48 protein-coding genes, 1 other RNA gene and 1 pseudogene (1 of these 50 running past the window's edge) are annotated in these 56,827 nt (G+C 63.8%); 17 read left to right on the top strand and 33 right to left on the bottom strand.

Annotation, left to right across the window (positions count from 1 at the left end; all coding sequences use genetic code 11):
- The 5 genes from ftsZ to aqpZ all read right to left on the bottom strand — a co-directional run.
- Positions 1–432, bottom strand: the 5' portion of a protein-coding gene (gene ftsZ / locus AC0C6X_RS21435; protein ID WP_247958380.1) for a cell division protein FtsZ. It extends 1,353 nt beyond the left edge of the window; 432 of the gene's 1,785 nt are visible here — the first part of the coding sequence; the start codon lies at positions 430–432; its stop codon lies off the left edge, out of view.
- Between the two features lie 106 nt (positions 433–538).
- Positions 539–1,870: a cell division protein FtsA gene (gene ftsA, locus AC0C6X_RS21430; protein ID WP_173517186.1), complete on the bottom strand. Its 1,332-nt coding sequence runs from the start codon at positions 1,868–1,870 to the stop codon at positions 539–541.
- Positions 1,867–2,817: a cell division protein FtsQ gene (ftsQ, locus tag AC0C6X_RS21425; protein ID WP_173517187.1), complete on the bottom strand. Its 951-nt coding sequence runs from the start codon at positions 2,815–2,817 to the stop codon at positions 1,867–1,869. Before ftsQ ends, ftsA begins: the two co-directional genes overlap by 4 nt.
- Positions 2,805–3,731, bottom strand: coding sequence for a D-alanine--D-alanine ligase (locus tag AC0C6X_RS21420; RefSeq protein WP_247958381.1), 927 nt, complete (start codon positions 3,729–3,731; stop codon positions 2,805–2,807). The genes ftsQ and AC0C6X_RS21420 overlap by 13 nt, the downstream gene beginning before the upstream one ends.
- 307 nt (positions 3,732–4,038) lie before the next feature.
- Positions 4,039–4,725, bottom strand: coding sequence for an aquaporin Z (gene aqpZ, locus AC0C6X_RS21415; protein WP_472955012.1), 687 nt, complete (start codon positions 4,723–4,725; stop codon positions 4,039–4,041).
- 368 nt (positions 4,726–5,093) lie between these two features.
- Here aqpZ and AC0C6X_RS21410 point away from each other — a divergent pair, with 368 nt between their 5' ends.
- Complete coding sequence (locus AC0C6X_RS21410; RefSeq protein ID WP_472955010.1) at positions 5,094–6,404, top strand: MFS transporter; 1,311 nt, start codon at positions 5,094–5,096, stop codon at positions 6,402–6,404.
- 90 nt (positions 6,405–6,494) lie between these two features.
- On the opposite strand, the gene murB is transcribed toward AC0C6X_RS21410, so the two are convergent.
- The 17 genes from murB to AC0C6X_RS21325 all read right to left on the bottom strand — a co-directional run bounded on the left by murB (position 6,495) and on the right by AC0C6X_RS21325 (position 25,358).
- Positions 6,495–7,469 (bottom strand): UDP-N-acetylmuramate dehydrogenase, encoded by a 975-nt coding sequence (gene murB / locus AC0C6X_RS21405; protein WP_173517191.1) that lies wholly within the window; start codon positions 7,467–7,469, stop codon positions 6,495–6,497.
- A gap of 2 nt (positions 7,470–7,471) precedes the next feature.
- Positions 7,472–8,881, bottom strand: coding sequence for a UDP-N-acetylmuramate--L-alanine ligase (gene murC, locus AC0C6X_RS21400; RefSeq protein ID WP_472955007.1), 1,410 nt, complete (start codon positions 8,879–8,881; stop codon positions 7,472–7,474).
- Positions 8,878–10,002, bottom strand: coding sequence for an undecaprenyldiphospho-muramoylpentapeptide beta-N-acetylglucosaminyltransferase (gene murG / locus AC0C6X_RS21395; RefSeq protein ID WP_472955006.1), 1,125 nt, complete (start codon positions 10,000–10,002; stop codon positions 8,878–8,880). The genes murC and murG overlap by 4 nt, the downstream gene beginning before the upstream one ends.
- A 3-nt stretch (positions 10,003–10,005) precedes the next feature.
- Positions 10,006–11,160: a putative lipid II flippase FtsW gene (ftsW, locus tag AC0C6X_RS21390; RefSeq protein ID WP_247958386.1), complete on the bottom strand. Its 1,155-nt coding sequence runs from the start codon at positions 11,158–11,160 to the stop codon at positions 10,006–10,008.
- 102 nt (positions 11,161–11,262) lie between these two features.
- Entirely contained in the window at positions 11,263–12,654 is a 1,392-nt protein-coding gene (murD, locus tag AC0C6X_RS21385; RefSeq protein WP_247958387.1) for a UDP-N-acetylmuramoyl-L-alanine--D-glutamate ligase, read from the bottom strand.
- A gap of 7 nt (positions 12,655–12,661) precedes the next feature.
- Entirely contained in the window at positions 12,662–13,762 is a 1,101-nt protein-coding gene (gene mraY / locus AC0C6X_RS21380) for a phospho-N-acetylmuramoyl-pentapeptide-transferase (RefSeq protein ID WP_173517196.1), read from the bottom strand.
- Between the two features lie 266 nt (positions 13,763–14,028).
- Positions 14,029–15,468, bottom strand: coding sequence for a UDP-N-acetylmuramoylalanyl-D-glutamyl-2,6-diaminopimelate--D-alanyl-D-alanine ligase (locus tag AC0C6X_RS21375; protein WP_472955002.1), 1,440 nt, complete (start codon positions 15,466–15,468; stop codon positions 14,029–14,031).
- 1 nt (position 15,469) lies between these two features.
- Positions 15,470–16,933, bottom strand: coding sequence for a UDP-N-acetylmuramoyl-L-alanyl-D-glutamate--2,6-diaminopimelate ligase (locus AC0C6X_RS21370; protein WP_247958389.1), 1,464 nt, complete (start codon positions 16,931–16,933; stop codon positions 15,470–15,472).
- 66 nt (positions 16,934–16,999) lie between these two features.
- Positions 17,000–18,748 (bottom strand): peptidoglycan D,D-transpeptidase FtsI family protein, encoded by a 1,749-nt coding sequence (locus AC0C6X_RS21365; protein WP_173517199.1) that lies wholly within the window; start codon positions 18,746–18,748, stop codon positions 17,000–17,002.
- Positions 18,748–19,134, bottom strand: a complete 387-nt coding sequence (gene ftsL, locus AC0C6X_RS21360; RefSeq protein WP_173517200.1) for a cell division protein FtsL — start codon at positions 19,132–19,134, stop codon at positions 18,748–18,750. Before ftsL ends, AC0C6X_RS21365 begins: the two co-directional genes overlap by 1 nt.
- Positions 19,135–19,140: 6 nt before the next feature.
- Positions 19,141–20,166 (bottom strand): 16S rRNA (cytosine(1402)-N(4))-methyltransferase RsmH, encoded by a 1,026-nt coding sequence (gene rsmH, locus AC0C6X_RS21355; protein WP_173517201.1) that lies wholly within the window; start codon positions 20,164–20,166, stop codon positions 19,141–19,143.
- A 14-nt stretch (positions 20,167–20,180) separates the two neighbouring features.
- A complete protein-coding gene (gene mraZ / locus AC0C6X_RS21350) occupies positions 20,181–20,621 on the bottom strand; it encodes a division/cell wall cluster transcriptional repressor MraZ (RefSeq protein WP_173517202.1) in 441 nt (146 codons plus the stop codon).
- A gap of 594 nt (positions 20,622–21,215) precedes the next feature.
- An RNA gene (gene rnpB / locus AC0C6X_RS21345) (RNase P RNA component class A) lies at positions 21,216–21,616 on the bottom strand.
- A gap of 137 nt (positions 21,617–21,753) precedes the next feature.
- Complete coding sequence (locus tag AC0C6X_RS21340; RefSeq protein ID WP_472955000.1) at positions 21,754–22,944, bottom strand: NAD(P)/FAD-dependent oxidoreductase; 1,191 nt, start codon at positions 22,942–22,944, stop codon at positions 21,754–21,756.
- A gap of 193 nt (positions 22,945–23,137) precedes the next feature.
- Positions 23,138–23,665, bottom strand: coding sequence for a lytic transglycosylase domain-containing protein (locus AC0C6X_RS21335; RefSeq protein WP_173517204.1), 528 nt, complete (start codon positions 23,663–23,665; stop codon positions 23,138–23,140).
- Between the two features lie 224 nt (positions 23,666–23,889).
- A complete protein-coding gene (locus AC0C6X_RS21330) occupies positions 23,890–24,654 on the bottom strand; it encodes an N-acetylmuramoyl-L-alanine amidase (RefSeq protein WP_173517205.1) in 765 nt (254 codons plus the stop codon).
- Positions 24,651–25,358, bottom strand: coding sequence for a TerB family tellurite resistance protein (locus AC0C6X_RS21325; protein WP_472954997.1), 708 nt, complete (start codon positions 25,356–25,358; stop codon positions 24,651–24,653). Before AC0C6X_RS21325 ends, AC0C6X_RS21330 begins: the two co-directional genes overlap by 4 nt.
- A gap of 429 nt (positions 25,359–25,787) precedes the next feature.
- Between AC0C6X_RS21325 and AC0C6X_RS21320 the strand changes: the two genes are divergently transcribed.
- From AC0C6X_RS21320 to AC0C6X_RS21310, 3 genes and pseudogenes are all read left to right on the top strand, one after another.
- Entirely contained in the window at positions 25,788–27,002 is a 1,215-nt protein-coding gene (locus AC0C6X_RS21320) for a pyrophosphate--fructose-6-phosphate 1-phosphotransferase (RefSeq protein WP_173517207.1), read from the top strand.
- Positions 27,003–27,159: 157 nt separating this feature from the next.
- Positions 27,160–27,615 (top strand): annotated as a pseudogene (locus AC0C6X_RS21315) (LysE family translocator); the annotation flags it as partial.
- 117 nt (positions 27,616–27,732) lie between these two features.
- Positions 27,733–28,782: a transglycosylase SLT domain-containing protein gene (locus AC0C6X_RS21310; RefSeq protein WP_472954995.1), complete on the top strand. Its 1,050-nt coding sequence runs from the start codon at positions 27,733–27,735 to the stop codon at positions 28,780–28,782.
- A gap of 43 nt (positions 28,783–28,825) precedes the next feature.
- Here AC0C6X_RS21310 and AC0C6X_RS21305 read toward each other — a convergent pair whose 3' ends face one another.
- Positions 28,826–30,181: a serine hydrolase domain-containing protein gene (locus AC0C6X_RS21305; protein WP_472954993.1), complete on the bottom strand. Its 1,356-nt coding sequence runs from the start codon at positions 30,179–30,181 to the stop codon at positions 28,826–28,828.
- Positions 30,182–30,443: 262 nt separating this feature from the next.
- Positions 30,444–31,994, bottom strand: a complete 1,551-nt coding sequence (locus AC0C6X_RS21300; protein ID WP_472954992.1) for an EAL domain-containing protein — start codon at positions 31,992–31,994, stop codon at positions 30,444–30,446.
- 177 nt (positions 31,995–32,171) lie between these two features.
- On the opposite strand from AC0C6X_RS21300, the gene AC0C6X_RS21295 reads away from it, so the two are divergent.
- The 6 genes from AC0C6X_RS21295 to AC0C6X_RS21270 all read left to right on the top strand — a co-directional run bounded on the left by AC0C6X_RS21295 (position 32,172) and on the right by AC0C6X_RS21270 (position 38,387).
- Complete coding sequence (locus tag AC0C6X_RS21295; protein WP_173517211.1) at positions 32,172–33,422, top strand: BtaA family protein; 1,251 nt, start codon at positions 32,172–32,174, stop codon at positions 33,420–33,422.
- A 4-nt stretch (positions 33,423–33,426) separates the two neighbouring features.
- The gene (locus AC0C6X_RS21290; protein WP_246304315.1) at positions 33,427–34,095 is read left to right on the top strand and encodes a class I SAM-dependent methyltransferase; all 669 of its coding nucleotides are present in this window, start codon (positions 33,427–33,429) and stop codon (positions 34,093–34,095) included.
- Positions 34,096–34,332: 237 nt separating this feature from the next.
- Positions 34,333–35,118, top strand: coding sequence for a glycoside hydrolase family 25 protein (locus tag AC0C6X_RS21285; RefSeq protein WP_173517213.1), 786 nt, complete (start codon positions 34,333–34,335; stop codon positions 35,116–35,118).
- 196 nt (positions 35,119–35,314) lie between these two features.
- Entirely contained in the window at positions 35,315–36,544 is a 1,230-nt protein-coding gene (locus AC0C6X_RS21280) for a lytic murein transglycosylase (protein WP_173517214.1), read from the top strand.
- Positions 36,545–36,839: 295 nt separating this feature from the next.
- Entirely contained in the window at positions 36,840–37,778 is a 939-nt protein-coding gene (locus AC0C6X_RS21275) for a DMT family transporter (RefSeq protein ID WP_472954988.1), read from the top strand.
- Positions 37,779–38,231: 453 nt separating this feature from the next.
- On the top strand, positions 38,232–38,387 hold the full coding sequence (locus tag AC0C6X_RS21270; RefSeq protein ID WP_173514882.1) for a hypothetical protein: 156 nt from the start codon (positions 38,232–38,234) through the stop codon (positions 38,385–38,387).
- A gap of 86 nt (positions 38,388–38,473) precedes the next feature.
- Here AC0C6X_RS21270 and metF read toward each other — a convergent pair whose 3' ends face one another.
- From metF to AC0C6X_RS21250, 4 genes are all read right to left on the bottom strand, one after another.
- The gene (gene metF, locus AC0C6X_RS21265) at positions 38,474–39,424 is read right to left on the bottom strand and encodes a methylenetetrahydrofolate reductase [NAD(P)H] (RefSeq protein WP_173517215.1); all 951 of its coding nucleotides are present in this window, start codon (positions 39,422–39,424) and stop codon (positions 38,474–38,476) included.
- Between the two features lie 2 nt (positions 39,425–39,426).
- Positions 39,427–40,446: an ArsR/SmtB family transcription factor gene (locus tag AC0C6X_RS21260; RefSeq protein ID WP_247958397.1), complete on the bottom strand. Its 1,020-nt coding sequence runs from the start codon at positions 40,444–40,446 to the stop codon at positions 39,427–39,429.
- Positions 40,447–40,671: 225 nt separating this feature from the next.
- Entirely contained in the window at positions 40,672–42,321 is a 1,650-nt protein-coding gene (gene ettA, locus AC0C6X_RS21255) for an energy-dependent translational throttle protein EttA (RefSeq protein ID WP_173517217.1), read from the bottom strand.
- Between the two features lie 162 nt (positions 42,322–42,483).
- Positions 42,484–43,266 carry a ribonuclease T2 gene (locus tag AC0C6X_RS21250; RefSeq protein ID WP_246304316.1) on the bottom strand — a complete coding sequence of 261 codons (783 nt, stop codon included), beginning with the start codon at positions 43,264–43,266 and terminating at the stop codon, positions 42,484–42,486.
- A 185-nt stretch (positions 43,267–43,451) separates the two neighbouring features.
- Between AC0C6X_RS21250 and AC0C6X_RS21245 the strand changes: the two genes are divergently transcribed.
- The 3 genes from AC0C6X_RS21245 to AC0C6X_RS21235 are packed head-to-tail and all read left to right on the top strand — an operon-like array spanning position 43,452 to position 47,029.
- Positions 43,452–44,387, top strand: a complete 936-nt coding sequence (locus AC0C6X_RS21245; RefSeq protein ID WP_173517218.1) for an alpha/beta fold hydrolase — start codon at positions 43,452–43,454, stop codon at positions 44,385–44,387.
- 11 nt (positions 44,388–44,398) lie between these two features.
- Positions 44,399–45,352 carry a DMT family transporter gene (locus tag AC0C6X_RS21240; protein WP_173517219.1) on the top strand — a complete coding sequence of 318 codons (954 nt, stop codon included), beginning with the start codon at positions 44,399–44,401 and terminating at the stop codon, positions 45,350–45,352.
- Between the two features lie 30 nt (positions 45,353–45,382).
- On the top strand, positions 45,383–47,029 hold the full coding sequence (locus AC0C6X_RS21235; protein WP_472954984.1) for a thiamine pyrophosphate-binding protein: 1,647 nt from the start codon (positions 45,383–45,385) through the stop codon (positions 47,027–47,029).
- Here the strand turns inward: AC0C6X_RS21235 and AC0C6X_RS21230 are convergent.
- From AC0C6X_RS21230 to AC0C6X_RS21220, 3 genes are all read right to left on the bottom strand, one after another.
- Positions 47,026–47,865, bottom strand: coding sequence for an endo alpha-1,4 polygalactosaminidase (locus AC0C6X_RS21230; protein ID WP_472954982.1), 840 nt, complete (start codon positions 47,863–47,865; stop codon positions 47,026–47,028). The genes AC0C6X_RS21235 and AC0C6X_RS21230 overlap by 4 nt on opposite strands.
- A gap of 142 nt (positions 47,866–48,007) precedes the next feature.
- Positions 48,008–48,346, bottom strand: coding sequence for a protein tyrosine phosphatase family protein (locus tag AC0C6X_RS21225; protein ID WP_173517222.1), 339 nt, complete (start codon positions 48,344–48,346; stop codon positions 48,008–48,010).
- Positions 48,347–48,422: 76 nt separating this feature from the next.
- Complete coding sequence (locus AC0C6X_RS21220; RefSeq protein WP_472954978.1) at positions 48,423–49,268, bottom strand: DUF4432 family protein; 846 nt, start codon at positions 49,266–49,268, stop codon at positions 48,423–48,425.
- A gap of 164 nt (positions 49,269–49,432) precedes the next feature.
- Here AC0C6X_RS21220 and AC0C6X_RS21215 point away from each other — a divergent pair, with 164 nt between their 5' ends.
- The 4 genes from AC0C6X_RS21215 (at position 49,433) to AC0C6X_RS21200 (ending at position 53,873) form a co-directional block, all read left to right on the top strand.
- A complete protein-coding gene (locus AC0C6X_RS21215; RefSeq protein WP_472954976.1) occupies positions 49,433–50,860 on the top strand; it encodes a L,D-transpeptidase family protein in 1,428 nt (475 codons plus the stop codon).
- 489 nt (positions 50,861–51,349) lie between these two features.
- Positions 51,350–52,639, top strand: a complete 1,290-nt coding sequence (locus AC0C6X_RS21210) for an NAD(P)/FAD-dependent oxidoreductase (protein ID WP_472954974.1) — start codon at positions 51,350–51,352, stop codon at positions 52,637–52,639.
- 90 nt (positions 52,640–52,729) lie between these two features.
- Positions 52,730–53,119, top strand: a complete 390-nt coding sequence (locus tag AC0C6X_RS21205; RefSeq protein ID WP_312033030.1) for a cupin domain-containing protein — start codon at positions 52,730–52,732, stop codon at positions 53,117–53,119.
- A gap of 223 nt (positions 53,120–53,342) precedes the next feature.
- The gene (locus tag AC0C6X_RS21200) at positions 53,343–53,873 is read left to right on the top strand and encodes a dihydrofolate reductase family protein (protein ID WP_472954972.1); all 531 of its coding nucleotides are present in this window, start codon (positions 53,343–53,345) and stop codon (positions 53,871–53,873) included.
- A 192-nt stretch (positions 53,874–54,065) separates the two neighbouring features.
- On the opposite strand, the gene AC0C6X_RS21195 is transcribed toward AC0C6X_RS21200, so the two are convergent.
- Together AC0C6X_RS21195 and AC0C6X_RS21190 are read right to left on the bottom strand one after the other, a co-directional pair.
- Complete coding sequence (locus AC0C6X_RS21195) at positions 54,066–55,586, bottom strand: methyl-accepting chemotaxis protein (RefSeq protein ID WP_472954969.1); 1,521 nt, start codon at positions 55,584–55,586, stop codon at positions 54,066–54,068.
- A 411-nt stretch (positions 55,587–55,997) separates the two neighbouring features.
- Entirely contained in the window at positions 55,998–56,717 is a 720-nt protein-coding gene (locus tag AC0C6X_RS21190) for a ParA family protein (protein ID WP_472954967.1), read from the bottom strand.
- Between the last annotated feature and the right edge of the window lie 110 nt (positions 56,718–56,827).

The following is a 56,827-nucleotide window of genomic DNA, read 5'->3' as shown; positions in this document are numbered from 1 at the left end:
CGCGCCTTCGAAGTGGAACGGCTTGGTGACGACGCCGACGGTCAGGATGCCCTTGTTGCGGGCGGCCTGGGCGACGATCGGGGCTGCACCCGTGCCGGTGCCGCCGCCCATGCCGGCGGTGACGAAGCACATATGGGTGCCGTTCAGGTGGTCGATGATCTCATCGATGCACTCTTCGGCGGCCGCACGGCCGACTTCCGGCTGCGAACCGGCGCCGAGACCTTCGGTGACGGCGACGCCCATCTGGATGATCCGCTCGGCCTTGGTCATGGTCAGCGCCTGGGCGTCGGTATTGGCGACGACGAAATCGACGCCCTGGAGGCCTGCGGTGATCATGTTGTTGACGGCGTTGCCGCCACCGCCACCCACACCAAAGACGGTGATGCGCGGCTTCAGCTCCGTGATATCCGGCTTCTGCAAGTTGATAGTCATTGTACCCGTTCCTTCTGTTTTCTGGCCGCCTTGCCGAGCCGGCCAAATCTCTCAAAGTCTTAGTTTGTCTTCGTCCGGCACCATTCCTGTCGGCGCCGAACGGTACTCAAAAGCTCTCCTTCAGCCATTGGCCCATGCGGGCGATGCGGCCGTTGCCGGCGCCGAGCCCCGCGAACATGCCGCCGTGGGAGGCATGGGTCTCGAGGTCGGCGACCTGCGGATAGATCATCAGGCCGACCGCCGTGGAGAAGGCCGGGCCCTTGGCGGCCGCCGGCAGCCCGGAAACCCCGAGCGGACGGCCGATGCGAACATTGCGGGCGAGGATGCGGCGCGCCGCTTCCGGCAGGCCCGTGAGCTGGCTTGCGCCGCCCGTCAGAACGATGCGCTTGCCGACGATCGGACTGAAGCCCGAGCGCTGGATGCGATCGCGGATGAGTTCCAGCGTCTCTTCGATGCGGGCGCGCACGATGCGCGAGACGAGCGCGCGCGGCACGTGCGTCGGCTGGTCGCGGTCGTCCTCGCCGATCGGCGGAACCGAGACGATGTCGCGCTCGTCGGCGCTGTTCGGCAGCGCCGAGCCGTGCACGACCTTCAGCCGCTCGGCGTCCTCGATGCGGGTCGAAAGACCGCGCGCCAGATCCGTCGTGACATGATGGCCGCCGAGGCTGACGGCGTCGGCATGGACGAGCTTGCCTTCGGCGAAAACCGAGATCGTCGTCGTGCCGCCGCCCATGTCGATCGCGGCGCAGCCGAGTTCGACCTCATCGTCGACGAGCGCGGCAAGACCGCTGGCATAGGGGGTCGCCACCATGCCCTCGACCGAGAGGTGCGCGCGGTTGACGCAGAGTTCCAGGTTCTTCAGCGCCGCCCGTTCGGCCGTCAGCACGTGCATGTCGACGCCGAGAACGTCGCCGAACATGGCGAGCGGATCACGGATGCCGCGTTCGCCATCGAGCGAGAAGCCCGTCGGCAGCGAGTGCAGGATGGCGCGGTCGGAGCGCAGCGACTGCTGGCCAGCGGCCGACAGAACCTTGCGCAAATCGTTGGCGTCGACTTCCTGGCCGCCGAGATCGATCGTCGCGGTGTAGACGTCGCTCTGCAGCCGGCCGGCCGAAACGTTGACGATCAGGCTGTCGATGGTAAGGCCGGCCATACGCTCGGCCGCATCCACCGCCAGCCGCACGACGCTTTCGACCGCATCGAGATCGGCGACGACGCCGTTCTTGACGCCCCGCGACTTCTGATGGCCGATGCCGATGATTTCGACGTTGTGGGTGCGGTTCGGGAGGATCTGGCTCTCGGCGCGCGGAGTCAGCCGGCCGATCATGCAGACCACCTTGGTCGAACCGATATCCAGCACCGAGACGACATGAGACCGCTTCGAAGAAAGCGGCTTCAGGCGCGGCAGGCCAAAGCTGGAGGAACCGAACAGACTCATATGCGGCCCTCTTTCTTCTTCTCGGTCTCCTGCGCCTTCAGCATTTTGTCCCTCGCCTTCAAGGCAACCTCGCGCCGGGCGACTGCATCCGGCGTCAACTGAACTGTGGTTCGATCCTCAAGCCTCAGATCCACGGCAGCGATGTCGCGCTCGAGGAGCTGGTGCTGGCTTTCCATGTCGGAGAGCACCTGCATCGCGCGTGCGACGTCGTGCTCCGGCAACTTGACGACGATGCCGTTGTCGAGGCGCAGGTCCCAGCGGCGACCGGCGACGCGGACGAAGGCCTTCACCCGCGAGCGGATCTCCGGCCAGCGGGAAAACTCGTCGTAGAAATCGGCAGCCGCCGTTTCGGCATCGCGGCCGACGAACAGCGGCAAGGCCGCGAACTTGTTGTCGCGCAGGGGCGCGATCACGCTGCCGCTTCTTTCGATCAGCGAAAGATCGGAACCGTGCTGCCAGATGCCGAAGGCCTTGCGCTCGGTCAGGTTGACCTCGATCGTGCCCGGATAGACCTTGCGGACGGTGACACCCTGCACCCAGGGCAATTCGGCGATCAGCTTGCGCGCCTCGGCAATGTCGAGCGCCACCAGCGACGTCGTGCCGTCGAGGCCGAGCTGCTGGAGGATGTCGATCTCGGAGGTCTGCTCGTTGCCGGAAACCTTGACGTCTTCGATGGCGAAGCCCGCAGCCGTGGTCGAGACCTGGGCGAAATTCTGCGTGTGTCCGCCGAGCGACATGCCGTAGAAGCCGGTCGCCGCGAAGAACGCGATCGCCGAGACCGTGCCCGTATGCGCCGGGAAGCGAATACGGCCGGTTCCGAGGCTGACGAGGAAACGCACGACCCGGCGGAGCGGGCGCGGCAGTACGCGGCCGCCGTCCACATCGACGGCTGCAGCGCCATCGAGGTGACGAACCCTCCTGCCCCTTCTGCCCCTCAACGCAAACACGACGCTTCCTCCACCATCCAACTCAAAAACTCGCCGAAGCCATAGCCGGCATGCGCGGCCATCTCGGGCACCAGGGAGGTTGGCGTCATGCCGGGCTGGGTGTTGATTTCCAGCCAGATCAGCTCGCCCTCACCGGAGGAACTGTCATCGAAACGAAAGTCGGATCGGCTGACGCCGCGGCAACCGATTGCCTGATGCGCCTTCAGAGCGAGTGTTTGTATTTTTTGGTAAATATTTGGTGAAATCTGTGCCGGAATGACGTGGCGAGAACCGCCTTTTACGTACTTGGAGTCGTAATCGTAGAAGGCATGGCCCTGCGGGATGATCTCGGTGACGCCGAGCGCCCGATCGCCCATGACGCCACAGGTCAGTTCGCGACCGGCGACATAACGCTCGACCATGATTCGGTCGCCGTAGCGCCATTCGCTCGAAGTCACCACCTGCGGCGGATGGGACTGATCTTCCTTGACGATGACGACGCCGAAGCTCGAGCCCTCGCGGACCGGCTTGACGACATAGGGCGGCTTCATTGGATGCTTCGGACCAAAAGCGTGGCGATCCATCACCTGCGCCTCCGCCACCGGAATGCCGGCGGCAGCCGCGACGTGCTTCGCCTGAGCCTTGTCCATGGCGAGCGCCGAGGCGAGTACGCCGGAATGGGTGTACGGAATTTCCAGATATTCGAGGATGCCCTGGATCGTGCCGTCCTCGCCGAACGGGCCGTGAAGAGCATTGAAGGCGACATCCGGGCGAAGCGCCGCCAGCACTTCGGCAACGTTGCGATCGACATCGATTCGGGTGACGCGGTAGCCGGCGGCCTCGAGGGCATCCGCGCAGGCAGTCCCGGACGACAGGCTAACCGGTCGCTCCGAAGAAAATCCGCCCATCAGGACAGCCACATGCTTGCCGCTCATTCAAACCCCCAAACAATACGCCACTATCGCAAGGTTTCCTTGCGTCTGGCTGATTCCGGCTTTCGCGAGTCACCACGCCATTGGGGGCACTAGAGCGTCATTATGGTTAACGAACCGTTTACTTTCGTTAACCTTAGTCGGGAAATGAAACGCGCATCACATGCACACGCGCGTATACGACGAGGCATTTTAGCGGGAGATCAAGGGGTTGCGGAGCGATCCTGAATCAAATGCATAACAAGCGAAAAAATGAAAAACCCGCCGCAAACGAGGCGGCGGGCTCCATTCTGACGATGTCATGCGCGTCTTAGTCGTCGTCGCCGACGATCTTCCAGACGATGCCGGCGATTGCCGCGCCGACGATCGGCGCCACCCAGAAAAGCCACAGCTGCGCCAGCGCCCAATCGCTGACGAACAGCGCCTGCCCCGTCGAACGAGCCGGATTGACCGAGGTGTTCGTCACCGGGATCGAGACAAGGTGGATCAGGGTTAGCGAAAGGCCGATGGCGATCGGCGCGAAACCGGCGGGCACCCGGCCGTGTGTGGCGCCGAGAATGATGAACAGGAAGAAGAAGGTCATCACCACTTCGGTGACGAGCGCCGCCGTCAGCGAATAGCCGCCCGGCGAGTGTTCTCCATAGCCGTTGGCGGCGAAGCCGCCGAGCTGGAAATCGGCCTTGCCGCTGGCGATCAGATAGAGCACGGTGGCTGCGGCGATGGCGCCGAGCACCTGGGAGATGACGTAGCCGACGAGCTTCTGCGCCGGAAACTTGCCGGCGACCGTCAATCCCACCGAGACCGCCGGATTGAAGTGTCCGCCGGAAATGCCACCGACCGCATAGGCCATGGTGAGCACGGTGAGGCCAAAGGCGAAGGAGACGCCGAGCAGGCCGATGCCGACCTCAGGAAAGGCCGCCGCCAGCACCGCGCTGCCGCAACCACCGAAAACGAGCCAGAATGTACCGAGAAACTCCGCAGAAAGCCTTTTGAACATGCATTCGCTCCTGAAGAAAACGAAGCCGATCGCTTCGGCCGCCGAGAGTTTGCCACAAATTGATTCTGGTCAAGCTCGGTTGTCCTAAGAAGCTGACACCCGTAATAGGCGAGGTTCACAAATCGCCCCGCCTAACGAAGAGGCAGACCCAAGCACTTTTCCGATGAGCCATGCGTTGGCGGAATAATACTGCGCACGACGCCAAGATCGTTCGCATTTCTTACAATATCAGGGTTTCGCCATGCCGAAACTTGCGTTAAGACGCCTGCGGCGCCGCGCGGCCGACCAGACGCGCAAAGGCCGCTGCAGACTATGAAGTGCAGTCCGCCTCCCAGGACGGCACCACATCCATATCAGGAACCATGATAATGACAGACGCGACAACCATCCTGTCGCCGAAGGACAATGCGTTGAGCCACGCGGCAGTGAACTCCCCTGCCCGGGTGCTGTTCGCAAGCCTCGTCGGCACGACCATCGAATTCTTCGACTTCTACGTTTACGCCACAGCCGCGGTGCTCGTTTTCCCGCACCTCTTCTTCCCCTCGGCCGATCCGACTTCGGCAATGCTGCAATCCTTCGCGACCTTCTCGATCGCCTTCTTCGCCCGCCCCTTCGGCGCCGTGGTCTTCGGCCATTTCGGCGACAAGGTCGGCCGCAAGGCGACCCTGGTGGCAGCGCTGATGACCATGGGAATCTCCACCGTCGTCATCGGTCTGCTGCCGACCTATGCGTCGATCGGCGTCGCCGCGCCGCTGCTCTTGGCGCTGTGCCGCTTCGGCCAGGGTCTCGGCCTCGGTGGTGAATGGGGCGGCGCCGTGCTGCTCGCCACCGAAAACGCGCCCGAGGGCAAGCGCAGCTGGTACGCCATGTTCCCGCAGCTCGGCGCGCCGATCGGCTTCATCCTCTCGGCCGGCACCTTCCTGGTCCTCGGCGAAGTGATGAACGACGAAGCCTTCCTCGCCTGGGGCTGGCGCGTGCCCTTCATCGCCAGCATCCTGCTCGTCGCCGTCGGCCTCTATGTCCGCCTGAAGATCACCGAGACGCCGGAGTTCCAGAAAGCGGTCGACAAGCACGAGCGCGTGCAGGTGCCGATCGCCGAGATCTTGCGTTCGCACAAGCGCAGCCTGGTGCTCGGCACCTTCGTGGCGCTCGCAACCTTCGTGCTCTTCTATCTGATGACCGTCTTCTCGCTCTCCTGGGGCACGGCGAAGCTCGGTTATTCGCGTGAGCAGTTCCTCGTCGTGCAGATGACCGGCGTCGTCTTCTTCGGTCTGATGATCCCGGTTGCCGGCATCCTCTCGGACCGTTTCGGCCGCCGCCTGGTGCTGATCCTTGCGACGATCGGCATCGGGGTCTTCGGCATCTTCATGGCCCCGCTGCTTTCTGGCGGTCTCGGCGGCGCCTTCCTGTTCTCGATCATCGGCCTCGGTCTCATGGGCCTTACCTACGGCCCGATCGGCGCGGCGCTTGCCGCCCCCTTCCCGACCTCGGTGCGCTACACCGGCGCCTCGATGACCTTCAACCTCGCCGGCATCTTCGGCGCGTCGCTGGCGCCCTACATCGCCACCTGGCTCGCCACCAACTACAGCCTCGATTATGTCGGCTACTACCTGCTGGCCGCCGCCGCCATCACGCTGCTGTGCCTGGTGCTGTCGACGGAAGAAGAGGTTTCGGCCTGATTTCGGCTCGGCCCGCGCAGGCGCGGCCGACCACAAACAGGAAGGGCCGCAGCGTCTCCGCCACGGCCCTTCCCTGATCGTCTCGCCGCCTCAGGCGATGCCGCGGCCGAGGAATTCCTTGATCTCGTAGCCCGGCATGAAGTTGCCGATGCGCTTGATTTCCCATTCGAGCCGCACGCCGGAATGTTCCAGCACGCGCTGGCGCACCGTTTCGCCAAGATATTCGAGCTCATAGCCGGTCGCCTGTCCGGTATTGATCATGAAATTGCAGTGCATCGGCGACATCTGCGCGCTGCCGATCATCAGACCGCGGCAGCCCGCCTCGTCGATCAGCTTCCAGGCCGAGTGACCCTCCGGGTTCTTGAAGGTCGAGCCGCCGGTCTTCTCGCGGATCGGCTGCACCGTCTCGCGGTGGTGGCGCACGGCATCCATGTCGGTGCGGATCTTGTTCTTGTCCTCGGCGTAGCCCTCGAAGACCGCATGGGTGAAGATCAGATCCTTCGCCGCCGCCGAGTGGCGGTAAGCGTAGCCCATGTCGGCATTCGACAGCACATGCTGCTTGCCGTGGCGGTCGACCGCATGAACCTCGACGACGCGCTCGCGCGTTTCCGAGCCGTTGGCGCCGGCATTCATGCGCAGCGCCCCGCCGATCGAGCCGGGGATGCCATAGAAGAAATAGAAGCCGCCGATGCCGTGATCGAGCGCCATGGCCGCGATGTTCTTGTCCGGGCAGATGGCGCCGGCCTTGATGCGGTTTTCGCCGACCAGTTCCAGATCACCGAAGCCCTTGGCCGAGAGGCGGATGACGACGCCGGGAATGCCGCCGTCGCGCACGAGCAGGTTCGAGCCGACGCCGACGACCATGACCGGCACGTCTTCCGGAACGAGCTTCAGGAAGGTGACGAGATCATCCGTGTCATGCGGCTGGAACATCAGCTCGGCAAGACCGCCGGCGCGGAACCAGGTGACGCGATCCATCGGCGCATCGGGCGTAATGCGGCCACGAACGGCGCTGACACCGCTTCCGAGCGCATCGAGTAGTTTCTGACCGTTGACCTGTTTCATGCTCAAATTCCTGAAATATCCGCGAGTTCTTTTGGCAGGGCAGCCGCCCAGTAGGTGATGCTGCCAGCCCCCAAGAGAACCACAAAATCGCCGGGCTGCGCAATCTTGCTGACAACAGGCGCAATTGCTTCCGGACCGGCGACGTAACGGGCGTCACGATGGCCGCCGGCCTTGATGCGATCCACCAGTTCCTCGGAGGTTGCGCCCGGGATCGGGTCTTCGCCGGCCGCATAGACCGGCGCGATCAGGACCGTGTCGGCATCGTTGAAGCAGGCGGAAAATTCCTCGAACAGGCTCGAAAGGCGGCTATAGCGATGCGGCTGGTGCACGGCAATGATCCGGCCCTGGCAGGCCTCGCGCGCTGCCTTCAGCACCGCCTTGATCTCGACCGGATGGTGGCCGTAGTCGTCATAGACGCGCACGCCGTTCCATTTGCCGGTAAGCGTGAAGCGGCGCTTGACGCCGCCGAAGGAGGCGAGCCCCTTGGCGATCGCCTCCGGGCTGATGCCAAGGCGCTGGGCGACGGCGATGGCGGCCGTCGCGTTGGAGACATTGTGACGGCCCGGCATCGGCAGCGTGAGATCCTTCATCTCGATCACCTGGCCGGTGCGGCGGCGGCGGATCTCGATGTCGAAGATGGAGGTGCCGTTGTCCATGCGGATGTTGTGGAAACGCACGTCGGCCTGCGGGTTCTCGCCATAGGTGACGACCTTGCGATCCTCGATCTTGGCGACCATGGCCTGCACTTCCGGATGGTCGAGGCAGAGCACGCCGAAGCCGTAGAAGGGCACGTTCTCGACGAACTGGCGGAAGGCCGCGCGCACCGCGTCGAAATTGCCGTAGTGGTCGAGATGTTCGGGGTCGATGTTGGTGACGATGGCGACATCGGCCGGCAGCTTCAGGAAGGTGCCGTCGGATTCGTCGGCCTCCACCACCATCCACTCGCCCTCGCCCATGCGGGCATTGGTGCCATAGGCGTTGATGATGCCGCCGTTGATGACGGTCGGATCGAGCCCGCCGGCCTCGAGCAGCGCCGCGACCATGGATGTCGTCGTCGTCTTGCCATGCGTGCCGCCGATCGCGATCGCGTTGCGGAAGCGCATCAGTTCGGCGAGCATTTCGGCGCGGCGCACGACGGGCAGGAATTTTTCGCGCGCGGCAATCAGCTCCGGATTGTTCTTCTTGATCGCGGTCGAGACGACGATCACCTCGGCGTCGCCGATGTTCTCGGCCTTGTGGCCGACGAAGACCTCGATGCCCTTGGCGCGCAGGCGCTGCACATTGGCGCTATCGGCCTGGTCGGAGCCCTGGACGCGATGGCCGAGATTGTGCAGCACTTCGGCAATACCGCTCATGCCTATGCCGCCGATACCGATGAAATGGACCAGCCCGATGGTTTTCGGCATTTTCATGAGCGTGTTTCCCTGAATTTCTCGACTGTCAAACCGCTGGCAATAGCCTCTACGAGGGATGCAAGCAAGCTCGCTGCGTCCGGCTTGCCGGTTTCCCGAGCATTTGCTGCCATCTGCGCGAGTGATTGTGGATTGTCGACCGCATCCTTGAGGATGCCGGCGAGACGATCTGCCGTCAGTTCGGACTGGGCGATCACCCGCGCGCCGTCTTTGGCGGCGAGTGCTGCGGCATTGGCGGCCTGGTCGTGATCGAGCGCGTAGGGATAGGGCACCAGGATCGCCGGACGGCCGATGACCGAAAGTTCCGATACCGTCGAGGCGCCGGAGCGGCAAATGACGAGCTGCGCGCCGGCAATGCGCTCGGCCATGTCGGTGAAGAAGGGCGAGACCTCGGCCGGCACGCCGAGCTTCTCGTAGGTCGCGATCACGCCGTCCTTGTCTTCCGGCCGCGCCTGCTGCGTGACTTTGAGCCGGTGGCGAAGCGCATCGTCCAGCCGGCAGATCGCCTGCGGGATCGCCTTGGAGAAAAATTGCGCGCCCTGGCTGCCGCCGAAGACGACGAGATGGAACGGCGCTTCGCCTGTTGCAGCGGCATACGGCGTGCTGGCCGCGGCGAGCACCGCCGGGCGAACCGGATTGCCGGTTGTCACGGTCTTGGCGGCAAAGGCGCCGGTACCCTCCGGCAGGAAACCGCCGGCGATCGCCTTGACGCGGGACGCCAGCGCTTTGTTGGCCCGGCCCATGACCGCATTCTGCTCGTGGATCAGGGACGGCACGCCCATGCCGGTTGCGGCCAGCAGCGGCGGCACGGTCGGATAACCGCCGAAGCCGACGACGGCCTTCGGCTTCAGCCGCGCGATCAGTCGGCGTGCGGCGCGCATGCCGGTCCAAAGCGTCCACAGCGACTTCGCCACGCTGATCGGGTTCTTCGAGCCGATCGTCGCCGAGGGCACGACATGCACCTCGTCGGCCGGGAACTTGCCGGCATAGCGCTCGGCGCGGCTGTCGGTGACGAGATGCACCGAATAGCCCTTGGCTTTCAGTTCGTGGGCCAGCGCCTCCGCCGGAAAGAGATGGCCGCCGGTACCGCCGGCGGCAAGCAGGATGATGCCTTTAGTCATGTTTTACTCCGCCGGCACGCCAATGCCGGACCGAAACAGGCTGCGCTCCACGGCGCGCTTCTCCGGGCGGTGACGCGTCAGCGCCAGGATGAAGCCGGCCGTGACGCAGATCGCCACCATGGACGAGCCACCATAGGAGATCAGCGGCAGGGTCATGCCCTTGGCCGGAAGCAGTTCGAGGTTCACGCCGATGTTGATCATCGACTGGATGCCGATCTGGAGAACCAGGCCGGCAACGGCGAACCGGTTGAAGTCGTTGCGCTCGCGGAAAGCGTGGTTGAGGCCGCGCATCACCAGGAAGGCGAAGATCAGCACGATGACCATGCAGAAGACGATGCCGAATTCCTCGGCCGCAACGGAGAAGACGAAGTCGGTGTGGCTGTCCGGGATGATGCGCTTGACGATACCCTCGCCCGGGCCGCGCCCGAACCAGTCGCCGCGGATGATCGCCTCGCGCGCCGTGTCCATCTGGAAGGTATCGCCCTCGCCCGTCAGGAACTTGTCGATACGGGCCGCCACGTGCGGCAGCATCGTATAGGCGACGAAGAAGCCGCCGACCGCCGCGCTGCCGAGCAGGATGATCCAGAGCCAGGGCATGCCGGCCATGAAGAACATGCCGCCCCAGACCGCGGTCGTCAGGATCGTCTGGCCAAGGTCGGGCTGGGCGACGAGAAGCGCTGCGACGATGCCGAAAAGCAGGATGGCAAAGAGATTGCCAGGGATTTCCGGCTGGCGCGCGTGCTCGGAAAAGAGCCAGGCGCAGACGACGACGAAAGCCGGCTTCATGAATTCCGACGGCTGGATCGAAATGCCGGCAATCGAAAGCCAGCGCATCGAACCCTTCACCTCTTCGCCGATGAAGAGCACCAGCACCATCATCGCGAGCGACCCGCCGAGAAGCAGGATCGCGGCGCGCCTGACCTGGCGCGGCGAGAGGAAGGAGATGCCGACCATCACCACCAGCGACGGCAGCAGGAAGAGCGCGTGGCGCTTGACGAAGTGGAAGCTGTCGAGGCCGATGCGCTCGGCGACCGCGGGGCTTGCGGCGAAGGACAGCATGAAGCCGACGCCCATCAACAGGATGAAGGTCGCCAGAAAGAACCTGTCGATCGTCCAGAACCAGTCGGCCACGGGGCCACGTTCGGCTCGGCTTACCATCTTGTCAGTCCCCTTCTCCGGCGCCCGTCGCGCCCCACGTCCGAAACCTCGGCATCACGTCCGCTTGGCCCTCGCGCCGATGGCGCGCTGGACCGGGCAGCGTCAAATCAGCATCGTCACGCCTTCGATCGCGCGCACATGGCCGACGAAGGCATCGCCGCGCACCTCGAAGTTCTTATACTGGTCGAAGCTTGCGCAAGCCGGGGATAGCATCACCGCCGAAGGGCCGGCTTCGTCCCTGCCGGCCTCGGCCGCCGCGTGTGCTACCGCCTGCTCCAGCGTGCCCGAAATCTCGTAGGGCACCGCTTCGCCGAGCGTCGCCGCAAAGGCGGGCGCCGCCTCGCCGATCAGATAGGCCTTGACGATCTTCGGGAAGAACGGCGCAAGCGTCGTGATGCCGCCCTCTTTCGGCAGGCCGCCGGCGATCCAGTAGATCCGCTCGTAGCTCGAAAGCGCCGGGGCCGCTGCATCCGCATTGGTCGCCTTGCTGTCGTTGACGAAGACGACCGCGCCCTTGCGTCCAACCGGCTGCATGCGGTGCTTGAGGCCCGGGAAGCTCTTGAGCCCAGCGCGGATCTCCGCCTCGCTGACACCGACCGCAAGGCAGGCGGCAATGGCCGCCGCCGCGTTCTGGGCGTTGTGGCCGCCGCGCAGCGTCTGGATGCCGTCGAGATCGACGAACAGGCTCGCCGTGCCGCTTTCGGCTCTCATGATGCGCGAGCCTTCGGCATAGAGACCGTTGGCGAGCACATGGCGGCGCGAGATCCGCACCGTCTCCGTGCCGGCGCGTTCGACGCGGTCGGCGATCAGCGCCGAGAAGCTGTCGTCGACGCCGACAATGGCCGTGCCGCTGCCGGCAACCAGCCGCTCCTTGATGTCGGCGTAATGCTGCATCGTGCCATGGCGATCGAGATGATCAGGCGTCAAATTGAGCAGGATCCCGGCGGTCGGGTTCAGTGTCGGCGCCAGGTCGATCTGGTAGGACGAGCACTCGACCACATAGAAGCGGCCGGCTTTCGGGGACTCAAGGGTGAGCACCGCCGTGCCGATATTACCGCCGAGCTGGGTATCGCGGCCGCTTTCCCTGAGGATATGGGCGATCAGCGCCGTCGTCGTCGATTTGCCATTGGTGCCGGTAATGGCGATGAAGGGGCAATCGGGCGAGTGCGCCCGACGCTCGCGCACGAAGAGCTCCACGTCGCCGATGATCTCGACGCCGGCTGCATGGGCGAGATCCACCGTCCAGTGCGGCTTCGGATGGGTGAGCGGCACGCCGGGCGAAAGTACGAAGGCGGCAAAAGCGGCCCACTCGACCGTGTGCAGGTCCGCCGTCGGCACGCCGGCGGCCGCAGCCTTCGCGACGCTATCCGGATTGTCGTCCCAGGCGGTGACCTCGGCGCCGCCGGCGACCAGTGCCTCGGCCGTCGCAAGCCCCGAACCGCCGAGGCCGAAGAGAGCGACCTTCCTGCCCCTAAATGTGGTGACCGGGATCATCGTCCGCTCACCGCAGCTTGAGGGTGGAGAGGCCGATCATCGCGAGGATGACAGCGATGATCCAGAAGCGGATCACGACCTGGCTTTCGGTCCAGCCCTTCTTTTCGAAGTGGTGATGGATCGGCGCCATCAGGAAGACACGGCGGCCGGTGCGCTTGAACCAGAAGACCTGGATGATGACCGACAGCGTCTCCATGACGAAGAGGCCGCCGATGATGACCATGACGATCTCGTGCTTGACGGCGACGGCGACGGTGCCGATCAGGCCGCCGAGTGCCAGCGAACCGGTGTCGCCCATGAAGATTGCCGCCGGCGGCGCGTTGAACCAGAGGAAGCCAAGACCGGCGCCGATGACGGCGCCGAGGATCACGGCGAGCTCGCCGGTGCCCGGCACGAAATGGATCTGCAGGTAGTTGGCGAAGACGGCGTTACCGGCGAGATAGGAGATCAGGCCGAAGGCGGCAGCGGCGATCATCACCGGCACGATCGCCAGGCCGTCGAGACCATCGGTCAGGTTCACGGCATTGCCGGCGCCGACGATGACGAAGCCGCCGAACAGCACGAAGAAATAGCCGAGATTGAGAATGAGGTCCTTGAAGAAGGGGAACGTCACCGAGGAGCCGAAGGTGGAACCGGCCGCACCACTCGAAAGCGAGGCCTGCATCATGAAGAACACGGCAATCGCCGCGATCACGAATTCGATGCCGAGGCGCGCCTTGCCGGAAAAGCCCTTCTCCGATTGCTTGGTGACCTTGAGGTAGTCGTCATAAAAGCCGATGGCGCCGAAGCCGAGCGTGACGAGCAGGGTCGAGACCACATAGACGCTCGAAAGATCGGCCCAGAGCAGCGACGAGACGACGATGCCGGCAAGGATCATCAGGCCGCCCATGGTCGGCGTGCCGGCCTTCTTGAAATGCGTCTGCGGCCCGTCGGCGCGGATCGGCTGGCCCTTGCCCTGGCGGATGCGCAGCGAGGCGATCATGGCCGGGCCGAACAGGAAGACGATCATGGCCGAGGTGAAGAGCGCCGCACCCGTGCGGAAGGTGATGTAGCGAAAGAGATTGAAAAACTGAAAGTGGTCCGCCAGTTCCACGAGCCATATGAGCATAAGGGACCTTTCCCCAAAGGTTTAGTAATACACGTCGTCCAACAGAATCATCTGAAAAACGATACGCATTACAGCGCCGCGCGTCTAACGAGACGCGCAAAGGTCGCTGCAACATTTTGGTCCGCTGCATGATTTTGCCCTTAAATCGATTCCGATTTAACGAATTATGCAGCAGCATGCGAAAGTGTCAGGGCGCGCCCGCCTAACTCCAGGCCGTATCTACGGCGCCTGTCATGGGCGGCAGCGCCGGCCCTGTTTCGCGCCGGCTATCCCTCAGCCCCGGATCCTTCGGCTTGCGCCGCCGGATAGGCTTCGATCAGTGCCTGCACGATCTTGGCGCAACCGGTCCCCTTCGACGACTTGACCATGACGACGTCGCCGGGCGCCACCGCGGCCAGCGCGTAGGACTTCAGGTCCTCGACGCTCTCGCGGTAGATCACGGAGACCTCCGGCGGCAGGGCATCACGCAGATACGCCATCAACGGTCCGGCAAGCCAGACGTCGGTGATCCCGGCCTCGATCAGCGGACGGGCGAGTGCCGCATGCACCTCGGCGGCATGTTCGCCCATCTCCAGCATGTCGCCGAGCACGGCGACACGGCGGCCGCCGGCCGGCGGTTCGCTGTCGCGCAGCAGCGCAATCGCCGCCCGCATCGAGCTCGGATTGGCATTGTAGCTCTCGTCGATCAGCTTCAGCGTGCCGGTCCCGATCGCAAGCGTATGGCGCCGGCCCCTGCCCGTTTCGGCCTGCATGGTCGCAAGCGCCGAAGCCGCATAGTCGAAATCGGCACCGGCAAGCTTCACCGCCGCCAGAACCGCAACGGCGTTTTCCGCGATGTGCCGTCCGGGCGCGCCGATCGCGACCTCAAGCGTCCGACCGCCGATGCCCGCCCAGAGAATGGAGCCTTCCGGACCGCCGCTGAACTCGACCAGCCGGAATTCAGCCTTTGGATTGGCACCGAAGGAATGGATATGGCTGACGCCGGCCGCGGCCGCCGCGTTTTCCAGAAGCTTGTACTGCGGGCTGTCATGAATGATCAGCGCATGGCCGCCATTGACGACGCCCTCGAAGATCTCGGCCTTGGCCTCGGCAATTTGGTCGAGACTCTCGAAATTGCCGAGATGGGCGGCGGCGATGCTCGTCACCATGGCCACATGCGGCCGCACCATGGCGGTCAGCGGCCGGATCTCGCCCGGATGGTTCATGCCGATCTCGAAGATACCGAAATCGGTTGCCTCGGGCATGCGCGCCAGCGTCAGCGGCACGCCCCAGTGATTGTTGAAGGAGGCGACCGAAGCATGCACGCGGCCCTGGGGCTTGAGCACATGGCGCAGCATCTCCTTGGTCGTGGTCTTGCCGACCGAACCGGTGACGGCAATGATCTTGGCGGCGCTGCGGTCGCGCGCGGCACAGCCGAGACGGATTATCGCTTCGAGCACGTCGTCGACGACGATCATCGGTGCATTCAATCGTCCGAGCGCCGGCAGCTTGCCTTCGCTGACGACGAGCACCGCCGCGCCGTTGGCGAGCGCGATGCCGGCATAGTCGTGGCCATCGACCCGGTCGCCCTTGATCGCGAAGAAGGCTTCGCCCTTGCCGATCGAACGGCTGTCGATGGAGATCCCGCTGATGCCTTCAGGCAGGCTGCCGACCGGCCGGCCGTTCATCGCGGCCAGGAGATCGCTGCTTGTCCAGAGCCAGTTCAAATCACAAGCCTCCCAATGCCTTGCGGACCTCCGCATGATCCGAGAAGGGCAGCGTCACCGAGCCGATCGTCTGGCCCTCCTCGTGTCCCTTGCCGGCTACGATCAGCGTGTCGCCGGTCTTCAGCATGCCGACCGCCGTGCGGATCGCCTGGGCACGATCGCCGATCTCGATCGCGCCCTTGGCCGCAACCATTATTTCGGCCCGGATGACCTCGGGGATCTCCGAGCGCGGATTGTCGTCGGTAACGATCGTCACGTCGGCAAGCCGCGTGGCGATCTCGCCCATGATCGGACGTTTGCCCTTGTCGCGGTCGCCGCCGCAGCCGAAGACCACGACGACGCGGCCGGTCGTGAACGGGCGGACCGAGGCGAGCACGTTTTCCAGCGCATCCGGCTTGTGGGCATAGTCGACATAGGCAAGCGCGCCGTCCTTGGTCTGGCCGACCAGTTCGAGGCGGCCGGAGGCGCCCTGCAGCTTCTCGAGCGCGGAGAAGGCGGCCTTGGCACCGATGCCGGTCGACATGGCGAGACCCGCCGCGACCAGCGCATTCGCCACCTGGAAGTCGCCGGCGAGCGGAATGTGGATTTCGAAGATGTCGTCGCCGACATGCACTTCGGCCGATTGCTTGTGGCGGAAATGCTCGACGCGCTTCAGCGAGATGAAGTCGCCCTTGCGGCCGACGGTGCGCACGTCGAGCTTTGCCTTGCGGGCGGCGGCAATCGCCTGGTCCGACCATTGGTCGTCGGCAAAGATCACCGCCGGCGCGCCCTTCGGCAACAGGGCATTGAACAGCCGCATCTTGGAATCCATGTAGTGCTCGACCGTCGGATGGTAGTCCATGTGGTCGCGGCCGAGATTGGTGAAGGCGGCGGCCGAAAGGCGCACGCCGTCGAGACGGCTCTGGTCGAGGCCATGGCTGGAAGCTTCCATCGCCGCATGGGTGACGCCGGCATCGGCGAGTTCGGCGAGCAGCTTGTGCAGCGACACCGGATCGGGCGTCGTCAGCGAGCCGTAATCGTTGCGGCCGGGGGCGACGACGCCGGTCGTGCCGATCATCGCGGCAGCGAAGCCCGAATGCGCCCAGATCTGGCGGGTGAAGGAGGCGACCGAGGTCTTGCCGGCCGTGCCGGTCACGGCAACCATGGTTTCCGGCTGGCGGCCGTAGAAGGCCGCGGCGGCGCGCGCCAGGAACGCGCGGGGCTCCGAGAGCTTCAGCACCGGCACCGACGAGGCATCCACGTCCGAGTCCGCTTCCGTGACGACGGCGACCGCACCGCGCTTAAGCGCGTCGGCGATATAGGTGTTGCCGTTGGCCTTGCTGCCGGCAACCGCAACGAAGAGATCCCCTGGTTGAACCTGCCGACTATCGGCCGTCAGTCCGGCAACGTCGATTTCGGCGGCAGCGCCGCCCAGTTGCGCCGAAAGTTCCGGGAAGTTCGATCCCGCCAGCTCTTTGATCTTCATGAACGCACGTCTCGCATCGATTTCGATCCGCAAGAATCGCGAATCGTCCGCTTTCTCATTTCATGTCTAATAAGACACAAGCAAGGCAGAACCGTCTTCTCCAAACTTTGGTTCGACACCGAGCAGCGGCGCAGAGCGGCTTATGATGTCACGAACCATGGGAGCTGCGTTCGAGCCCGCCGTGCGCCCGCCACCCTCGCCGGTCTTCGGCGCGTCGATGAAGGTGAGCACGATGTACTTCGGATTGTCGATCGGGAAGGCCGCGAGGAAGGCGTTGAAATTCTGGTCGCTGGCATAACGGCCATTGACCACCTTGTCGGCCGTGCCGGTCTTGCCGCCGACGTTGAAGCCCGGCACCAGCGCGCGCTTGCCGGAGCCGGCGATGCCGTTCCAGCGCAAGAGGAAGCGCATGTCGTCGCTGGTGCTCTTCTTGACCACGGTCGTGGCGAGCTCGTCGGCCTGCGCTTCCGTGCGCGGCAGGAAGGTCGGCGGGATCAGCTTGCCGCCATTGACGAGTGCCGCACCGGCAACCGCCGTCTGCAGCGGCGTCGTCGAGACGCCGTGCCCGAAGGAGATGGTGACCGAGTTGATTTTCTTCCATTCGCGCGGCTGGGTCGGGGATTTCACCTCCGGCAGCTCGGTCGGCAGCTTCGAAAGCAGGCCGATGCGCGTCAGGAACTCCTTGTGGCCGGGGATGCCGACGAGGTCGGCGATCTTCGCGGTACCGATGTTCGACGAATACTGGAAGATTTCCGGAACGGTAAGCACGCGGCGCTTGCCGTGGAAGTCCTTGATGGTGAAGCCGCCGATGCGGATCGGTGCGGAAGCGTCGAAGCTGTCGTTCAGGGTGACCTTGCCGGAATCGAGGCCCATGGCGATGGTGAAGGTCTTGAAGGTGGAGCCCATTTCGAATGTGCCGTTCGACATGCGGTTCATCCAGCCCTCTTCCGCCCCTTCAGCCGGCTTGTTCGGGTCGTAGTCGGGGACGGAGGCCATCGCCAGCACTTCGCCGGTGTTGACGTCGAGCACGACGGCACCTGCGGCCAGCGCCTGAAAGTTCTTCATGCCGGCGTCGATGACGTCGCGCACGATGTTCTGCACGCGCACGTCGATCGAGAGCTTTACCGGCTCGAGCTTGGCGTCGCTGGTCATGCCGATCGCGGCAAGATCGGCGAGACCCTGGCTGTCGATATAGCGTTCCATGCCGGCAACGCCGCGGTTGTCGATGTTGACGTGGCCGAGGATATGCGCGGCGGTGTGGCCGCCGGGATAGAAGCGGCGCTTTTCCGGGCGGAAGCCGACGCCGGGAATGCCGAGCGCCAGAATGTCGCTCTGCTGCTTCGGCGTGAGCTGGCGGCGCAGCCACTGGAAGCGCGATTTCGACTTCAGCTTGTTGTAGATCTCGCGCGCGTTGATGTCAGGCAGAACCGTCGACAGGCGCTCGACCGCCTCGTCGGCATCGACGATCTTGTGCGGCTCGGCATAGAGCGAGACGGTGCGGATATCGGTCGCGAGGATCTCGCCGTTGCGGTCGAGAATATCGGGGCGCGAGGCCATCAGGTTGTCGGCGCGGCCGATGCTCGAAACCGTTTCAGGCGCTGCCATGCCGTATTGTACGAGGCGCCCGCCGATGACGGCATAGACGATGCCGAAACTGGCGATCACGATGGCGACGCGGTTCTTCGCCTGGTTCGTGGTCTTCTTGCGCGTCCCCTGGAAGGTGACGTTGAGGCCGCTTTCCGCGGGGCGGTTGTTGCCGCCTGCCGAGAAATGCGCCTTGCTCTTCAATACCATGATGCGGGAGAGAAACGACATCAGCGCGCCACCGAGCCAGTTGCCATGTTATCGGTCTTGTTGATGATGGCCGCGACGCCGTCCTTCGCAGCCTTTTCGTCTTCAGGCACCGGCAGATCCGCCTTCAGCATCGGCAGTTCCTGCGGCTGGGCGAGCTGCGTCGAAGGCGTCGGCGCCAGCTGCAGGTCGGCCCCGAAAGCGCCGACGAGACGCTCCAGGCGGTTCGGCTGCGTCAAGAGCGCCCAGTCGGCGCGAAGCAGGTCGATCGTGTCTTCCTCGAGCTTGATCGCCACGTCGAGCTTGCGGACTTCCTCAAGCTTGTTTTCGGCGCGGTGCTTGATCGTATAGGTCACCGTCGCAGCGGCCGTCATGACGACGATCAGAACGATATCGAGCGTTCGAAGCATGTCTTGTCAGCCCCCCAACCTTGCAAGGCTCGCCAGTTCCGGCAGATTGAAAATGGATAGATCGTTTCCCGGCGACGCGGCTTGCGTGCGGATCCCGGCGCGCAGCTTTGCGGAGCGGGCGCGCGGATTGAGGGACGCTTCTTCCTCGCTGGCCGCCACCATAGGCTTGCCAACTGGCGTGAAGGTTGCGGCGCGCGCGGAAACCATGGGCAGGTGGCGCGAGCCGCTGGCCTTGCCGGAACGATCCTGGAAGAAGGCCTTGACGATGCGGTCTTCGAGCGAATGGAAGGTCACGACGACAAGGCGACCGCCCGGCTTCAAGACCTTTTCGGCGGCAAACAGCGCCTGGGCCAGCTCTCCGAGCTCGTCATTGACGAAAATGCGCAGCGCCTGGAAGACGCGCGTGGCCGGATGGATCTTGTCTTTCGCCTTGCGCGGCGTCACCACCTCGATCAGGCCGGCGAGGTCGCGGGTCGTCTCGAAGGGCTGCTCGGCCCGGCGCTTCTCGATCGCGCGGGCAATGCGGCCCGCCTGCTTCTCTTCGCCGAGAAAGCCGAAGATGCGGATGAGGTCGGAGACCTTGGCGCGATTGACGACGTCGGCCGCCGAAACGCCGGATGCCGACATGCGCATGTCGAGCGGCCCCCTTTTCTGGAAGGAGAAACCGCGCTCGGCTTCGTCGATCTGCATGGAGGACACGCCGATATCGAGCACGACGCCGTCGAGCCCTTCGGCCGGCGCATGGGCGGCAAGATCGGAGAACTGCGCATGAATGAGCTTCAGCCGGCCGGCCCACTCGGCAACCTGCTTCTCACCTGCAGCGATCGCCGTCGGGTCGCGGTCGAGCGCGATGACGTCGGCACCGGCCTTCAGGATTGCCGAGCTGTAGCCGCCGGCACCAAAGGTGCCGTCGAGGATGACCTTGCCGGGCTGAGGCTCGAGCGCCGCAAGAACTTCCGGCAAGAGGACGGGAATGTGACGAACCGGTCCGCCTTCGGCTTCAGGAATACCTCCGCCTTGTTCCGTCACCATTCCGCCTCTCCATTCTAGTCTGGACGCAACCCTCGTGACTTGCGCCCTTCCCGGGCCACCGCCTGCGCCTTCATGAAGGCCTGCGGCTCCCAGAGCTGAAAATAATCGCCCCGCCCGACGAACATCACGTCGGTCGAGATTCCGGTGAAGTCGCGGATGAAATCCGTCACCATCAACCGGCCTTCCGGATCGAGCTTCACGAAGACGCCGCCGCCATGAACGAGCAGCGACATCTCGTTGGCCTCCGGGGAAAACGGGTCCTCGGCCGCCATCTGCTTCTCGAACCGATCCAGGAGTTCCGGCCCACCGACACTGATCGCCGGAAAGACGAAATCCTGGAAACAGTATAACTCCCGCACACCCCCATCCGACAGCACGGAACGAAACGCCGAGGGAACGGAGACCCGCCCCTTCGCATCGATCCGATTGGCAGCATGTGACAAGAAGCGGTTCATAACGCGAAACGGCCGCCCAAGACTGACGGGCCACGATCATCGACCCGCGCAAACACGTCACCGCACACACAAGACACCCCCGCAGGACACTGGAATGTCCACCCACCCTCCGAAGCCGGAAGGCACTGGAATCTTGCGATGTTGGGCTGCGAAGCAGCCCCTGCGCAGTGCCATTATGGGATAGCATGGGACCATATGGGCGTCAATGGGATTGGGCTCGTAAACAGCCATCGGACTGATCAAATATTGATAGGTTGTTAAGTTTAACGAAGGGTTACGAAGAGACCCCCACCGTCCGGGAATGCGACGGCAGAACGGCTTCAAATCGTTGAAAAATCAGAATGTGAGCAAGAGCGCAGCTATGTGCCCGCGCAGCGGCGCTTGCGCGCCATCGCAAAAGGGAAAAGCACAGCGGCAACGAAAGAACCGCGTGCATCGACGGCGTCGCCGGCGCGAAAAATGAGGCGTGTCTGACCCGATTTGCGAGCGCCGATCAGGGAGTTCAACGAGAGCACCCGCAGAGAAATCGTCACGAAAGGACCCGCTGACGCGCAACCTGTCAGCGTTTGCCGCACACATCTGCAGCGGAGAGAAATCGCCAGTTGGCCTGTAAGCCGGGTTCTGTATGGCCCCGCAACCCGAAGGCAACGGAACGTGGCAGCCATTCATCTGGGACTGCGCTTGCACGCAGCCTCTTGCAACCCACCCGGATGACTGGCCCGGAAACAGGCTGGGCGCTTGCGCGCCCGCGTCATCCCTATTCGGTCTTGCTCCCGGTGGGGTTTACCGTGCCGTCCATGTCGCCATGTCCGCGGTGGGCTCTTACCCCACCCTTTCACCCTTACTCCGCCAAGCGGAGCGGTTTGCTTTCTGTGGCACTTTCCCTGAGGTCACCCTCGCCGGACGTTATCCGGCACCGTGCTTCCGTGGAGCCCGGACTTTCCTCCCCCCGCGGCCTTTCGGCGCTTGCGGAGAGCGGCTGCCCGGCCAACTGGCACGCGCTCCTTAACGCAAGCCCCCGCCCCGCGCCAGAAAAAACAGCGCGGTTTGCAGCGACCATGAGCAGGATAAGGAGGCTTACGCTCTATCTCCGCCCTTATGTGGGGATCGAACCGACCCCAATCATCCCCAATCAGCGGAAAACGACGGAGAAATCCGCGTCGTATTCGGCCTCGTCGATCCGGCCGTCAAGCACGAGGGCCGCGCCGAGCCGGCCGATCTCGTCGGAGCTCTTGGCCGCCTGGCCGTTGCCGCCGGTGACAACGGCGATGCGACTCCCCTCGGCAAAGCCGATATAGGGCAGCCCATGCCGGGTGAACGAAGTGACGCAGGGCGAAAAATGGGTGGAAGCCGGCCGGAAGCCCGGCATCACCTCGGCCAGCAGCCCACGCAAGTGCTCTGCCGCTTCCGCACCGCCCGGCCCGCGGAACCATTGCCGCACCGCCGGCTCGCCGTCGAGGATCCGGTCGGTCGGATCGCCGCCGATCTTGATGTAGTGTTTGCCGTCCGCATAGCCGACCGGCGGCAGCAGGTAGTAGCTTTTCTCCTGTTCGGGCGCCGCGCCAATCAGCGACGGCATGCCCTCGAAACCGGAGAGATCGCCGTTTGCCACCTCGGCAAAGAGCACGGTTCGCGCCTTGACGGTGAGGTCGATCGGCCGCGGCAAGAGCGCGGCGGAAATGGAGAAACCGCCGGCGGCAACGATCACCCGGCCGGCAGCGAAATGCCTCCCGTCGACCATCGTGACGACCACGCGGTCGCGGACCTCCGCTACGGCCGCAACCTCGCTGCGTACGATCCGGGCGCCCGCCTTCTCGGCGCATACCGTCTGCGCCGCGACCAGCGCCCGCGGGTTGATGTAACCCGCCCCGCGCCTCTCGTGGACGCCGGCGGTGCCTGGCGGAAAACGGAACCAGGGAAAGCGCTGCGACAGCGCTTCGCCATCATCGAGCGGCGCCTCGACGCCGAGCGCATCGCGCGCCTTTTCGACCTCTTCGATATAGTCGTAGGATGATCCGGGCGCCGGCCCGGCGATCAGGCAGCCGACTTCGTGGTAGAAGGCGATGCCGCTTTCGCCTTCGATTTCGCCGTAGCGCTCGATCGAACGCCTGGCGAGACGCGCCCAGACCGGATCGTGGTCGATCGTGCGGGTGATGCGGGCATTGTCGTAGTGGCTGGAAAAGACGCCGGCATGGTTGGCCCAGTCCGCCGGCTCGTCCGGACCGATCAGCGCGACCCTGGCCCCCGAAAGCGCCAGGTGGCGGGCGGCCGCAGCGCCCATCATCCCCTTGCCGACGACAATGAAATCAAAGCTTTCCGACATGCCGCTCCTCGTCCCGTTTACTCGAGGGGAGATAGCACGCCGGCGCCGATATGGCACGATGGTTCTAGGGATTTCCGTGTGCGCCGGAACGCGAGACCTGTCCGGCTGGAGCATCCGCCATCACCGGGCGCGGCTGGCGGATGAAGCTCTTTGGCTGCGCGGCGAAGGCTCGCTGCGCCGGTCATGCCATCGGTCAGTTGATGATGTCCTGGACCTTGCCGCAATAGCGCTTGGAAACCGGGTTCATGCGCTTGGCACCGTGGCCGGCGTTGTATTTGAGGACCGTGCCGCATGTGGTGCCACCGGACAGCTCATGCGCCACGGCAAGATACTTCATGCCGAACTTGATGTTGGTTTCCGGATCGTAGAGGCCCTTGGAGGAACCGGAATAGCCCATCATGCGGGCGGTAGCGGGCTTGATCTGCATCAGACCGATTTCGCCGGCGCTGCCGCGCGCCTTGGGATTGAAGTTGCTCTCGACCTTGACGATCGCATGCGCCAAGTCGATCGGAACGCCGTACTGCTTGGCGTAGGTCTTGATCAGCCCCGTATAGTCAGCGCTCTGGAGGAGATCCGGCTTGGGATAGCCTGTGGTACGGGTGACGGACTGGATGGACGAGGTCTTGATGGTTTTGTCGACATTCCCCGCATACGACGTACCCATCCCGGCGAAGAACATGCCAAGGCATGCCGCCACCGCAGCAACAGACGATATTCTCATGTAGTTTGAATTCTCCGGTCTGGGGAATGGACCGAAGCGCACCCCGCTTCGAGCCTCACTTCCCGATCGTTTCATTCACAGGAAGTGAGCGTTGCGCCCTGATGCTCCTGCAGTTCCAATGGAGCGGGAAATGAATGCCGCATCATGGTAAACATGTGGCAAAGCTAAAAATTTGTGCCCCGAATTTCTGCAGAAGCGCCGTTACGACGAAAAAATCTTCCGCGTCAGGCGGTGAATTGCGGTAGGCCGGAGAGCAGGCGGTGCAGCGTATCGATGGTTGAGATATCGGCGATGCCATCGACCCCTTGTTGTCGGAAGTGCCGCTGGAAAGCGGCGACGGCGCCTTCGGTCTTCTCACAGAATTCGCCAGTCACATCAACGCCATAGCCATAGAGCGACAGCATCGACTGGATGGCCTCCACCGGCTGGCCCCGGTCGCCACGCTGAAAAAACCGCCCGCCGCCGATCGGGGCCGGTTCCACCCAGTGGCCGACCCCCTCGCGATGAAGAATGTGCCACGGAAATTTTTCTCCCGGATCGACCTTGCGAATGGGGGCGATATCGCTGTGTGCGAGCACTCTTTCCGGCGCGATCGACCAGCGTTGGCCACAGTCGCGACACAATTCTACAACCGCCGCGATCTGCTTCTCCGGAAAGTCCGGCAACCCACCCGGGTGACCGGGGTTGGCGATCTCTATCCCGATCGAGCAGGAGTTGATGTCGGTCTCGCCCTTCCAATAGCTCTTGCCGGCATGCCAGGCACGGCGTGCCTCCGGCACGAGCTGATCGACGCGCCCATCCTCGTGGACGAAATAGTGGCTGGAGACTTGGCTCTCCTCGCGGCAGAGCCATTCGAGCGCCGAGGCTCCCGTCGGCATGCCGGTATAATGCAGAACGATCATATCCGGGGCGCGCTGGCCGACGCGGTCGCCGAAATTGGGCGATGGCATGAAGCGTGCACCCGGATAATCGCAGTATTTCGAGGTCATGCGGCCCGGCGTTCTTTCTCGATCGCCTCATAGGCGGCGTTCAGCGCCGCCATGCGATCATTGGCGATCGCGTGGAATTCTTGCGGTACGCCGCGAGCCGCCAGCATGTCCGGATGGTTCTCTGAGACGAGCACCCGGTAGCGCTTGCGGATATCGGCGAAATCATCCTTACGCGAAACGCCGAGAACCTGATAGGGGTCACGGCCGTCGCCGTGAACGTGACGGGCCATGATCCGCGCGAAATGCGCCTCGTCCATGCCGAATATATCGGCCACGCGCATCAGGAAGGCGAGCTCGCGCTCGTGCACCGCCCCGTCAGACTTGGCGATATGAAAGAGGCCGTCGACGATATCCTCGAGGATCGGGCAGTTCTTTTCGCAGGACGAACACAGCGACGCCATCTTCTCGGCATAGGCCTCGTAACCGGCGACGTCCTGGCGCGCCAGATTATAGAGACGGGCGACGTTCTGCGCCTGATCCGGCGGAAACTGGAAAATGTCGCGGAAGGCGGCCACCTCGGCCTCGGTCACGACGCCGTCGGCCTTGGCCATCTTGGCCGAAAGCGCGATCATGGCAACGGAGAAGGCCACCTTGCGCCGCGTTTCCGGATCGCCCTCGAACAGGGTGCGCACGGCCTCGACCACGCCGGCAAGCGCATTGCCGGTGGCGGTAACGATCTTGAGGAGGCTGTCCCAGAATGACATGCGAGGTTCCCTGTCTCTCCACCCTATAGCATGGACCGATGTGGTGGCAAATTGCAAGCAGTGCGCGGCCCGAACCACGAGGATGACGAATTTGTGATGGCCCCTCACTATTGTCAATCCATCGATTGGAACTTGCGACAGCCAGCCGACAGAAAGCTGTTACCGCGGGAACAGCTTTCAATAAAAAGGAGATGTTCTCGCCGCCCTGAAAATCAGCAACTGCACCGTTCGCGACCGCCTCAGAGCAGAACCACCCGGACCGCGGCCTGCGACAATCCGCGCGCATCTGCCCTGCCCAGCCATTGCAGCCTTCATTGGCTCCTGGCGGCAGCGCCTCGACACAACATCCACAGGCCCGTCATTTAATTTCCATCTGATTTGCGTTATGGAGGCCCCACCCATCGCATGCCAAAATCCCGAGGAGGAAACATGGCCAAGAAAAAAGTCGCAATGCTGACGGCCGGCGGGCTCGCGCCCTGCCTGTCATCCGCCGTTGGGGGGCTGATCGAGCGCTACACGGACATCGCGCCCGAATACGAGCTGGTCGCCTATCGCTCCGGCTACCAGGGCCTGCTCTTGGCCGACCGCATCGAGATCACGCGCGACATGCGCGAGAAGGCGCACATCCTGCATCGCCATGGCGGCTCGCCGATCGGCAACAGCCGCGTCAAGCTCACCAACGCGGCCGATTGCGTCAAGCGCGGCCTCGTCAAGGATGGCGAGAACCCGCTGCGCATCGCCGCCGAGCGGCTTGCCAATGACGGCATCTCGATCCTGCACACGATCGGTGGCGACGACACCAACACGACGGCAGCCGACCTCGCCGCCTATCTCGGCGCCAATGGCTACGACCTGACCGTGGTCGGCCTGCCGAAGACCGTCGACAACGACGTCGTGCCGATCCGCCAGACGCTCGGCGCCTGGACGGCGGCCGAATACGGCGCCCGTTTCTTCGACAATGTGAGCAACGAGCAGAGTGCCGCACCGCGCACGCTGGTCGTGCACGAGGTCATGGGCCGCCATTGCGGCTGGCTGACCGCGGCCACCGCCCGCTCCTACATCCAGACGGTCGACGACAAGGAGTTCGTCGACGGCTTCATGATGAACCGCCAGATGAAGAACATCGACGGCCTTTATCTGCCGGAGATGAAATTCGATCTGCAGGCCGAAGCCGATCGCCTGCGCAAGGTCATGGACCGCACCGGCTTCGTCACGCTGTTCGTCAGTGAAGGCGCCTGCCTCGATGCGATCGTCGCCGAACGGGAAGCCGCCGGCGAAACGATCAAGCGCGATGCCTTCGGTCACGTGAAGATCGACACGATCAATGTCGGCAACTGGTTCTCCAAGCAGTTCGCCGCTCTGCTCGGCGCCGAGCGCTCGATGGTGCAGAAGTCCGGCTACTACGCCCGCTCCGCACCGGCCAACGGCGACGACCTGCGCCTGATCCAGAGCATGGTCGACCTCGCCGTCGAAAGCGCGCTCAACAAGGTCTCTGGCGTCACCGGCCACGACGAGGACCAGGGCGGCAAGCTGCGCACGATCGAGTTCCCGCGCATCAAGGGCGGCAAGCACTTCGACACCTCGGTGAAGTGGTTCGGTGAGGTCATGGACGTCATCGGCCAGAAGTGGCAGGCGCAGAACTGACAGTCATAGGCTTCGGCGCGTCGCCTGTTGCGGCGCGCCGAAGGCCCCTGATTTCGAGATTGACGGTTCCGCGTTTCCGTGGCTGGCTCGGCAAATTCATTGTCGAGAACCCTACAGCGCCGCGCGTCTTCAAGACGCGCTAAGGACGCGCGGCGCTGTAGGCGCGCTGCTTGCGACCTCTGCCGCGATCTTCACCGTGCTGAATTGGGTGGGCGCCGCCTATCTCGTCTGGCTCGGCATCAAGCTCTGGCGCGCACCGGTGGCAGGCGGAGGCGACGCCGGCCTCGAGACCACCGCCACCGAGCGGCCGCTGCACATCTTCTGCCATACCTATGCGGTGACCGCATTGAATCCGAAAAGCATCGTCTTCTTCGTCGCCTTCCTGCCGCAGTTCCTCGATCTGACGCAGCCGCTCTTCACCCAGATGGCGATTTTCGAGCTCACCTTCCTGACACTCACGATCCTCAATGCCAGCCTCTATGCAGCCCTTGCGACCGCTGCGCGCAGCACGATTTCCAGGCCGAACATCCGCCGGATCGTCAACCGCGCCGGCGGCTCCATGCTCATCGGCGCGGGGCTTCTGACGGCGACGATGAAGCGCGCCTCGGCGTGAAATTGTCGCCTGCGCTTGCCGCCGCCAGCCTCATAGGTTAATGGAGATTCACTCTCGGCGGCTGGCAACCGCTGATTTGCAGGGGGCGACGGGGCCCAGAAGCACGAAAGTGACAGAATGGCGAAGTACCGTATTTCCCTTTCCAAACAGACGTTTGGCGTGGCAGCTATCCTGTCGGCGACCATCGTCTCGGGATGCTCGACGGTAGAGCACACGTCGCTCGAAGAATTGACGGCCGTACAGACGGTCACCCCGCTTGCAAAGCCCGGCACTGAAATGACGGCCTACGCGCTGCCAACGCCTGACGGTGTGGCCACCGCGACGAGCGCCGCGCTGACGGCACAGACAGCCGTCCAGGCATCGGGCATCGCGGTCACCTATCCGGTCGCGGCCGACCTGGCACAAGGCGCCGAAGCCGCCCCGGCGATGGTTGCTGTTCCCGCCTCCAAGCCGGGCAGCACCATGGCGCTTGCCATGGTCGCCCCGACGACGCCTGCCGTCGCCAATGCAGAAACGGCAGCCGCGGCCGTTACCCAGGTTTCCGCCAATGCCTCGCAAGGGCCGGCACCGGCCTCTGCAGAAGTTGCGACCAAGACCAGCCGCGTCCAGGATCTTCCGGTTTCGACGCTTGCGGTTGCCGCCGCGATGGAATCGGACTTCGACACCGGCGAGCCCGTCGGCCTCGAAACGCTGGTCGCCAACCGCATGATCGTGCCGACCGAGCGTCCGAAGACAGGCGTCATCGGCTCGACGGTCGCAGCCGTTGCCAGCGTCATTCCGGATTCGATGAAGCTCAGCAAGGCGCCGACGAGTTCGCGTCCCGACCTCGACAAGCTGATCAAGTATTATGCCGATCTGAACGACATTCCGGTCGAGCTGGTTCACCGTGTCGTCAAGCGCGAGAGCAACTACAATCCGCGCGCCTACAGCAACGGCAATTACGGCCTGATGCAGATCCGCTACAACACCGCCAAGGGCCTCGGCTATGACGGTCCGGCGGAGGGCCTGTTCGACGCCGAAACCAACCTCAAATACGCGACGAAATATCTGCACGGCGCCTGGATGGTGGCCGACAACCAGCACGACGGCGCGGTCAAGCTCTATGCCAGCGGCTACTATTACCACGCCAAGCGCAAGGGCCTTCTCGAAGAACTCGGCATGAAGTGAGCCAAGGCCGCTTGAGCCAAGCTCAGGTGATTTTGCGAGGCGCTCAATCGAGCGCCTCTATTATTTTGGCGTTGAGTTTCTGCACGTCGTAGCCGAGGCGCGAGGGCGTCAGCCCGAGCCGGACCACCGCGAGCTTCAGCGAAGGCACCAGCATGATCGCCTGGCCATCATGGCCGAGCATCCAGAAAGCGTCGGCCGGGAAGCGGCCCGAGCCGGCGCGGACACCGTTTTCCTCCAGCCACACCTGTCCCTGGCCGTACTTGCCCTCCGAGGCCTTGGTCGGCCCACGCATGAAGGCGACGTAGTCCTTCGGCAGCATCGCCCTCCCCTTCCAGACGCCATCCTGCAAGAGGAACTGCGCGAAACGCGCCCAGTCCTGTGCGGTCGCATACATGTAGGACGAGCCGACGAAGGTGCCGCTGGCATCGGTTTCGAGCACGGCGCTGCTCATGCCCAAAGGCGCAAACAGCGCATCATGCGGAAAGGCGAGTGCTGCCGCCGGATCGTCGAAGCTTCGCATCCAGATGCGCGACAGCAGCGTGCTCGTGCCGCTGGAATAGCTGAACTTCACGCCCGGATCGGATGTCAGCGGCTTTGCGGCCGCGTAGCCCGCCATATCCTTTTCAAGATAGAGCATGCGCGTGACGTCGGTAACATCGCCATAGTTCTCATTGAATTCGAGGCCGCTCTGCATGCCCATCAGGTCGGCAAGCGTGATGTTGGCCCGCTCGTCGCTCGCCCATTCCGGCAGGAGCCCGGCGCGCGCCATCTCCATTTTGCCTTCAGCCACACGAAGGCCGATCAGCGTCGCCGTGACCGATTTCGTCATCGACCAGCCGAGCAACGGCGTAGAACGGTCGAAGCCCTGGCCATAGGTCTCGGCGACCAGGCGACCATCGCGGATGACGGCGATCGCCCGCACGCCCGGACCGGCGAGATCGGCATCCTCGACAAGCTTCTGCAAGGCGGGATCGATCGCGGCCCCTTCGCCGTCCGGCCAGGGTGTTTCGGAGGCGGGTGCGTCCACCACGGCCGCAGCCGTCCTGACCGGCGGCAAGCGCGTGCCGTCGCCGTCCGGCAGGCTCGCGCAGCCCGCGCCCGGTCTGTAGGCAGCATAGCCTGCGGCAGCAAAGCCGAGGATCTGCGCGGTCACCGTCTGTCTCTCGGGATCGACGGCAACCTTCACCAGCTTCAGCAAGGGGTGGCCCGGCGCCTGGACGTCATCGGCCAGCACCGACTGGGCGTCCCGTTTTGCGATGAAGACATTGGAGCAGACGATCTTCGCCGCATAGCCATCGCCGACCTTGAGCAGTTCCGGCGGCGCGATCGCAAGCCAGCCGCCGATGGCGACGATGCCCAATGCCAACGCGGCAGCTGATCTCCTCAGTATGCGTCCCATGCGTTCCCTCCAGCCGTCTCACGTTTCCTTGCAGCCGTGCCGGCCAAGGACACCAAGGACAGATACCCGCAGCATTTCAAGGTGCGGCAGCGGCCCTCGCGTCCGATTGGGCGCAGGCGCGCTGTCGAGTTGCAGAGAGAGAACCAGCATTTCGCCGCCGGGAAAAGCCCGGAAATTGCAGGTTTCCACCGGGGAATGGGAACCGTGGCAGCGCAGGCCCGCAGCAGCCTGGAGCCCTTGTGCGCCATCGACACACGCCGCGCTAGGCCGAGCGTCGCAAATCCGCCGCTTCGCCTGTCTCGAGCAATGCCGCCACATCCGTCAGCGCCGGCGATATCCACGGACCGCTGACTTCCACGGCGCCGCTGGCCCGTGCGCAATCCATCTCGCTTTGCTTTTCGATGCCGCGCACGGCGATCGGCAGGCGCAGCACCTGGCCGGTCTTGATGAGGCAGGCAAGCAGTGCAAGGCTGCGCTCGCTGCCGTGGGTAGCCCGGATGGCGGTAAGATCGATGGTCACCTGATCGGGCTGCAGTTCGGCAATCAGGTTCAGGGGCAAGGATGAGCCGGCGCCGCCGCCAAGCGCAATCCGCACACCAAGCGCCCGCATCCCCTGAAGGTTCCCGGAGATCAGGGCAAGATCCTCGGTCGAAAAGTCCCCGACGATCTCGATCGTCAGGCGTCCCGGCGGCAAGCTCGCTTCGCTGAGGCACTGCTCGACCTGTGCGACAAAGTCGCGATCCTTTAGTTGCGGAGCAAAGGGGGCGACGGTCAGCCCCGTCGGCGAAGCCCAGCGGGCAGCCTGTGCGCAGGCCGCCCGAAGTGTCCAATAGCCAAGCGAGAGCGTGCTCGTGCTCTTCTCGGACGGCTCTATGAAGGCTTCGGCACCGATGACGCCGCGCAGCGGATGTCGCCAGCGCAGCAGCGCCTCGAATCCACGGATGGCCCCGCTGGCCGTCCCGGCCGTCGGCAGGAATTCGAGGAAGAATTCATCGGCCTCGAGCCCGCGTGCGACGTCACGCTCGGCCTCCGCCCGCTGCCTGGCGGCGCGGGTCAGCGTCTCCGAGTGGAAGGCGTGGCTGTTGCCGCTCACCGCCTTCGCCTCGTAGAGCGCCAGGTCCGCACGCTTCAGCACGTCGCCCGTCGCCGTATCGCTTCGCTCGATGAAGGCGATGCCGATACTGCAGCCGGAAGCGACCCGTGCATCACCAAGATCGAACGGCGCTTCGAACAGCGCCTTTACCCGCATTGCGAGCATTTCCGCCTCAGCCTGCGATGATGCGCCGGCGGCGGCGAGCACGAACTCGTCTCCCCCCAGCCGGTAGAGGCTCGCCTCCCCGGAGAAGGCGCGCCTCAGGCGCGCGCCAAAGAGCGCCAGCAGCCGGTCGCCGGCATCGTGGCCCATCGTATCGTTGATCGCCTTGAACCGGTCGAGATCGAGAAGGAGCAGCGCATTGCGCTCGAAGGTGGCTCCCTCCACTGAAAGCGCCTGGCGAATGTCCGCTTCCAGAGCCGCGCGGTTTGCAAGCCCGGTGAGCTTGTCGCGGTGGACTTCGTGGCGCAAGCGCCGCTCCGCACGGCGCGCTGCATGCAGCTCATGTTCGAGCCGCCGCAGGTAACGCCAGCGATAGAAGGATCCGCCGAGGAGAAACGGCATGGCGCCAGCCGCCAGCATTGCGGGAACATCCCAATGCGATTGTTTTGCAAGCACGGTTTCCATCGCCAGCCACGCCGCAGAAACCAGAGCCCCCAATGCCGCGCCGGCAGCCGCAAATCGCTGCTCGGGCTTCGGCAGAAACGTTCTTAACATCATGTCGACGCCCCCCGAATGTAAGGCGGTGCCTAGCACGCTAGGGTTTAATGATTTCTTATGGGTGAAAAATTGTATGGCGGCCGTTTAAGGGCCTTCCGGGGCTGTGGAAACCCCGTCATCAAAGTGTAGCGGAGTCACTTTAGAAGCGGCTAAGTTTCAACTGGATGACCGGCAGAGATGACCGAACTAGCCCCCGATGTTGGCTTTGGCAGAAAAAATCCGAAGCTGAAAACCGCCCTGCTCCAGCACAAGACCTTCTCCCTCGCCGGCCTCTCAGAACGTCTCTTCGGCCTGCTCTTCTCGGGGCTCGTCTACCCGCAGATCTGGGAGGATCCGATCGTCGACATGGAGGCGATGCAGCTTAGCCCGGAGCATCGGATAGTCACCATCGGCTCCGGCGGCTGCAACATGCTGACCTACCTGTCGGCCGGCCCGCGCAAGATCGACGTCGTCGATCTCAACCCGCACCACATCGCGCTGAACCGCCTGAAGCTCGCGGCCTTCCGCCACCTGCCTAGCCACAAGGATGTCACGCGCTTCCTGGCAACCCAGGGCACGGCGACCAACGTCCAGGCCTTCGACCTCTTCCTCTCTCCGAAGCTCGACACCGCCACGCGCAGCTACTGGAACGGCCGCGACATCACCGGTCGCCGGCGCATCGGCGTCTTCGGCCGCAACATCTATCGCACCGGCCTGCTCGGCCGCTTCATCGCCGCAAGCCATCTGCTCGCCCGCCTGCATGGCGTCAACCCGGAAGAGTTCGTCCAGGCGCGCTCGATGCGCGAGCAACGCCAGTTCTTCGACGAGCGCCTTGCGCCGCTTTTCGATCGTCCCGTCATCCGCTGGATCACCAGCCGCAAGAGCTCGCTCTTCGGGCTCGGCATCCCGCCGCAGCAGTTCGACGAGCTTGCCAGCCTCAGCAGCGAGAAATCGCTCGCAGCTGTCTTGCGTCACCGCCTGGAAAAGCTCACCTGCCACTTCCCGCTTAGGGAAAACTACTTCGCCTGGCAGGCCTTCGGTCGCCGTTATCCGCTGCCGCACGAAGGCGAACTGCCGCCCTACCTCAATGCCCGCGCCTATGAGGCGATCCGCAACAATGCCGAGCGCGTCGAGGTCCATCACGCAAGCTACACCGAGCTCCTGGCCAGCAAGCCGGCCGCTTCCGTCGACCGCTACATCCTGCTCGATGCCCAGGACTGGATGACCGACCAGCAGCTCAACGACCTCTGGACCGAGATCACCCGCACCGCGGACAGCAGCGCCGTCGTCATCTTCCGCACCGCGGCTGAAGACAGCATCCTGCCGGGGCGCGTCTCTTCGGCCCTGCTCGATCAGTGGCACTACGATGCCGAGGCATCGGCCAGGCTCGGCGCCGAAGATCGCTCCGCCATCTATGGCGGGTTCCACATCTACCGGAAGAAGGCTTGAGCCCATGCGTGAGGCCGGGATTTCCCACGCGCGGCGCATGGACCACATGTACCGCTACCAGCGGCACTTCTACGACGTGACGCGAAAATACTACCTCTTCGGCCGCGACACGCTGATCCGGGAAATGAACCCGGCCTCCGGGGCCTCGGTGCTCGAAGTCGGCTGCGGCACCGGGCGTAACTTGGCGCTCATAGGCCGCTGCTTCCCTTCGGCCCGTCTCTTCGGCCTGGACATCTCCTCGGAGATGCTCACTTCCGCCGATGCCAAGCTCAATCGCGGCGGCAAGCGCCGCGCCGTGCTTCAGGTCGCCGATGCGACGGATTTCGATCCGGCAATCTTCGGCGAACGGGGCTTCGACCACATCGTCATCTCCTATTCGCTGTCGATGATCCCCGATTGGCAGAAGGCGATCGATGCGGCCATAGCCGCGCTCAACCCAGGCGGATCGCTGCATATCGCCGATTTCGGCCAGCAGGAGCGCCTGCCGGCGAGCTTCCGCCGCGTGCTGCACGGCTGGCTGGACCGTTTCCACGTCACGCCACGTGCAAACCTTTTCGACGTTCTGCGCGAGAAGGCGAGAGCAAACGGTGCCGACCTCGAACGCCGGGCGATTGGCCGCGGCTATGCCTGGCTGGCGGTCTATCACCGTCCGGCCGTCGCGGTTGCCGCCTGATCGGGCCTGCGGCGCGATCGTCCCCATGTCCATTGCTCGGCGAGAGCCGAAATCGCCTCGGGATTTCGGCTCTTTTTCGGCTGGGGAGTGCTCCGCTCCATCTGCAATTCCCGCTTGAGCTAACCCAATTTTTACGATGATATGGTGAAGATGAGGTTCACGCCTCGCGGGGGAAATCACCGATATGAAAGCCATCGTGTGAGGCAGGATCGTCGATCGTCTCTAGACAGGTACCTCATGCGCCGGCTTCTCCTGGCTCTACTGCCCATTGCCACCCTCCTTTCCGCCTGTTCGTCGACCGATTACGACCTGATCCAGACGGCATCGATCCCGCCGCGGTTCCAGGACACCGATCCGCAGGACTTCGGTGATCGCACCCCGCAGAACCACAACATCCACGGCATCGACATCTCGAAGTGGAACGGCGATATCGACTGGACGAAGGTCAAGAACTCAGGCGTCTCCTTCGCCTTCATCAAGGCGACGGAAGGCAAGGACCGGGTCGATACCCGCTTCAACGAATACTGGCAAAAGGCGCGTGCCGCCGGCATCCCCTATGCGCCCTATCACTTCTACTATTTCTGCTCGACCGCCGACGAACAGGCCGACTGGTTCATCGCCAATGTGCCGAAGACCGCGGTCTACCTGCCGCCGGTTCTCGACGTCGAGTGGAACGGCGAATCGAAGACCTGCCGCCACCGCCCGACGCCGGACGAAGTGCGCGCCGAGATGAAGCGCTTCATGGATCGCCTCGAAGCCCATTACGGCAAGCGGCCGATCATCTACACCTCGGTCGACTTCCACCGGGACAATCTCGTCGACCAGTTCAAGGAACACCATTTCTGGGTCCGCTCGGTCGCGAAGCACCCGGGTGAAATCTATGTCGAGCGCCGTTGGGCGTTCTGGCAATACACCAGCACCGGTGTGATCCCCGGCATCGACGGCGCCACGGATATCAACGTCTTCGCCGGTTCGGCGAAAAACTGGAAGAACTGGGTCGCGGCGGTCTCACAGCCGAAGTAAGGCCGCCATTCTTGCCGCCAGGCGTGGCAAGGAACCCCATTTTCTTCATTCGGTCATAATGCTCTGAAAGAGCAACGGCAGATTTGCAGCGCCGCGCGTCTCTTAAGACGCGCAAGGGTCGCTGTAGCACTTTAAACAGCAAATTGTTGTCCGTGGTGGTGCCTCCCTCACCACGCGGCCGCAGAAAGGAATTATGATGAACCGCATAGCCCGGCACGCCCTGGCCTCCATCGCCCTCCTGACCCTCACCGCCTCCACTGCCTTCGCCCAGACCGCGGCCCAGACGGGCACGCAGAGCGCCGCTCCGGCTGTGGCCTGCGGTGGCGATCTCGGCGCATTCCTCGAGGGCGTGAAGGCCGAAGCCGTCGCCAAGGGCGTTCCGGCCGATGTCGCCGATCGTGCGCTCGCCGGTGCCGCGATCGACCAGAAGGTCCTGAGCCGTGACCGCACCCAGGGCGTCTTCAAGCAGACCTTCACCGAATTCTCCAAGCGAACCGTCAGCAAGTCGCGCCTCGATCTCGGCCGCCAGAAGATGAAGGAATATGCCGACGTCTTCGCCCGGGCCGAGCAGGAATTCGGCGTGCCGGCCCCCGTCATCACCGCCTTCTGGGCGATGGAAACCGACTTCGGCGCGGTTCAGGGCGACTTCAACACGCGCAATGCGCTGGTAACGCTCGCACATGATTGCCGCCGCCCGGAAATGTTCCGTCCGCAGCTCCTCGCCGCTATCGAGATGGTGCAGCATGGCGACCTCGACCCCGCGACCACGACCGGTGCCTGGGCCGGCGAGATCGGTCAGGTGCAGATGCTGCCGGAAGACATCATCGCCTATGGCGTCGATGGCGACGGCGACGGTCACGTCAACCTCAAGAAGAGCTCGGCCGACGCGATCCTGACCGCGGCCAAGTTCATCCAGAGCCTCGGCTTCAAGGCCGGCCAGCCCTGGATCCAGGAAGTGACCGTTCCCGAAAACCTTCCCTGGGAAAAGACCGGCCTGCAGGCGGGCATGAAGGCTTCCGACTGGTTCGCGCTCGGCGTCAGCCCACGTGACGGCAACACCGCCAACGGCAACCTCGAAGCCTCGCTGGTGCTGCCGCAAGGCCGCAAGGGCGTGGCCTTCCTCACCTACCCGAACTTCAATATCTATCTCGAGTGGAACCAGTCGTTCATCTACACGACCTCGGCCGCCTATTTCGCAACCCGCCTCGCCGGCGCGCCCGCCTATGAAGGCGGCAACCCGGAGCCCGGCCTCGACGATGTCGGCATGAAGGCGCTGCAGACCAAGCTGCAGACGCTCGGCCATGACGTCGGCAAGATCGACGGCATCCTCGGCTCCGGCACCCGCGCCGCACTCCAGAAGGAGCAGCTCCGCCTCGGTCGCCCGGCCGACGGCTGGGCGACGCTGGAACTCCTGAACGCGCTCTGAGCGAACCGCGGGCCACGGGCGTGGCTCATGCGTGAAGATCTATCACCCCGGGGATCGGAACCGATCTCCGGGGTTTCTCTTTTGCGCATCCAGATGCGCCACGGCGGGCTGAGCGCCACCCCTCCCACGAATACCGCAAGAACCGGGTGGCCCCCGCAAAGACGCCGGGCTATGAAACAGTCGTCAGATCACAACCGGTCCGGGAATGTCGCTCGCGACCTTGCGCAGCGATCCCCATTCTCCCGCCTGGACGAAGCTGACGGGTGAGGCAATCAACACGGACAGGGCAATCACCATGAATGCGCGAACCACAATCGACGGCCATCAGATGAGCGTCAGAACCTGGGCGCTGCTCGCCCTGCTCGGTCTCATCTGGGGCGGCTCCTTCTTCTTCGCGCGCGTGGCCGTTGCCCATGTGCCGCCATTCACGCTGGTGGTGCTGCGCCTGGGCCTCGCGGCCCTTGCCCTGCATCTCTATATCCGCGGCCGCTTCGGCATGTATCAGGCACTCTCCGGACGCTGGCGCGAGTTCGCGCTGATGGGACTGATCAACAACGCCATTCCGCATGCCTTCATCTTCCTCGGCCAGACTGAGATCGGCGCCGGGCTGGCGGCGATCCTCAACGCCACGACGCCGGTCTGGACCGTCATCATCGCCAATATGGCGACCGAGGACGAGAAGCTGAACTCCGCCAAGATCTCCGGCTGCCTGCTCGGCCTCGCCGGTACCGTGGTGTTGATCGGGCCGAGCGCGCTTGCCGGCCTGTTCGGCACGACGAGCGGCATTCCGCTCTGGGCGCTCGTCCTGCCGGTGCTGGCCGCCGTCAGCTATGGCCTCGCAGCGACCTACGGCAAGCGTTTTCGAAATCTCGCTCCGCCGGTGACCGCCGCCGGCCAACTGACCGCTTCGACGCTGATGATGCTGCCCGTTGCCGCCTTCACCGATGCGCCCTGGACCTTGCCGATGCCGCCAATGGCGGCGACACTTGCCATCCTCGGCCTCGCACTCGTCTCAACCGCCTATGGATATATTCTCTTCTTCCGGATCATGGCGGAAGCCGGCGCCACCAATGCTTCCCTCGTCACCCTGCTGGTGCCGCCGAGCGCGATTCTGCTCGGCTATCTCTTCCTCGGGGAAACGTTGCAGGCAGCCGACATCGCCGGCATGGCGCTGATCGCTTTCGGCCTCGCAGTGCTCGACGGCCGCATTCTACGGCTCAGACACGCCGTCTGAACGAGGAATCGAACCGGCCAATTCGTCCTCTTCCGAGGCGCTCACGCACGATTACAAACGTTTATATTAACCTTGCTGAAGCGATTGTGAAAAAATTGTGGCAACCTGAAAAAGATAAATATCTCAATAGTATAGCCCTGTGAACAACCGCGCTCCCCCTCACGGGTTTCGCACTGCAGCACAAGTTTCGCTTTAACACATCGTGATTTCGCCCTATGTTTTAACGCGTCAACGCAGGGAGGGTCTTCCATGGGCCTTACACATTCGCTGAATGTCCTCATGATAAGTGCAGCGTTCGTATTCGTGGCCACGATGCTCTTCATCTGATGAGCGGCCGCTGACAGTCCAAACCGAATAGGGACTTAAATTTCCGGAAACCCATTTTGCAGCACCAAGCAAGCTAGACCGCCAAGAGAGCACAGGGTCTAATTGCTGCGACAGAAAAGAAAGCGCATGAAGGTCGGCCTTCATGCGCTTTCTCTGCTTTCGGGCATCGCCTGGCTGAAGAGACGTGCGGCGGATCAAAGCATGTCGCGCAAAAGTCCGCAGCGGTTTTGCGATAACGATATGCGAAATATCAAAAACTTAAAGCGCAAGGAGCGAATCTGAAAGATCGCGACGCGCTTTAAGCGCCGCGGCGACCTTTGCGCGTCGGGCAGGCGCTGAGCGCTGCGGGCCCGGCTTACCGCACCAATTCAGGCAGCCGCTCCGGCCGCCACCTGGAGCCGCTGACCGGGGAGCACCACACTCGGCTCCGCCAAGACCCGCTCGAAACCCACGAGATCGCAGACGGCGGTCACCAGCGGCGAGCGGTTCATCGTATAGAGATGGAAATCGCGCACGCCGCGCCGGGCGAGATCGACGATCTGCTCGGCGGCGATGTGGGTCGCCTCCTTGAAGCGTTCGGCCGGCTGGTCTTCCAGATGCTCGAGCCGGGTGACGATCGCCTCCGGCACGCTCGCGCCGCAGAGGCCGGCAAATTTCTGCACCTGCGCCAGGTTGTTGATCGGCAGGATGCCCGGCACGATCGGGATGTTGACGCCGGCGCGGCGCAGCCGTTCGAGATAACGCTCGAAATCGTCATTGTCGAAAAAGAACTGGGTCAGCGCCCGGTTGGCTCCCGCGTCGACCTTGCGCTTCAGCATATCGATGTCGGCGGCCACGTCAGGGCTCTCCGGGTGCTTCTCCGGATAGGAGGATACGGAAATCTCGATATCGTCGCCACGCGCGCGGATCGCCCGCACCAGATCGGTGCTGCTGGCATAGCCATCCGGATGCGGCTGATAGGTGCTGCCGATGCCGCCCTGCGGATCGCCGCGCAGCGCCACGAAATGGCGGACGCCATAGTCGATATATTCGTCGATGACGGCATCGACTTCCGCCTTCGGCGCCCCGACGCAGGTCAGATGCGCGGCCGTATTGGCAAAACCCATTTCCTCGATCATCCGCCGCACGGTCGTCAGCGAGCGTGCCTTGGTCGAGCCGCCGGCGCCATAGGTAACCGTCACGAATGCGGGACCGAAGACGGAAAGATCTTCCGCCGTCTGGAAGAGCTGCGCTTCCATTTCGTCGGTCTTGGGGGGGAAGTATTCGAAGGAGAGTCTCAGATTGCCGCGCTCGGCCGGATAAAGCGTCTGTGCCGTCATTCTCAAACTCCCCCTGCATGAACGCGCGGCCGCGGCGTTTCATTCTCATTCACGGCCCGCCGATCGCGTGCCAGCCAGATCGTCACCGTCAGCTTTTCCTCCTCCGCCGCTTCCGGCGAAAGATCCGTGGTCTTTTCGAGCACCAGGCCGGCCTTGGCGAGCCAATCGGCGATCACCTGGTGCGAGAAGCCAAGGCGCGCATGCGCATGCTCGTCGCGCAGATGCTCGAGCCCGTGCGGCGCAAAGTCGATGATGACGAGGCGACCGCCCGGCATCAGCATGCGCGCGGCTTCCGCGATCGCCGCCTCCGGCTCGTCGAGGAAATGCAGCACCTGGTGAATGGTGACGAGATCGAAGGCGTGGCCATCGAGTGGCAGGTTGAAGATGTCGCCGTGCCGGATCGACGCCTTGGTGATGCCGGCGCGGTCGAGATTGGAGCGCGCCACGGCGAGCATGTCGCGGCTGGCATCGACGCCGACGCCGCGGCGATAGAGCCCTTCGAAGAGCTGCAGGATGCGTCCGGTGCCGGTACCAAGGTCGAGCAGGCTTTCGACCGGCTCGTCGCCGACCATCTCACGCAGCTTCGCTTCGACGTCGCGCTCGCTGACATGCAGGCGGCGAAGCTCGTCCCAGCCGGCGGCATTGCGGCTGAAATAGGCCTGGGCCTTCTCGGCCCTCGCCTTCTTGAGCGTCGCCAGCCGCGCCGCGTCGCGCGAAAGCACCGCGTCGTCAGCGGACGCCGACGCCAGCATCGCCCGCACCAGTGCGACGCGGGCGCCATCCTGCCTGAGGCGGAAATAGGCCCAGGCGCCTTCCTGATAACGATCGACGAGTTCGACCTCGGCAAGCAGCTTCAGGTGCCGCGAAATGCGCGGCTGCGACTGTCCGAGAATTTCGGTAAGATCGGTGACGGTGAGATCGCCGGCGGCGAGCAAAGCGACGAGACGCATGCGGGTCGGCTCTCCCGCCGCCTTCAACACGTCTACCAGCGCATCCAGACCCAGCTCTTTCTGAACAGCCATCGCGATCCCCATCAACACATAAAGATATGTTTATGTGATTTGCGAGATCGGCGCAAGCGGATTTGCGTGGAAAGGCCAAACAATGGCGTCGGTGGGACAGGCCTTGCAAAGGAAAACGGGCGGAGCCTGCGCTACGCCCGTTTCCATGACAATGGACTTCCAATACCCGTATTCGCGGCCGCAAAGGCATCGGGCGCCGCAAACAGGGCGGCGCCTTGGCTTTGATCAGCGCGTCAGGCGCTTGTAGGTGACGCGCTTCGGGTTGACCGAGTCCGGGCCGAGGCGGCGGATCTTGTCCTTCTCGTAGTCTTCGAAGTTGCCTTCGAACCACTCGACATGGCTGTCGCCTTCAAAGGCGAGGATGTGCGTCGCCAGGCGGTCGAGGAACATGCGGTCGTGGCTGATGATGACCGCGCAGCCGGCGAAGTTTTCCAGTGCGTCTTCAAGCGCTGCCAGCGTTTCGGTGTCGAGGTCGTTGGTCGGTTCGTCGAGCAGGATGACGTTGCCGCCGGACTTCAGCATCTTGGCGAGGTGAACGCGGTTGCGCTGACCGCCGGACAGCGTGCCGACCTTCTGCTGCTGATCGCCGCCCTTGAAGTTGAAGGACGAGCAATAGGCGCGCGAGTTGACCTCGTGCTTGCCGAGCTTGATGATGTCGTTGCCGCCGGAGATTTCCTCCCAGACGGTCTTGTTGCCGTCGAGCGAGTCGCGGCTCTGGTCGACATAGCCGAGCTGCACGCTGTCGCCGATGCGGAACGAACCCTCGTTCGGCTCTTCCTGGCCGGTGATCATGCGGAACAGCGTCGACTTGCCGGCGCCGTTCGGGCCGATGACGCCGACGATGCCGCCCGGCGGCAGCTTGAAGGAGAGGCCTTCGATCAACAGCTGATCGTCATAACCCTTGGAAATGTTGTCGGCCTCGATGACCACCTGGCCGAGGCGCTCGCCGACCGGAATGATGATCTGGGCATCGCCCGGGCGGCGGTCCGCGGCTGCCTTGACCAGTTCGTCATAGGCACGGATACGGGCCTTGGACTTCGCCTGGCGCGCCTTCGGGCTCGATGCGATCCACTCCTGCTCGCGGCTGATCGCCTTCTGGCGGGTGGCCTCCTCGCGGCCTTCCTGGGCCATGCGCTTGGCCTTGGCCTGTAGATAGGCCGAGTAGTTGCCCTCATAGGGAATGCCGCGGCCGCGGTCGAGCTCGAGGATCCAGCCCGTGACGTTGTCGAGGAAGTAACGGTCGTGGGTGATCATCAGCACGGCGCCCGGATATTCGCGCAGGTGCTTTTCGAGCCAGGCGATCGTCTCGGCGTCGAGGTGGTTGGTCGGTTCGTCGAGCAGCAGCAGGTCGGGCTGCGAGAGCAGGAGCCTGCAGAGCGCGACGCGGCGCTTTTCACCACCGGACAGATTGGTGACTTCCGCGTCACCCGGGGGGCAACGCAGCGCCTCCATGGCCATTTCCACCTGGCTTTCGAGGTCCCAGAGGTTCTGGCTGTCGATGATGTCCTGGAGCTTGGCGCCCTCTTCCGCCGTCTCGTCGGAATAGTTCATCATCAGTTCGTTGTAGCGGTCGACGATCGCCTTCTTCTTGGCAACGCCTTCCATGGCGTTTTCGAGCACCGTCTTCGTCGGATCGAGCTGCGGCTCCTGCGGCAGGTAGCCGACGGTGGCGCCTTCGGCGACCCAGGCTTCGCCCGTATATTCCGTGTCGAGCCCGGCCATGATCCTGAGCACCGTCGACTTACCGGCGCCGTTCGGGCCGAGGATACCGATCTTCGCGTCCGGGTAGAACGACAGATGGATGTTCTCCAGGACCTTCTTCGCGCCGTAGGACTTATTAAGTCCGGCCATATGATAGATGAACTGACGTGCCATAAGGAAATGCTCCGCAGGGAAAGGAAATTTGCCCGCTATGTAGGCGAATTATAGGAAGGGGGCAATGATCAAAGGCATTCGCGCCGGCTTGTCCCCTTAACCTATCCCATGCGGCCGTTCTGCCCCGGCAGCGCTCTTGCCGCCGGAGCCCTTGCGGGCGGGTCAGCTTCGCCCGGCCGTATCGGCAATGCCCTTGGCGCATTTGAATTCGGTCGGCCCGGCCGCCTGGATCAGCGGGCCGAGGCTCGATGCCTTCAAGACGTCGCCGGTCAGCCCGACCGTCAGCCCGGTGATGATGCTGCGTCCCTGAACCGTCTGGCAGCGCATGCGCACCCGATCGCCGGCGCCGGCGCCAAAACTCTGGTCGAAGGCCTGCTTGATCGTCGCCTCATCGAGCTCGGAACCGATGCGCTGGCGAAACAGCGCGCCAACCGCCGAGCGGTTGAGCTCCTCCAGCATGCGCAGCTGCGCCGAGAAATAATCGTCGACCGAGCCGCTCTGGCAGGTGCCGCTCCTCAGCCACTGGTGCCGGTCGAGCCCGGATTGCACGCCGGGCATGGCGATGAGCAGCCGCGCCGCCGTGTCGTCGGCCATGGCAAGCTTCGGCAGATCGAGCCAGTTGCCCTTGCGATCCTTCGTGCGCACGTCAGCCGCTACCCCGCAATAGCTCTTGCGCAGCGGCCAAAGGCCATGCAGCGAGAGATTAGTGGCGTCGAAACGCTCTGTCGTCTGGCTTTCGCATTCCTTGCGCTGCGGCCGGGTTTCGCAGAAGCCGGGCTGCCAGCTCACCGCCAGCACATATTCCGTGCGCGAACCCGCGCCTTCGGGCGCCCCCTGATCCGACATTTCCTCGCCGGCGGCAAAGGCAGCCGGCGCAAGAAGCAGTGCCAATGCCGCCAGCAGTCCTGCCATCGGACCCGATATCGCCTTGCAGAAACTCATCATGATATCCTCCTACGGAAACAAACCGGGAACGAATATCGCTCAAAACGGGAAAGTTTCAACTCATAATTACGATGAATGCACATTCTCTTGTGACCTCATGCGCAACGAGCAACAAGCGGCGATTGCCTTTGCCTTGCAAATCGATTTGATATCGAAATGGTCTGTCGTTGTTGCCGGGGGAAATCGTGTTCGGGCAGGTGAAGACACATCAGAGCCCGACAGGTGCCACCTTGAGCTGGCGCCATTTCCCGGCGACCGGCGATGCCCGCGGCATCCTTCTCGTCAGCCACGGCCTTGCAGAACATTCCGGCCGCTACGCCCGCTTCGCCGAAGCCATGGCCGCGCACGGCTTCCATGTCTATGCCCATGACCATCGCGGTCACGGCGGAACGCGGGCGCCGGACGCTCCGCTCGGCATGTTCTCGAACCGCGAGGGTCTCGACAAGGTGTTCGCCGACATCCGGGCCGTGCGGGCACTGGCGACCGCGGCACATCCGGATCTGCCGGTCATCCTTTTCGGCCATTCCATGGGCGGGCTGATCGCGCTCAACGCCGCCGAGACCGACCCCGGCCTCTATGACGCGCTCGCCGTCTGGAACTCCAATTTCCGTCCCGGCCTTGCCGGCCGCGGCGGCCAGATGATCCTCAAGATCGAGAAGGCGCTGAAGGGGTCCGACGTGCCGAGCCCGCTTCTGACCAAGCTCACCTTTGGCATGTGGGGCGGCGCCATCAAGGATCGCAAGACCGATCTCGACTGGCTGTCGCGCGACGATGCCGAGGTCGCGAAATACGTAGCCGATCCGCTTTGCGGCTTCGATGCGACCGTTTCGCTCTGGCTCGACCTCTTTCGCCTGTCCTTCGGCGGCGCCCGGCCCGACCGTCTGGCACGCCTCCGCAAGGACCTGCCCATCCACCTCGTCGGCGGCAGCGCCGACCCGTCCACGGAGATGGGCAACGCCGTGCGCTGGCTCGGCACCAGGATGAAAGCGGCAGGCCTGAGCAACGTCACCGTCACCATCTATGATGGCATGCGCCACGAGACCCTGAACGAACTCGGCCGGGAACAGGCGACCGCGGACTTTGCCGCCTGGTGCTTGGGCGTCGTCGCAGGCAAGCGCTGACCGGAAATCCCATGACCGACATATCCCTTCCCAAAATCGCGGCGGACCACAATCGCATCTCCTACGGGCTGACGCTGATGGTGATCTCGGTGCTGTTGTCGCCGCTGATCGATATTTTCGCGAAGCTGGCGATCACCACCGTTCCCTCGGCCGAAATTACCGCCGTCCGCTTCCTGCTGCAGGTCGTCTTCATCCTGCCGATCGTGCTCGTCCGCGGCAGCCTCTTCGATCTCACCTGGCGCAAGACCGGGCTCCATGCGCTGCGCGGCGGTCTCCTGGTCGTCACCATGCTCTCCTTCATCACCACGCTGAAGGTGATGGAGGTCGCCGACGCGATTGCGATCTTCTTCGTCGAACCAATCATCCTGACGATCCTCGGCAGCGTCTTCCTGAAGGAAACGATCGGCTGGCGGCGCTATACCGCCTGCGGCGTCGGCTTCTTCGGCGCGCTGCTCGTCATCCAGCCGAGCATGCAGGAGGTCGGGCCGATCGCGCTTTTGCCTGTCGTCGCGGCCTTCGCCCTCGCCGTGTTCCTGCTCGTCACCCGCATGGTGGCGCAGAACGAGGACCCCTGGTCGATGCAGTTTCATGCCGGCATATGGGGCGGCCTCCTCTGCCTCGTGCTCCTCTATTTCGGCGAAGGCACCGGCTCCGGCATCTTCGATCCGGTCTGGCCGGAAGGCTACACCTGGGCCTACCTGCTCGGCGTCGGCGTCACCGCCACCATCTCGGGCGTGCTCGGCGTCTACGCCTATCGTGCCGCCCCCGCTTCGGTGCTGGCGCCGCTGCAATATCTGGAGATCGTCTCGGCCACGATTTTTGGCTGGCTCGTCTTCGGTGATCTGCCCGACGCGCTGAAATGGCTCGGCATCGCCATCATCATCGGTTCCGGCCTCTACATCATCTGGCGCGAACGCCGCGTGCACAAGGACACGAGCGTCGCTGCGGTGTCGCCGGCCATCTGACAACAAAGAAAGTCCATCGGGAGGAAGATCATGAAAACTGGAGGACAGCTCGTCGTCGACGCCCTCGTCGCCAATGGCGTCAAGCGCATCGCCTGCGTGCCGGGGGAAAGCTACCTGGCGGTGCTGGATGCGCTCTACGACACCGACATCGACGTGCTCGTCTGCCGCCAGGAAGGCGGCGCCGCGATGATGGCGGATGCCTGGGGCCGGCTGACGGGCGAGCCCGGCATATGCATGGTGACCCGCGGCCCCGGCGCGACCAACGCGTCCGCCGGCCTGCATGTCGCAAGGCAGGATTCGATCCCGATGATCCTCTTCATCGGCCAGGTGCAGAGCGAAGCGCGCGAGCGCGAGGCCTTCCAGGAGATCGAGTATCGCCGCGCCTTCACCGAGGTCGCCAAGTGGGTGGGCGAGATCGACGATCCCGCCCGCATTCCCGAATTCGTCACCCGCGCCTTCGCCGTCGCCACCTCCGGCCGTCCCGGCCCGGTCGTGCTAACCCTGCCGGAGGACATGCTGACCCGCAGCGCCGAGGCGCCGGCCGCCAAGGCCTACCAGCCGGTCGAGGGCCATCCGGGCCCGGCGCAGGTAAAACGGCTCGGCGAGATGCTCAGCACGGCCAAGCGGCCGATCGCCATCCTCGGCGGCACCCGCTGGACGGAGACAAGCGTTGCGGAATTCCAGCGCTTCGCCGAGCGGTGGAAACTGCCCGTCGGCTGCTCCTTCCGCCGCCAGATGCTCTTCGACCATCTGCATCCGATGTATGCCGGCGATGTCGGCATCGGCATCAACCCGGCGCTCGCCAAGGAGATCAAGGAAGCGGATCTGGTGCTGCTTCTCGGCGGCCGCTTCTCGGAAATGCCCTCCTCCGGCTACACGCTGATGGACAGCCCCTATCCGCGCCAGATGCTGGTGCATGTGCATCCGGACACATCCGAGCTCGGCCGCGTCTACCGGCCGGAACTGGCGATCGCCGCAAGCCCGCGCGACTTCGTCTCCGCCCTCGACGGCCTTGCCCCCGCAGGCGAACCCGCCTGGGCCGCCCGCACGGAAGCCATGCACGCCGCCTATCTCAAATGGTCGACCCCGCCGGAAACCGGACCGGGCGCGGTGCAGATGGGCCCGATCATGAACTGGATCGAGGCGAACGTGCCCGAAGATGCGATCTTCACCAACGGCGCCGGCAACTATGCCACCTGGGTGCATCGCTTCCACCGCTTCCGCCGCTATGCGACGCAGGCAGCGCCCGCCTCCGGCTCGATGGGCTACGGCCTGCCGGCCGCGGTCGCCGCCAAGCAGCTCCATCCGGATCGCGAGGTCATCTGCTTTGCCGGCGACGGCTGTTTCCTGATGCATGGGCAGGAGTTCGCCACCGCCGTTCGCTACCGCCTGCCTGTTATCACCGTCGTCGTCAACAACGGCATCTACGGCACGATCCGCATGCACCAGGAGCGTGAGTATCCCGGCCGCGTCAGCGCCACCGACCTCACCAATCCGGATTTCGCGGCGCTCGCCCGCGCCTATGGCGGCCACGGCGAAACGGTCGAGAAGACGGAAGAGTTTGCCGACGCGTTCCTCAGGGCGCGCGCCAGTGGCAAGCCGTCGATCATCGAGATCAAGCTCGACCCCGAAGCGATCACGCCGACGCGCACGCTGACGGATATCCGCAACGGCTAATCGGAAGCCGCTCCAGCTCCATAAACGTTACAAGCCTTGTAGACGTATCCCGATGCGTCTGCTGGAACGACATCCCTGTCGCGATAGATGACCGAAATCGTGCTGCCCCGCGCCCGGCACGCAGCGTTGAAGAAACTCACCGGGTCGGCCGCATTGCCGTTGGAATCCTTATCGTTGTCATCGTACTCGATCTCATAGACCTGATTGCCATAGGTCTTGGTGTAGACATGGCATTCAGACCACACTTGGCATTCCTCGACGATCGCGAAATCGAAACCGATTTGCGAAGCGCCGATCCCTGCCAATTCGGCGGCATTCTTCTGGGCGATCGCAAGATCGGCTTTGTGGGCCCGTTGGACAAGCAACTCAGCGAACGCAACGTTTGCGGCCCGGGTGAGCCCCCCCTTCGAGCGCATCCAGGAGTCGAGGTTGTCGGGCTCTATTGCCTTGAACCCGTCCGAAGCGCATTTGTCGATCCACGGCCCAACGACGTCCATGAGAGCCGCGCGCTTCGCACTCGTGGATGTGTCCAGGATGTGTTCGTCCGGCCAATTCGGGTCGACCACATACTGCCCATCCTTCTTGACCAAGAGATCGGGATGGTTCTTGCGCCACCACCCGGCATCGCCAGGTTGGGACTGGAAGGCATTGACATAGCAGATGTTATATTTGCCCGCCGCGGGCTTTTCCAAACGGTCGCGAATGACGATAGCCACATCGGCCACTGGTGGGTAGGCGCCGCCAAGTTGATAGTCGAGCCGCCCGTTCGCCGGCGGCTTGCTGAACGTTCGGGCTGGCGCGCTGTATCCGATGGCCGCGCTCACGATCGGCGCCATGAGCAGCAACGCTCCAAAGCAAGCAAAATTGCCGTACCGCAGACCTGGCATCAGTCTTCCAGCCACTCCGTCGAGAACGCATCGGCCGCATGCAGGTCGAACGATACAGACGAGCGCGCGAGAGCTTGGGTTCGCTCGGGGCTCAGCCGCGGATATGCTGGGTCTGCTGATAGACAGCCGTCGAGCGGGCACCCGAACGGCAATAGCCGAGCATCGGCCGCTGGAACTCGTCGAGTGCATCGACCATGCGCGTCACGGCCTCTGCCGTTACGCCCATCGGGCCGACGGGGATGTGCATGGTTTCGATGCCGAGCTCTTCGGCGCGTGCGGCAATCGAATCGAAAGTCGGCTGATCCGGCGCCTCGAAATCCGGGCGGTGGCAGACGATGGACTTGAAGCCGAGCGCCTTGATCTGGTCGAGATCCTCGACGGTGATCTGGCCGGAGACCGAGTATTCGTCGTTGATCTGGCGGATGTCCATGGTCGTCTTCCTCAGGAAATGTGGTGGTCTCTGATGTAGGCGCAGCACTTCTCGGCGTCAATTCAAAAGCCGCGCCTCAGAGGACAGCAAAGGCGATCGCGTAGCTGCGTGCCTCACCCGGCCGAAGTGGGATCAATTCTCCGGCCGCCGCAAGCTCCGGACGCTTGGCGATGCGGTGCGACACGGGCTCGATGCTGATAACGTCCGCTCCGCCGCGCTGGCAGCGCCACATCTGCAGAAACGGCAGCGTATCGGTCCGGAACCGCACCTGGAGATTTCGCCCGCCGAGCCCGGCGAGACCCGCAAGGGTGGCGTCCGACCAGCCATCGGAACGAACGGCCGCCGGCAGGCAGAAATGAGCGCTCTCGCCATTGCCGAAGCGCCAGGCGCTCTCCCCGCCTTCCAGCGAAGCGCTGACGATACGGGCTTGCGGCCCAAGCAGCCGGCCGGCGATATTGACGTGATACATCATCATCGGCGGAAAGGCGGAGGTTCCGACGTTGACGATGCGATCCTCGAGCACGACTTCGTTCCGCCCGGCGTCGATCCGCCACCGCCGCTCGACCAGCGCTTGTCCGCCATCGGCAAGCGCCACCTCGATCATCGCCGTGCACTCGGCTCCGTCACTTGCCATCTCCGTTCGGCTGACCGCCGTTCCGGCGAGCGACCCATGCAGCGGGTAGCGCGCGCCTTCCACACCACCCTCGATCGCTTCCGGATGGCGGATATGTTCCGGGCCGCAGGTGAAGAGAAATCCGGCGAGCGCCCGGTCGATCCTGATATCGCCATCCGAGGGGATCGCGGCGCCTGGCGACAGGTCGACGCCATCGACGACGAAGGCGGCGATGTCGAGCGCAGACCGACGGTCGAACAGCACATGATTCTCTCGGCCATCCGCAGGTTCTTCAAGCGTTATCAGCATGTCCTCTTCCTCACATCGGCCGCAGAATCACTGCAATCACCAGGAGATGATAGCTGAGGAGAGACACATTTCTTTGGTTGAAGCCGAAGTCTGCTCCGCCTAGATAGAATTTAACCGCTTGTTCATAATGAATTCATTTTTTTCACATTAACGTCGAAATCCAAATGTACCGCGCCACATTCGCTACAAAGAAAACAGGTTCTCACGTGACGTCAGCGACCCGCATCGGCCTCTCGCTTCTCGCCGCAGCCGGCTTTCTCGCCGTGGATTTGGCGGCCGCTTTCGCGCAGGACTATCGCGGCAGGAACCGTTATGGCGACGACGTCATGCTGGTCACGCCCGACGGCGAGATCCTCGACTACGTGCCGCGCGCCGACGAGGTGCAGACCATGCGCGACAGCCGCGGGCGCACGCTCTTGATCGATGGCTGGGGCAACGTGGTCGCGACCGTGGTGCCCAATCGCCGTCGCCAAAGTGACTATGGCGGCTATCGCCGCGAGGGCGACGTCGACATCTATTCGAACCGGCGCTACCGCGACACCGAGCGCGGCTACGGCTATTCCGAGCCTGGCGAAGTCACCGGCTCCATCCCCGACTACCGCGACGTGGTGCCGCCGTCCACCGACGGCAACGAGCTGCCGAACAGCCTGCCGGGCCTGATCGACGGCACCGAAGAGGCTGCGATCGATCCGAACGACACTGAGACCATGCGCCCGTCGATGCCGCCGGCAATGACGGTCAAGAGCAAGTCGCGCGCCGAGATCACCGCATTGCAGGTCTTCCTCGACCGCGAAGGCTTTTCGCCCGGCGTGATCGACGGCAAGATGGGCTCGAACGTCACCAAGGCGATCGAGGCCTGGCAGCAGTCGACCGGCGAGACGCTCGACCCCAACAATACCGAGGACATTCTCGAGCGGCTGCGCATGAACGGCGGCATGCCGATCACCAGCTATACGATCACCGCGGCCGACGCCGCCGGCCCCTATGTCGCCTCGATCCCGGAGGACTACGCCCACAAGGCGATGCTGCCGCATATGTCCTTCACCTCGACCACGGAAATGCTCGGCGAGAAGTTCCACATGGACGAGGCCTATCTGCGCGAGCTGAACCCCGGCGTCGACTTCACCATCCCGGGCACGATCATCAAGGTGATCAATCCGGGTGCGAACAAGACCGGCAAGGTCGCCCGCATCCTCGCCGACAAGGCGCGCAAGCAGGTGCTCGCCTATGACGACGCCGGCAGGCTGATCGCCGCCTATCCGGCAACGATCGGCTCGTCCGACACGCCATCGCCTTCGGGCACCGTCAATGTCGAGCGCATCGCCCTCAATCCGGGCTACACCTACAACCCGAAGATCAACTTCCAGCAGGGCAACAACGACAAGATCCTCACGCTGCAGCCCGGTCCGAACGGGCCGGTCGGCACCGTCTGGATCGCGCTTTCCAAGCCGACCTACGGCATCCACGGCACGCCGGATCCCTCCAAGATCGGCAAGACCCAGAGCCATGGCTGCGTGCGCCTGACCAACTGGGATGCGACCGAACTCGCCAAGATGGTCAGCCCTGGCGTGACCGTCGAGTTCGTGGATTGACGCCTTTGCCTTCGGCTACTGGATGTTTCCTTCAATCGTAGCCGATCGAAGGACAAACATGCAGCAGTTCAATGTGCTGAAGCGAGCTCTGCGCAAGACGGGCGGCGTTGTAGGCCAAGCGGCGCTGCCGAAAGCGTTTTTTGCTCTCTTTCCCCCAATTGGGTGAGTGACTTCGGCAAAACGCCGTAGAAGATGGGATTGCCTGATGGACCATCCACGACAGGCGCGTTTTTAAAGATATATCGCCGAAGCGAGACGAGGTTTCGGCAAAGACTTTTCAGACGTATACATTTACGAGACCGCAGCTGCCGACGACCCAGCTGCGGTTTTTCTCCATCGCCCTACCGCACAGCGCTCCGATGCCGCCAAGGCCCGGCCTTGCCTCATGACTTCATGAAACATTGTCATGAGAATTTTCCCCGCAATCGGCTATCACCGAGAAACCTCGACCCATAGGCCGACATCCGGCCGCACTTGAAGGATTGCCCGATGGCGACGGAGCGTACCCTGCCCAACCTCTGGCATGCGACGGCACCGGCCGCGCCCGACACGAAGCCGCTTGGACGCGATGTGTCGACCGATGTCGCCATCATCGGCGGCGGCTTTACCGGCCTCTCGGCAGCCCTGCACCTCGCCGAGAAGGGCGTGAAGGCCACGGTCGTCGAAGCAAAGATGATCGGCTTCGGCGGCTCTGGCCGCAATGTCGGCCTGGTCAATGCCGGCATGTGGGTGAAGCCCGACGACCTGATCTCGACCCTCGGTCCGGCGGCCGGCAACCGGCTGCTCGCCGAGCTTGGTGACGGCCCGTCGATGGTTTACGCACTGGTCGAAAAGCACGGAATGGCCTGCGAGGCGGTGCGCAACGGCACGCTGCACATGGCGGTCGGCAGCGAAGGTGTCACGGAAATCAAGGATCGCGAAGCGCAATGGCAGAAGCGCGGCGCCCCGGTCGAGGCGCTTTCGGCCGAGCGGGCGCATGCGCTGACCGGCGCCGAGGGTTTTGCCGGCGCCCTGCTCGATCGCCGCGCCGGCACGATCCAGCCGCTCGCCTACGCCCGTGGGCTCGCCCGCGCTGCCCTTGCCGCCGGTGCCGAGATCTACACCGATACGCCGCTCACCGGCGCCGAATGTCAGGGCGACAGCTGGGTGCTGAAGGCCGGCAATGGCGTCGTGCGCGCCAAGCAAGTGATCCTCGCCACCAACGCCTATGGCGGCCTCTTCGCCGAGACGCCGTGGCAGGCGCATACGCAGGAGCTGACGATCCTGCCCTACTTCCAGTTCGCCACCAACCCGCTGCCCGATTCGGTCGCCAGCCGCATCCTGCCGGAACGCCAGGGCGCATGGGACACCGGCCTCGTCATGACCTCGTTCCGCATGGACCAGCAGAACCGGCTGATCTTCGGCTCGATCGGCCGGCTCGACGCCATCGCCGAAGGCACGCATCGTGCGTTTGCCACCCGCTCGGTGCGCAAGCTCTTCCCCTATATCGGCGATTTCCGCTTCGAATACTGGTGGGACGGCCGTATCGGCATGACGACCAACAACCTGCCGGCCATGCACACGCTCGCGCCGAACGTCATCTCCGTCAGCGGCTACAATGGCCGCGGCATTGCGCCTGGCACGGTCTTCGGCCGCGCGCTTGCCAACCACGTCACCGGCGAGACCTCGGCGATCCCGCTCGCCGAAACACCGGTAATCCCGGACACCTGGCGCGGCGTAAAGTCGGCCTTCTACCACGCCGGCGCCCAGGCCAAGCATTTCATCGACCGGCGGTTTTGAACGGGTCTTGGAGGGTTGGGCCGGTCAGCCGGTCCAACACCCGACGACAACCTTTCGCCTTAGCCCAGCGAACGAGATGGAGCCAACCGCATGAAGTGCCTTCGCATTTATGCCGCCGCGGATGGCGAGTCACATTTCGATGAAATCGAGTTGCCAACGACTGAGATATCAGTGCATCCGGATGCCGCTCCATTCGAAATTACGGGTAGCTATCCTGCGTCTCGCGTCCGCATAACCCACATTCCGGCTGGCATGCGCGAGGTTGCTTGGCATACGGTGCCTGAGCCCGTGCTGACGGTCAGACTGAATGGCGCAGTAGAGTACGAGACGAGCGACGGAGAAATCCGCCACGTTCAGGCGGGGAACTTCGTGTTGGTTGAGGACACGCATGGCAGAGGCCATCTGTCGCGCCACTCCCCGGAGGCACAAACCGTCATCTGGATTTCGCTACCAAACGGTCTTGAGATACCCTCGGCATAGCCGTCCTGGCAGGCTGCCAGCATTGCGGGCAACACGACGCCCATGATTATGTCTGGCCCGAGGCCCCATCTCTCGAGATGCGATGCGCTTCACGCAGCCGTGCGGCCACCTCATGCGCATTTCAAAAACCACTTGTGATTTGAGATCAGTCGGCTTAACTTGAACCGATTGCATATCGCAATCAGATCCGCGCGAACGTGCCATTCGAGGGAAGGAAGCGGCCATGGCTAAGCTCGTGTTCGGAATGAACCAGTCGCTCGACGGCTATGTCGACCATATGGCGTTTGCGCCAGGTCCCAAGCTCTTCCGCCACTTCATCGAGGAGGCTGGGCGCCAGGCGGGCAGCCTATATGGCCGCCGTATTTATGAGATCATGCGCTACTGGGACGATGAGCATCCCGAATGGGATGCGGACGAACGGGCCTTTGCGGCGGCGTGGCGCAAGCAGCCGAAATGGGTCGTCTCGCGCTCGTTGACGTCTGTCGGCCCCAATGCCCGGCTCGTCGAGGGTGATCTCGAAGGCGCGATCCGCGCGTTGAAGGCCGAGCGCGACGGTGAGATCGAAGTTGCTGGCCCGGTCCTGGCGCATAGCCTCACGGAACTCGGCCTGATCGATGAATATCGGATCTACCTGCACCCCGTCGTGCTTGGTCACGGCAACCCCTATTTCGCCGGCCCCCGGCCGCGGCTCCGCCTTGTAGGTCATGATCGGATTGACGAGGATGTGGTGAGGCTCACCTACGTTCCTGCCTAAAGCGGATCGCGATCGTTCAGATTCGCTCCTTGCCCTTTAAGCTTTTGATGTTTCGCGTGTCGCTATTGCAAAACCGCTGCTGCGCACTTTTGCGCGACATGCCTTAACCTCGCGCCCCGTCTAGGGTGACAAACAAAAACGCCCCGGGCCGTCACTGACCCGAGGCGTCGTTCGTCATTGCGGAATGCGCCGTCACGCGGCGGCGCGATAACCCGAGCCGGCGCTGACCTGCACCTGCCCCGACGTGCGGAACGCCTTGAGCCGCATGGCGATGTGCTCGGCTTCGCCCGTCAGTGCCTGGCTCGCGGCATTGGCCTGTTCGACCATCGCGGCATTCTGCTGGGTGATCTGGTCCATCTGCGCGATGGCGGTGTTGACCTCCTGCAGGCCGGTTGCCTGCTCGGCCGTGCTGGCGCGGATCGCGCCGAAGACGGAGCTGACTTCCACCACCTGCGCCACGATCTGCTGCAGCGACTGGGCCACGTGGTTGACCGAGTTCACGCCGTCGTCCACCTGGGCGCGCGACTTGGCGATCAGGTCCTGGATGTCCTTGGCCGCTTCGGCACAGCGCTGGGCAAGCGCGCGGACTTCCGATGCAACGACCGCAAAGCCCCTGCCCGCCTCGCCGGCGCGCGCCGCCTCGATGCCGGCGTTCAGCGCCAGGAGATTGGTCTGGAAGGCGATCTCGTCGATGACGTCGACGATCCGGGCGATACTGGCGGAAGACGTCTGGATCTCCTGCATGACCTCGATCGCGTGGCTGACGATCTCGCCGCTCTGCTCGGCATTGGCACGCGCGGCAATGACGGTCGAATTCGCCTGGTCGGCGCCTTCGGCGGTCTGCTTGACGGTGCGCGTCACCTGCTCGACGGCTGCCGCGGTCTCTTCAAGGTTTGCCGCCTGGCGCTCCGTGCGCTTGGCAAGATCGTCGGCGGCCGCCGCGATTTCCTTGGCGCTCGTGTGGATCTGGCTGGCACCGGCCTCGATGCCGCCGATGGCGCGCGAGAGCTCGCCGATCGCGTGGTTGAAGTTTTCGCCGAGCTCCTGATAGGCGGCCGGCAGATCGGCGCCGATGCGCGCGGTCAGGTCGCCCTCGGCGATCTTCTTCAAGGCGGCGCCGAATGTCTTGCTGATCAGCGCGCGCTCGGCCGCCAGAACGTCCTCCTGGACGGCGCGCTGCTTGGTCACATCGGACGCGTCCATATAGACGGAGATCGAAAGGTCCATGTCGAGGAAGACGCCCTTGACGAGGCTCGACAGCATGGCGCCCAGTTCGTCGGCCGAGGTGGCCTGGCGCGAGAACAGGCCACGCTTTGGCCAGTACGCCCTGACGATCTCGGTGATCAGGTGTTCGGCGATCAGCGCATAGCCGCCGATATACCAGCGCGGTTCGAGGCCGATGCGGGCATGCACTTGGCCGATGGTGCGGACCTTGCCGCTGTAGTCTTCGTTGAAATTGGCATCGACGATATTGGCCCAATGGCCGACCTGGGCGCCCTTGGCGCGGTCGATATGCGCGTCGGAGGAAAAGAAACGCTTCGTCTCCGACGTCGCCTTGACCTTGCCGTAGAACTTGTCGAGCGCCGGCTTGAGCTCCTTTTCCAGGATCGGCTTCAGCGCCTTAAGGCGCGTTCTGGCGGCGTCATCGAGCGCCATGAAATTCAGACGACCGGCAATGTCTTGCGTGCCGGCAGCGGCGTGTTCCGTTTTCATGCACGAACTTCCCTGCATGCTCTACTGCATGTTTCCGTCATTCACATTCGAATTAAGGACAAAAGCATGCAGCAGTTCAAAGTGATCAGCGACCTTTGCGCATCCGATAAGACGCGCGGCGCTGTAGCGGCTCATGGCGACAGGATCGGCGGCGCGACGCGTCTCAGATCATGGCCGCAGTCATGGCGGCCGATTGCCCGGTTGCGATGATTGCGGGGGCAAGCTGTATCCTCAGTCATTGTTAGGAGCCCAGGGTAAAGGAAGCCTTACAGGAGACAGCTTTTTCGCGAAGACTGAATAACGATTCAACCGGAACTGACAAACGTCAACTCCGGCTGAGCGGGAACAGTCCCAGCGGTTTTGCGTGCGGAACCGCGTCGTTGTTTTCAGCGGGTATTTCGCCTTGCCTGATCAGGCCGCGCGACGCGAGGCCCAGGATGGAACGCGTGCGGCCCAGGAGCGACGGGTCTTGGCCGGCATCAGCGCCTGCACTTCCTTCGCGAGTGCAAAAGCGTTCTCGCGCGCCTTGTCGAGATTGCTGACGCGGGTCGGATCCATGGACTGCAGCGTGCCGCCGCAATCGAAGATCTCGCGGTAGGCGGCGCGCTCGACGATCGGCGTATCGAGCACCGAGACGCCACGCTCGGCGAGCATCGCCTTGATCGTCTGCAGTGCGCGCGTCGTGACCAGCGAATTGACGCGGGTGAGCACGACCGAATGGTTGATGCGGTGGCCGGACCGGTCTTCGATCTGGCGGATCAGTTCGAGGATCTGCGCGGCACCCTTCGCATCCATTGCGCAGCCCTGTACCGGGATCAGCACGTGGTCGGAAACGGCCAGGGCCAGAGCAACGATCTGGTCTTTCGCGCCCGCGAGATCGATGACGATGTAGTCAGCCTCGTCCTTCATCTCGCGGATATGACATTCGAGCGAGCCGGGCGTGATATGCGAGATGACCGTGAGATTGGCGATGTGGCCGGAAACTTCCGCCCAGCTGGTGATCCAGCGCTGCGGATCGGCATCGAGAACCACGACGCGATGTCCCTGCCTCGCTAGTTCCGTCGACAGGATCAACGCTGCCGTCGTCTTGCCCGCGCCGCCCTTTGCATTGGCGAAAGTGATGACCGCCATGATATTCCTCATTCTATGCGTGTTCCGCGCTGAACCGGACGGCCATGGCCGGTGGTTCGCTTCTTAACGAAACCTTTCAGATCATGGTTAACGAATTGGTAACGCGGGAA

The organism is Ensifer sp. VA4 (genome assembly GCF_055710065.1).
This window is presented reverse-complemented; position numbering and strand designations above follow the sequence as displayed.

What these genes read in the sequence shown, in the direction of transcription:
- ftsA (WP_173517186.1), bottom strand. Translation starts at nt 1,870, where the DNA reads ATGAGTCTGTTCGGTTCCTCCAGCTTTGGCCTGCCGCGCCTGAAGCCG.
- AC0C6X_RS21420 (WP_247958381.1), bottom strand. Translation starts at nt 3,731, where the DNA reads ATGAGCGGCAAGCATGTGGCTGTCCTGATGGGCGGATTTTCTTCGGAG.
- aqpZ (WP_472955012.1), bottom strand. Translation starts at nt 4,725, where the DNA reads ATGTTCAAAAGGCTTTCTGCGGAGTTTCTCGGTACATTCTGGCTCGTT.
- AC0C6X_RS21410 (WP_472955010.1), top strand. Translation starts at nt 5,094, where the DNA reads ATGACAGACGCGACAACCATCCTGTCGCCGAAGGACAATGCGTTGAGC.
- murB (WP_173517191.1), bottom strand. Translation starts at nt 7,469, where the DNA reads ATGAAACAGGTCAACGGTCAGAAACTACTCGATGCGCTCGGAAGCGGT.
- murC (WP_472955007.1), bottom strand. Translation starts at nt 8,881, where the DNA reads ATGAAAATGCCGAAAACCATCGGGCTGGTCCATTTCATCGGTATCGGC.
- murG (WP_472955006.1), bottom strand. Translation starts at nt 10,002, where the DNA reads ATGACTAAAGGCATCATCCTGCTTGCCGCCGGCGGTACCGGCGGCCAT.
- ftsW (WP_247958386.1), bottom strand. Translation starts at nt 11,160, where the DNA reads ATGGTAAGCCGAGCCGAACGTGGCCCCGTGGCCGACTGGTTCTGGACG.
- murD (WP_247958387.1), bottom strand. Translation starts at nt 12,654, where the DNA reads ATGATCCCGGTCACCACATTTAGGGGCAGGAAGGTCGCTCTCTTCGGC.
- mraY (WP_173517196.1), bottom strand. Translation starts at nt 13,762, where the DNA reads ATGCTCATATGGCTCGTGGAACTGGCGGACCACTTTCAGTTTTTCAAT.
- AC0C6X_RS21370 (WP_247958389.1), bottom strand. Translation starts at nt 16,933, where the DNA reads ATGAAGATCAAAGAGCTGGCGGGATCGAACTTCCCGGAACTTTCGGCG.
- AC0C6X_RS21365 (WP_173517199.1), bottom strand. Translation starts at nt 18,748, where the DNA reads ATGTCGTTTCTCTCCCGCATCATGGTATTGAAGAGCAAGGCGCATTTC.
- ftsL (WP_173517200.1), bottom strand. Translation starts at nt 19,134, where the DNA reads ATGCTTCGAACGCTCGATATCGTTCTGATCGTCGTCATGACGGCCGCT.
- rsmH (WP_173517201.1), bottom strand. Translation starts at nt 20,166, where the DNA reads ATGGTGACGGAACAAGGCGGAGGTATTCCTGAAGCCGAAGGCGGACCG.
- mraZ (WP_173517202.1), bottom strand. Translation starts at nt 20,621, where the DNA reads ATGAACCGCTTCTTGTCACATGCTGCCAATCGGATCGATGCGAAGGGG.
- AC0C6X_RS21340 (WP_472955000.1), bottom strand. Translation starts at nt 22,944, where the DNA reads ATGTCGGAAAGCTTTGATTTCATTGTCGTCGGCAAGGGGATGATGGGC.
- AC0C6X_RS21335 (WP_173517204.1), bottom strand. Translation starts at nt 23,665, where the DNA reads ATGAGAATATCGTCTGTTGCTGCGGTGGCGGCATGCCTTGGCATGTTC.
- AC0C6X_RS21330 (WP_173517205.1), bottom strand. Translation starts at nt 24,654, where the DNA reads ATGACCTCGAAATACTGCGATTATCCGGGTGCACGCTTCATGCCATCG.
- AC0C6X_RS21325 (WP_472954997.1), bottom strand. Translation starts at nt 25,358, where the DNA reads ATGTCATTCTGGGACAGCCTCCTCAAGATCGTTACCGCCACCGGCAAT.
- AC0C6X_RS21320 (WP_173517207.1), top strand. Translation starts at nt 25,788, where the DNA reads ATGGCCAAGAAAAAAGTCGCAATGCTGACGGCCGGCGGGCTCGCGCCC.
- AC0C6X_RS21310 (WP_472954995.1), top strand. Translation starts at nt 27,733, where the DNA reads ATGGCGAAGTACCGTATTTCCCTTTCCAAACAGACGTTTGGCGTGGCA.
- AC0C6X_RS21305 (WP_472954993.1), bottom strand. Translation starts at nt 30,181, where the DNA reads ATGGGACGCATACTGAGGAGATCAGCTGCCGCGTTGGCATTGGGCATC.
- AC0C6X_RS21300 (WP_472954992.1), bottom strand. Translation starts at nt 31,994, where the DNA reads ATGATGTTAAGAACGTTTCTGCCGAAGCCCGAGCAGCGATTTGCGGCT.
- AC0C6X_RS21295 (WP_173517211.1), top strand. Translation starts at nt 32,172, where the DNA reads ATGACCGAACTAGCCCCCGATGTTGGCTTTGGCAGAAAAAATCCGAAG.
- AC0C6X_RS21290 (WP_246304315.1), top strand. Translation starts at nt 33,427, where the DNA reads ATGCGTGAGGCCGGGATTTCCCACGCGCGGCGCATGGACCACATGTAC.
- AC0C6X_RS21285 (WP_173517213.1), top strand. Translation starts at nt 34,333, where the DNA reads ATGCGCCGGCTTCTCCTGGCTCTACTGCCCATTGCCACCCTCCTTTCC.
- AC0C6X_RS21280 (WP_173517214.1), top strand. Translation starts at nt 35,315, where the DNA reads ATGAACCGCATAGCCCGGCACGCCCTGGCCTCCATCGCCCTCCTGACC.
- AC0C6X_RS21275 (WP_472954988.1), top strand. Translation starts at nt 36,840, where the DNA reads ATGAATGCGCGAACCACAATCGACGGCCATCAGATGAGCGTCAGAACC.
- AC0C6X_RS21270 (WP_173514882.1), top strand. Translation starts at nt 38,232, where the DNA reads ATGAAGGTCGGCCTTCATGCGCTTTCTCTGCTTTCGGGCATCGCCTGG.
- metF (WP_173517215.1), bottom strand. Translation starts at nt 39,424, where the DNA reads ATGACGGCACAGACGCTTTATCCGGCCGAGCGCGGCAATCTGAGACTC.
- AC0C6X_RS21260 (WP_247958397.1), bottom strand. Translation starts at nt 40,446, where the DNA reads ATGGCTGTTCAGAAAGAGCTGGGTCTGGATGCGCTGGTAGACGTGTTG.
- ettA (WP_173517217.1), bottom strand. Translation starts at nt 42,321, where the DNA reads ATGGCACGTCAGTTCATCTATCATATGGCCGGACTTAATAAGTCCTAC.
- AC0C6X_RS21250 (WP_246304316.1), bottom strand. Translation starts at nt 43,266, where the DNA reads ATGATGAGTTTCTGCAAGGCGATATCGGGTCCGATGGCAGGACTGCTG.
- AC0C6X_RS21240 (WP_173517219.1), top strand. Translation starts at nt 44,399, where the DNA reads ATGACCGACATATCCCTTCCCAAAATCGCGGCGGACCACAATCGCATC.
- AC0C6X_RS21235 (WP_472954984.1), top strand. Translation starts at nt 45,383, where the DNA reads ATGAAAACTGGAGGACAGCTCGTCGTCGACGCCCTCGTCGCCAATGGC.
- AC0C6X_RS21230 (WP_472954982.1), bottom strand. Translation starts at nt 47,865, where the DNA reads ATGGCGCCGATCGTGAGCGCGGCCATCGGATACAGCGCGCCAGCCCGA.
- AC0C6X_RS21225 (WP_173517222.1), bottom strand. Translation starts at nt 48,346, where the DNA reads ATGGACATCCGCCAGATCAACGACGAATACTCGGTCTCCGGCCAGATC.
- AC0C6X_RS21220 (WP_472954978.1), bottom strand. Translation starts at nt 49,268, where the DNA reads ATGCTGATAACGCTTGAAGAACCTGCGGATGGCCGAGAGAATCATGTG.
- AC0C6X_RS21215 (WP_472954976.1), top strand. Translation starts at nt 49,433, where the DNA reads ATGTACCGCGCCACATTCGCTACAAAGAAAACAGGTTCTCACGTGACG.
- AC0C6X_RS21210 (WP_472954974.1), top strand. Translation starts at nt 51,350, where the DNA reads ATGGCGACGGAGCGTACCCTGCCCAACCTCTGGCATGCGACGGCACCG.
- AC0C6X_RS21205 (WP_312033030.1), top strand. Translation starts at nt 52,730, where the DNA reads ATGAAGTGCCTTCGCATTTATGCCGCCGCGGATGGCGAGTCACATTTC.
- AC0C6X_RS21200 (WP_472954972.1), top strand. Translation starts at nt 53,343, where the DNA reads ATGGCTAAGCTCGTGTTCGGAATGAACCAGTCGCTCGACGGCTATGTC.
- AC0C6X_RS21195 (WP_472954969.1), bottom strand. Translation starts at nt 55,586, where the DNA reads ATGAAAACGGAACACGCCGCTGCCGGCACGCAAGACATTGCCGGTCGT.
- AC0C6X_RS21190 (WP_472954967.1), bottom strand. Translation starts at nt 56,717, where the DNA reads ATGGCGGTCATCACTTTCGCCAATGCAAAGGGCGGCGCGGGCAAGACG.